38 protein-coding genes, 1 other RNA gene and 2 pseudogenes are annotated in these 42,524 nt (G+C 72.3%); 15 read left to right on the top strand and 26 right to left on the bottom strand.

Annotated elements, in window-relative coordinates; translation table 11 throughout:
- On the bottom strand, positions 1–744 hold a 744-nt coding region (locus tag I3F54_RS28790; protein WP_240121852.1), incomplete at its 3' end, for an AfsR/SARP family transcriptional regulator.
- A gap of 294 nt (positions 745–1,038) precedes the next feature.
- Between I3F54_RS28790 and I3F54_RS28785 the strand changes: the two genes are divergently transcribed.
- Complete coding sequence (locus I3F54_RS28785) at positions 1,039–1,809, top strand: site-2 protease family protein (RefSeq protein WP_240121851.1); 771 nt, start codon at positions 1,039–1,041, stop codon at positions 1,807–1,809.
- Here the strand turns inward: I3F54_RS28785 and I3F54_RS28780 are convergent.
- Both I3F54_RS28780 and npdG read right to left on the bottom strand, forming a co-directional pair.
- Positions 1,794–2,021, bottom strand: coding sequence for a hypothetical protein (locus tag I3F54_RS28780; protein ID WP_240121850.1), 228 nt, complete (start codon positions 2,019–2,021; stop codon positions 1,794–1,796). The two genes, I3F54_RS28785 and I3F54_RS28780, sit on opposite strands and share 16 nt — an antisense overlap.
- Before the next feature lie 4 nt (positions 2,022–2,025).
- Entirely contained in the window at positions 2,026–2,730 is a 705-nt protein-coding gene (gene npdG, locus I3F54_RS28775; protein WP_240121849.1) for an NADPH-dependent F420 reductase, read from the bottom strand.
- Between the two features lie 297 nt (positions 2,731–3,027).
- Here npdG and I3F54_RS28770 point away from each other — a divergent pair, with 297 nt between their 5' ends.
- Positions 3,028–3,627 carry a hypothetical protein gene (locus I3F54_RS28770; protein ID WP_240121848.1) on the top strand — a complete coding sequence of 200 codons (600 nt, stop codon included), beginning with the start codon at positions 3,028–3,030 and terminating at the stop codon, positions 3,625–3,627.
- A gap of 52 nt (positions 3,628–3,679) precedes the next feature.
- Positions 3,680–4,408 (top strand): annotated as a pseudogene (locus I3F54_RS28765) (MFS transporter); the annotation flags it as partial.
- Positions 4,409–4,483: 75 nt separating this feature from the next.
- On the opposite strand, the gene I3F54_RS28760 reads toward I3F54_RS28765, so the two are convergent.
- On the bottom strand, positions 4,484–4,717 hold the full coding sequence (locus I3F54_RS28760) for a hypothetical protein (RefSeq protein ID WP_240121847.1): 234 nt from the start codon (positions 4,715–4,717) through the stop codon (positions 4,484–4,486).
- Between the two features lie 58 nt (positions 4,718–4,775).
- Between I3F54_RS28760 and map the strand changes: the two genes are divergently transcribed.
- Entirely contained in the window at positions 4,776–5,633 is an 858-nt protein-coding gene (map, locus tag I3F54_RS28755; protein ID WP_240121846.1) for a type I methionyl aminopeptidase, read from the top strand.
- A 122-nt stretch (positions 5,634–5,755) separates the two neighbouring features.
- A complete protein-coding gene (locus I3F54_RS28750) occupies positions 5,756–6,403 on the top strand; it encodes a heme oxygenase (biliverdin-producing) (protein ID WP_240121845.1) in 648 nt (215 codons plus the stop codon).
- 12 nt (positions 6,404–6,415) lie between these two features.
- Here the strand turns inward: I3F54_RS28750 and I3F54_RS28745 are convergent, their stop codons facing one another.
- Positions 6,416–7,060 (bottom strand): PhzF family phenazine biosynthesis protein, encoded by a 645-nt coding sequence (locus I3F54_RS28745; RefSeq protein ID WP_240121844.1) that lies wholly within the window; start codon positions 7,058–7,060, stop codon positions 6,416–6,418.
- A 455-nt stretch (positions 7,061–7,515) separates the two neighbouring features.
- Between I3F54_RS28745 and efeO the strand changes: the two genes are divergently transcribed.
- The 4 genes from efeO to I3F54_RS28725 all read left to right on the top strand — a co-directional run bounded on the left by efeO (position 7,516) and on the right by I3F54_RS28725 (position 11,979).
- On the top strand, positions 7,516–8,652 hold the full coding sequence (gene efeO / locus I3F54_RS28740) for an iron uptake system protein EfeO (RefSeq protein ID WP_240121843.1): 1,137 nt from the start codon (positions 7,516–7,518) through the stop codon (positions 8,650–8,652).
- A gap of 16 nt (positions 8,653–8,668) precedes the next feature.
- On the top strand, positions 8,669–9,964 hold the full coding sequence (gene efeB / locus I3F54_RS28735) for an iron uptake transporter deferrochelatase/peroxidase subunit (RefSeq protein WP_240121842.1): 1,296 nt from the start codon (positions 8,669–8,671) through the stop codon (positions 9,962–9,964).
- A 5-nt stretch (positions 9,965–9,969) separates the two neighbouring features.
- A complete protein-coding gene (gene efeU, locus I3F54_RS28730; RefSeq protein WP_240121841.1) occupies positions 9,970–10,824 on the top strand; it encodes an iron uptake transporter permease EfeU in 855 nt (284 codons plus the stop codon).
- Positions 10,825–10,968: 144 nt separating this feature from the next.
- Positions 10,969–11,979, top strand: coding sequence for a hypothetical protein (locus I3F54_RS28725; protein ID WP_240121840.1), 1,011 nt, complete (start codon positions 10,969–10,971; stop codon positions 11,977–11,979).
- A 17-nt stretch (positions 11,980–11,996) separates the two neighbouring features.
- Here the strand turns inward: I3F54_RS28725 and I3F54_RS28720 are convergent, their stop codons facing one another.
- From I3F54_RS28720 to I3F54_RS28700, 5 genes are all read right to left on the bottom strand, one after another.
- Positions 11,997–12,731, bottom strand: coding sequence for a bifunctional DNA primase/polymerase (locus I3F54_RS28720; RefSeq protein WP_240121839.1), 735 nt, complete (start codon positions 12,729–12,731; stop codon positions 11,997–11,999).
- 260 nt (positions 12,732–12,991) lie between these two features.
- Positions 12,992–14,005, bottom strand: coding sequence for a small ribosomal subunit Rsm22 family protein (locus I3F54_RS28715; protein WP_240121838.1), 1,014 nt, complete (start codon positions 14,003–14,005; stop codon positions 12,992–12,994).
- A gap of 61 nt (positions 14,006–14,066) precedes the next feature.
- Positions 14,067–14,432, bottom strand: coding sequence for a hypothetical protein (locus I3F54_RS28710; RefSeq protein WP_240121837.1), 366 nt, complete (start codon positions 14,430–14,432; stop codon positions 14,067–14,069).
- A 194-nt stretch (positions 14,433–14,626) separates the two neighbouring features.
- Complete coding sequence (locus I3F54_RS28705) at positions 14,627–15,856, bottom strand: serine hydrolase domain-containing protein (protein WP_374205979.1); 1,230 nt, start codon at positions 15,854–15,856, stop codon at positions 14,627–14,629.
- Positions 15,769–17,133: a multidrug effflux MFS transporter gene (locus I3F54_RS28700; RefSeq protein ID WP_240121835.1), complete on the bottom strand. Its 1,365-nt coding sequence runs from the start codon at positions 17,131–17,133 to the stop codon at positions 15,769–15,771. Before I3F54_RS28700 ends, I3F54_RS28705 begins: the two co-directional genes overlap by 88 nt.
- 415 nt (positions 17,134–17,548) lie before the next feature.
- Here I3F54_RS28700 and I3F54_RS28695 point away from each other — a divergent pair, with 415 nt between their 5' ends.
- On the top strand, positions 17,549–18,319 hold the full coding sequence (locus I3F54_RS28695) for an SDR family oxidoreductase (protein ID WP_240121834.1): 771 nt from the start codon (positions 17,549–17,551) through the stop codon (positions 18,317–18,319).
- 415 nt (positions 18,320–18,734) lie between these two features.
- Here the strand turns inward: I3F54_RS28695 and I3F54_RS28690 are convergent, their stop codons facing one another.
- The gene (locus tag I3F54_RS28690) at positions 18,735–19,061 is read right to left on the bottom strand and encodes a nuclear transport factor 2 family protein (RefSeq protein WP_240121833.1); all 327 of its coding nucleotides are present in this window, start codon (positions 19,059–19,061) and stop codon (positions 18,735–18,737) included.
- A 145-nt stretch (positions 19,062–19,206) separates the two neighbouring features.
- Between I3F54_RS28690 and I3F54_RS28685 the strand changes: the two genes are divergently transcribed.
- The 3 genes from I3F54_RS28685 (at position 19,207) to I3F54_RS28675 (ending at position 21,715) form a co-directional block, all read left to right on the top strand.
- On the top strand, positions 19,207–19,779 hold the full coding sequence (locus tag I3F54_RS28685) for a DoxX family membrane protein (protein WP_240121832.1): 573 nt from the start codon (positions 19,207–19,209) through the stop codon (positions 19,777–19,779).
- A gap of 163 nt (positions 19,780–19,942) precedes the next feature.
- Positions 19,943–20,296: a MazG-like family protein gene (locus I3F54_RS28680; RefSeq protein WP_240121831.1), complete on the top strand. Its 354-nt coding sequence runs from the start codon at positions 19,943–19,945 to the stop codon at positions 20,294–20,296.
- Positions 20,297–20,425: 129 nt separating this feature from the next.
- Positions 20,426–21,715 carry an FAD-dependent oxidoreductase gene (locus tag I3F54_RS28675; RefSeq protein WP_240121830.1) on the top strand — a complete coding sequence of 430 codons (1,290 nt, stop codon included), beginning with the start codon at positions 20,426–20,428 and terminating at the stop codon, positions 21,713–21,715.
- Positions 21,716–21,777: 62 nt separating this feature from the next.
- Here the strand turns inward: I3F54_RS28675 and I3F54_RS28670 are convergent, their stop codons facing one another.
- The 14 genes and pseudogenes from I3F54_RS28670 to I3F54_RS28600 all read right to left on the bottom strand — a co-directional run bounded on the left by I3F54_RS28670 (position 21,778) and on the right by I3F54_RS28600 (position 40,103).
- The gene (locus I3F54_RS28670) at positions 21,778–22,959 is read right to left on the bottom strand and encodes a tryptophan dimethylallyltransferase family protein (RefSeq protein ID WP_240121829.1); all 1,182 of its coding nucleotides are present in this window, start codon (positions 22,957–22,959) and stop codon (positions 21,778–21,780) included.
- Positions 22,960–23,084: 125 nt separating this feature from the next.
- A complete protein-coding gene (locus I3F54_RS28665; RefSeq protein ID WP_240121828.1) occupies positions 23,085–24,440 on the bottom strand; it encodes a cytochrome P450 in 1,356 nt (451 codons plus the stop codon).
- Positions 24,441–24,790: 350 nt separating this feature from the next.
- Positions 24,791–25,366, bottom strand: coding sequence for an ATP/GTP-binding protein (locus I3F54_RS28660; RefSeq protein ID WP_240121853.1), 576 nt, complete (start codon positions 25,364–25,366; stop codon positions 24,791–24,793).
- A gap of 49 nt (positions 25,367–25,415) precedes the next feature.
- Entirely contained in the window at positions 25,416–25,793 is a 378-nt protein-coding gene (locus I3F54_RS28655) for a DUF742 domain-containing protein (protein WP_240121827.1), read from the bottom strand.
- On the bottom strand, positions 25,790–26,191 hold the full coding sequence (locus I3F54_RS28650; protein ID WP_240121826.1) for a roadblock/LC7 domain-containing protein: 402 nt from the start codon (positions 26,189–26,191) through the stop codon (positions 25,790–25,792). Before I3F54_RS28650 ends, I3F54_RS28655 begins: the two co-directional genes overlap by 4 nt.
- Positions 26,188–27,354: an ATP-binding protein gene (locus tag I3F54_RS28645; protein ID WP_240121825.1), complete on the bottom strand. Its 1,167-nt coding sequence runs from the start codon at positions 27,352–27,354 to the stop codon at positions 26,188–26,190. The genes I3F54_RS28650 and I3F54_RS28645 overlap by 4 nt, the downstream gene beginning before the upstream one ends.
- A 444-nt stretch (positions 27,355–27,798) precedes the next feature.
- On the bottom strand, positions 27,799–28,527 hold the full coding sequence (locus I3F54_RS28640; protein WP_240121824.1) for an SUMF1/EgtB/PvdO family nonheme iron enzyme: 729 nt from the start codon (positions 28,525–28,527) through the stop codon (positions 27,799–27,801).
- A gap of 637 nt (positions 28,528–29,164) precedes the next feature.
- Positions 29,165–31,054, bottom strand: a complete 1,890-nt coding sequence (locus I3F54_RS28635; protein WP_240121823.1) for a DUF2075 domain-containing protein — start codon at positions 31,052–31,054, stop codon at positions 29,165–29,167.
- 359 nt (positions 31,055–31,413) lie between these two features.
- A complete protein-coding gene (locus I3F54_RS28630) occupies positions 31,414–32,499 on the bottom strand; it encodes a hypothetical protein (protein WP_240121822.1) in 1,086 nt (361 codons plus the stop codon).
- Between the two features lie 38 nt (positions 32,500–32,537).
- Positions 32,538–34,757, bottom strand: a complete 2,220-nt coding sequence (locus I3F54_RS28625; RefSeq protein WP_240121821.1) for a hypothetical protein — start codon at positions 34,755–34,757, stop codon at positions 32,538–32,540.
- Positions 34,758–35,350: 593 nt separating this feature from the next.
- Positions 35,351–37,051: a serine/threonine-protein kinase gene (locus I3F54_RS28620; protein WP_240121820.1), complete on the bottom strand. Its 1,701-nt coding sequence runs from the start codon at positions 37,049–37,051 to the stop codon at positions 35,351–35,353.
- An 848-nt stretch (positions 37,052–37,899) separates the two neighbouring features.
- An RNA gene (gene rnpB, locus I3F54_RS28615) (RNase P RNA component class A) lies at positions 37,900–38,313 on the bottom strand.
- Positions 38,314–38,428: 115 nt separating this feature from the next.
- Positions 38,429–39,175 (bottom strand): annotated as a pseudogene (locus I3F54_RS32630) (DMT family transporter); the annotation flags it as partial.
- 55 nt (positions 39,176–39,230) lie between these two features.
- Complete coding sequence (locus I3F54_RS28600; RefSeq protein WP_240121817.1) at positions 39,231–40,103, bottom strand: AraC family transcriptional regulator; 873 nt, start codon at positions 40,101–40,103, stop codon at positions 39,231–39,233.
- A gap of 168 nt (positions 40,104–40,271) precedes the next feature.
- Between I3F54_RS28600 and yaaA the strand changes: the two genes are divergently transcribed.
- Together yaaA and eda are read left to right on the top strand one after the other, a co-directional pair.
- A complete protein-coding gene (yaaA, locus tag I3F54_RS28595) occupies positions 40,272–41,054 on the top strand; it encodes a peroxide stress protein YaaA (protein ID WP_240121816.1) in 783 nt (260 codons plus the stop codon).
- A gap of 83 nt (positions 41,055–41,137) precedes the next feature.
- Complete coding sequence (gene eda / locus I3F54_RS28590; protein ID WP_240121815.1) at positions 41,138–41,809, top strand: bifunctional 4-hydroxy-2-oxoglutarate aldolase/2-dehydro-3-deoxy-phosphogluconate aldolase; 672 nt, start codon at positions 41,138–41,140, stop codon at positions 41,807–41,809.
- Here the strand turns inward: eda and I3F54_RS28585 are convergent.
- Positions 41,784–42,524, bottom strand: a 741-nt coding sequence (locus I3F54_RS28585; RefSeq protein ID WP_240121814.1) for a histidine phosphatase family protein, incomplete at its 5' end; no start/stop codon positions are given. The genes eda and I3F54_RS28585 overlap by 26 nt on opposite strands.

The raw sequence follows: 42,524 nt of genomic DNA, 5'->3' as shown, positions 1-42,524 counted from the left end.
CGGCCGCGGCGACGTCTGGACCAGTCCCACGAAGAGGTGGTTGAACTCCTGCTCCACCAGACCGGAGCCCAGTCGGTCGGCCAGCAGGTGACGAACTCCGTCGTAGGCGGCGAGGGCCTCGGCCGTGCGGCCGGTGTCGTGCAGGGCGCGCAGCCGCAGGGTCTGGAGGGGCTCGTCGAGGGGGTGCGCGTCGCACAGCGCCGTGAGTTCCGGCAGGGCCCGGTCGGCCTCGCCGAGGGCGAGTGCGGCGGTGAGGCGGCTGCGGCGGGCGTCCAGGTGGCGGCTCTCCCAGCGGGCGGCCTGTGCGATGCGTCCCGGCAGGTCGGCGAGGACCGGCTCGTGCCACAGGGCGAGGGCGTCGTCGAGGAGGACGGCGGCCTCGGCTGCGTCTCCGTCGGCCAGGGCTCGCATCCCGTCGGCGGTGAGCCGTTCGAATCGGTGCAGGTCGACGGCGTCGGGCCCGGCGGCCAGCCGGTAGCCGCCGCCGTCGGCGGAGACCACCGCGCCGGCACCGAGGGCCCGGCGCAGGCGTCCCACCAGTGCCTGGAGGGCGCCCGTCGCGTCGGCCGGCGGGTCCCCGGCCCACACCTCCTCCACCAGCAGGCCCACGGACACGGTCCGCCCCGCGCGCAGGGCCAGCACGGTCAGCAGGGCACGCAGCCGTGCCCCGCCCACGGTGACGGCCGTGCCGTCGGGGCGGATCGCCTGGGTGGTGCCGAGGATGCGGTAGCGCACGGGGTCCATTGTCTCCGGAGGGTTCACGGCCGGTCACGGGGTCCGGGTGGCGTGGCTCCGGGCCGCCGGGGCGGGGTGCCCGGCACCGGGCCGGGAGGGTGTTCGGGGACGGTGGCGGGGGCGGTGGGCCCCGGTGCCGGCAGGTCCCGGTCCCCGCACCCGGTCCGGCGGGCGCCGCGGAACACGTGCCGCGGTCCCACGAGCCCACCCTCCAGGGAACCGGTGCCCCCGCGCGAGGCGTTTTCCGTCCGAGCCCGGTACGGTCGGGCAGGCCCACGCGTGGACGACCAGTCAGGGAGCCCCATGACCACCACCGCCGCCGCCCGCCGCGGCGACCGCACCATCAGCCCCGTCTTCCTCGGGATCCTGGCCGTGACGCTGGTCGCGGGCTGGGCGCTGTGGACCGGGTTCGCCGAGCAGCCCGGGGTGGCGGTGTTCCTGTTCGTGACCGCCGCCTGGATCGTGTCCCTGTGCCTGCACGAGTACGCCCATGCGCGCACCGCCCTGCACAGCGGCGACATCACGGTCGGGGCGAAGGGGTATCTGACGCTGAACCCGATGAAGTACACCCACGCGCTGCTCAGCGTCGTGCTGCCGGTGCTCTTCGTGATCATGGGCGGGATCGGGCTTCCGGGCGGCGCCGTCTTCATCGAGCGGAGCCGGATCCGGGGGCGCTGGCGGCACAGCCTGATCTCGGCGGCCGGCCCCCTGACGAACGTCCTGTTCGCGGCGGTGTGCACCGCGCCGTTCTGGCTGGACGCGCTGGACGGCGTGCCGCCCGACTTCCGGTACGCGCTCGCCTTCCTGGGGCTGCTCCAGGTCACGGCGGCGATCCTGAACTTCCTGCCGGTGCCCGGGCTGGACGGCTACGGCGTCGTCGAGCCCTGGTTGTCGCCCGGTGTGCGCCGCCAGGTGGAGCCGTTCGCGCCGTTCGGGCTGCTGTTCGTGTTCGCGCTGCTGTGGGTGCCGGAGCTCAACCGCGCGTTCTTCGGCCTGGTCGACACGGTCCTGGGCGGACTGGGTGTCGACCCGTCCTACACCGCTCGCGGCTGGAGCCTCTACCGGTTCTGGTGAGCCGACCGGCCCTGCCGGACGTAGTACCAGGTCATGTTGGACGACACCCCGGCCAGCAGCAGCCAGACGACCCCCAGCCAGCTGCCCTGGACGAAGGAGACCACGGCCGCGGCCACGGCGAGCACGCAGACGATCAGGGTGTGGAGGGCGAGGCGGGGCATGGCGGGGGGCTCCTGTCGGGGGACACTGCTGCGACGAACAGTGTCCCCCATGCGGTCACACGTCCGTGACGCGGAGCCCCGCGTGTGCCTTGTACCGGCGGTTGACCGAGATCAGGTTGGCCACCAGCGACTCCACCTGGTGGGCGTTGCGCAGCCGGCCGGCGAAGACGCCGCGCATGCCGGGGATGCGGCCGGCGAGGGCCTGGACGGCCTCGACGTCGGCGCGCTCCTCGCCGAGGACCATCACGTCGGTGTCGATCTCCTCGATCGCGGAGTCCTGGAGCAGGACGGCGGAGAGGTGGTGGAACGCCGCGGTGACCCGGGAGCCGGGCAGCAGGGCCGCCGCCTGCTCGGCGGCGCTGCCCTCCTCCGGCTTCAGCGCGAAGGCGCCCTTCTTGTCGAAGCCGAGCGGGTTGACGCAGTCGACGACGAGCTTCCCGGCCAGTTCCTCGCGCAGCGACCGGAGCGTCGCACCGTGGCCCTCCCAGGGCACCGCGACGATCACGATGTCGCTGCGCCGGGCGCACTCGGCGTTGTCGGCCCCCTCGATGCCGAAGCCGAGCTCGTCGGCGGCGGTGCGCGCGCGGTCGATGGCCCGGGAGCCGATGATCACCTTCTGCCCGGCCTTGGCGAGCCGGTAGGCGAGGCCCTTGCCCTGCGGCCCGGTCCCACCGAGCACGCCGACGACGAGCCCGGAGACGTCGGGCAGGTCCCAGGGGTCCTTGGCGGGAGCCTTCTGTGCACTGTCGGTAGAGGTCATGGGGCGACTCTACGTCCGTGGACGCACACCCACGGGCGCAGGTGGGCTCCGTCACGGACGGGGCGCGCGGCGACCGGTGTGCGGGCGCCGAAGTCGCCCCCGGTGCGCGGCAGTCGGGACGGGTGGGCGGGCCCGTCCCACGGCCGGCGGGCGTCAACGGCCGTGCGGCGGGCGTGGCATGCAGACGGGCCGGGTGCGCCGGAGGCGTCCGGCGCGGCGCGGCCGGAGTCCCCGGGTCGGGGGAATCCGGGGTGAACGCGACGCCGTGGCCGGCGGGGTGCGGCAGGATGCGGGCGCATGGACGCCGTACGGGTCGCGCTGCTGCGCGATGTGCTCGCCGGGACCGAGTGGCTGAGCGCCACCCGGAGGTTCGCCGGGGTGCTGCGGGGCTCGGTCGTGTCGCACGGGGGCGGGCTGCTGCTGGTGGGGACGCCGGAGTACGAGCCGTGGCACCTGGCCGCGCATCTGGTCGACGAAGCCGCGTGGTCGGGTGTGCCGGAGCTGGCGCCGACGCTGGTGCGGTACGACGTGCGCCCCAGCGACCCGGCGCACCTCGCGGTCGGGCCGGGACGGATCGAGGCGGCGCGGCGCGGGGAGACCCTGCTGGTCGTGGCCCCCGCGGAGCACGCGCCGCTGCTGGAGCGGGTGCACGCGGCACGGCGGGCCGGGGTGACGCTGCTGGCGCTCGGGGGCGGGGCGGGGGAGTTGGCCGGCATGGCGCACGAGGCGCTGGCCGTGCCGGAGGGCGCGGAGCTGGACCTGGACACCGTGCAGCATCTGGTGAGCGCGGCGGCCGGGGAGAACGCGGCGCCGGAGCGCGCGGGGCGGGGGCGGCTGCGGGACCGGCTGGCGCGGCTGGCGGAGTCTCTGACGGCACCGCCGCCGTCGCCCTGGTGACCCCTGGGAAAAGCGGTTGCCCGGGCACGCCGGACGCGCCGACCATCCTCGGGTGACCGACGCCTCCCCCGCTTCGCCCGCCACGGCGCGCCTTCGCGCCCTGCTTCCCGATCTCTCCCCCTGGCGGGCCTCCTCGGACTTCCGGCGCCTGTGGCTGGCGGGGCTGGTGTCGAACTTCGGGACGTTCCTGACGTTCGTCGCGCTGCCGGTGCAGGTGAAGGAACTGACCGGATCGGCCGCGGCGGTGGGGGCGATCGGCGCCGTGGAACTCGTGCCGCTGGTCGTGTGCGGGCTCTACGGCGGGGTGCTGGCCGACGCGTTCGACAAGCGGACCCTGATCGTGCGGACCGAGCTGGGGCTGGGTCTGCTCAGTGCGGTGCTGCTGGTGAACGCGCTGCTGCCGCACCCTGCCGTCTGGCCGCTGTACGTGGTCGCCGCGCTCTCCGCCGCGCTCACCTCCGTCCAGCGGCCCGCCCTGGACTCGTTGTGGCCCCGGATCGTGGCCCACGAGGACATGCCGGCCGCGGTGTCGCTGAACTCGCTGCGCTGGACGGTCGGCGGTGTCGCCGGCCCCGCGCTGGCGGGCGTGGTGGTGGCGTACGCCGGCCTCGGCTGGGCCTACGCGGCGGACGTGGCGACGTTCGCGGTGTCGATGGCGTTCCTGGTGCGCATCGCCTCCTCCCCGGCCTCCCACGAGGCGGCCGGGCCCTCGCTGCGGGCCGTCGCCGAGGGCGCCCGGTACGCCTGGAGCCGCAAGGAGCTGCTGGGCACGTACGACGTGCGCACCAGCGAGCACGCGGCGCGGCTGCGCGAGCGGCGCGCAGCCGTGCCCCGGGCCCGGACGGCGGACGCCTGATCAGTCGTCGTCGCCGGCCGCGTCGGCCGGGGCGTCGTGCCAGCGCGGGTCGTTCTCCCACTGGAGGTTGCGCTCGTGCGCCGTCTCCATCGCCTGCTCGGCCTCCTGCCGGGAGGCGTACGGGCCGAAGCGGTCCTTCGCCGGGCACTCGGGCCCTTCCTCGACCTTCTTGTGCTCCAGGCAGTAGTACCACTCGCCGGGCTTGCCGACCGTGCGCTTCTTGAACAGGGCCATGACCAGCTCCTCTCGCCAGGGACATGTTCCCCCATGCCCGCTGGATAGACTCGCCGGCATGTCTGGCCAGTCACTGCTTGTGCCGGGGGAGATCTCCCCCACCCGTTCCGTGCCCGGAAACATCCGCCGCCCCGAGTACGTCGGCAGACCCTCACCGGCGCCGTACACCGGACCGGAGGTGCAGACGCCGGAGACGATCGAGGCGATGCGCGTCGCGGGCCGGATCGCGGCGCAGGCGATGGCGGAGGCGGCGAGGCTGATCGCGCCGGGGGTGACCACGGACGAGCTGGACGAGGTGGCGCACGCGTACATGTGCGACCACGGGGCCTACCCCTCCACGCTGGGCTACCGGGGCTTCCCGAAGTCGTTGTGCACCTCGGTCAACGAGGTGATCTGCCACGGCATCCCGGACTCGACGGTGCTGCGCGACGGCGACATCGTCAACCTGGACGTGACGGCGTACATCGGCGGGGTGCACGGCGACAACAACGCCACCTACCTGGTGGGGGAGGTCGACGAGGAGAGCCGCCTGCTGGTCGAGCGCACGCGTGAGGCGCTGGAGCGGGCCGTCCGGGCGGTCAAACCGGGTCGCCAGGTGAACGTCATCGGCCGGGTCATCGAGTCCTACGCCAGGCGTTTCGGCTACGGCGTCGTGCGGGACTTCACCGGGCACGGCATCAGCACGTCGTTCCACTCGGGCCTGATCATCCCGCACTACGACAGCCCGCACGCGACGACGGTCATGCAGCCGGGCATGACGTTCACGATCGAGCCGATGCTGACGCTCGGCACGCACGAGTACGACATGTGGGACGACGGCTGGACGGTCGTGACGAAGGACCGCAGGCGCACGGCCCAGTTCGAGCACACACTGGTCGTGACGGACGCGGGGGCGGAGATCCTCACCCTGCCGTGACGGGACCCGCACCCCGGGAGCCCGCCCTCTGCCGGGGGCGGGCTCTCTCTTGTAGCCTTTTACCGACAGGTTGTCGGCAAATCCATTGACCAAGGCAAGCCTCACCTAAGAAAATGGGCGCTATGGACTCCTTCTCCGCAGTCATCCGCACGGCGTCCCACGAGCAGCACAGGGAGGCGGAGACCTCTACCTTCATGAGCGACCTGCTCGGCGGACGACTCGGCATCGACGCGTACGCCCGGTACACCGAGCAGCTGTGGTTCGTGTACGAGGCCCTGGAGGCCGCCGCGGACCGGCTGGCGGCGGATCCGGTGGCCGGGCCGTTCGTCCGTCCGGAGCTGTTCCGGCTCGCGGCCCTGGAGCGGGACCTGGCACACCTGCGGGGACCGGAGTGGCGGACCCGCCTCAGCGCGCTGCCGGCCACCGAGGCGTATGCCGGCCGGGTGCGCACGTGCGCCGAGCGGTGGCCCGCCGGGTACGTCGCCCACCACTACACCCGGTATCTGGGGGACCTGTCCGGCGGTCAGATCATCCGCGACCGCGCTGAGCGGACCTGGGGGTTCGCCCGCAAGGGCGACGGGGTCCGCTTCTACGTCTTCGAGCAGATCCCCAACCCGGCCGCGTTCAAGCGCGACTACCGGGGACTGCTGGACGGCATCGACGCGGACGAACTGGACCGGCAGCGGGTGGTGGCCGAGTGCAGGCGGGCGTTCGCACTCAACACGGCGGTGTTCCGGGCCCTGGGCGAGGAGTTCCCGCTGAGCGCGTGAGCCCCGCGCGACTCAGCGCTCCAGGAGTACCCGCCCGCCGATCTCCACCCAGCCGTGCGGCTGCGGTGCGGTGAGGATCTGGGAGCCGGCCCCCTGGGTGATGTTGAGGGCGCGGCCGAGCTGTGCGGTGAGCAGCAGGGCGGCCGCACCGGTCGCCTCGTCCTCCTCGACGCCGTCGTCGCGGCCGGGGAAGGCGCGGGCGCGGATCCGCCCGGCGGGTTCGTCCTCCCAGGCCCAGGCGTAGATCCACTCCCCCGGCGGCGGAACGGGCAGGTCGTCGACCTCGGCGGCGCTGCCGTACCGCCGCAGGGTGCGCGGCGGGGCCCACTCGGCCCGCGCCTCGATCCAGCTGAACTCCCCGTCCTGCCGGGCGCCGGCCACCCCGGCGGGCGTGACCAGTTCGGGCACGTCGAGCAGCCAGGCCGCGCCGACGCAGGGGTGACCGGCGAACGGCAGGCGCAGGGTGGGGGTGTAGATGTCGACGACACCGCGCTCGGGGTCGTCGACGAACACGGTCTCGCTGAAGCCGAGTTTGCCGGCGAGGGCCTGGCGCTCGTCCCGCCCGGGCAGGACGGAGCCGTCCCGGACGACACCGAGCTCGTTGCCGTATCCGCCGTTCGGCGCACAGAAGACGCGCAGTACGTCGTAGTCAGTCACCCGGGCATTGAAGCATCGCGCGGCGCCACGGTGGCGGCACGGCCGGCGCACGGGAGCATCCGGCCGGGCCGGACGCGGATGGCGCCGGACCGGGCGCTCACCGGGGGACACGGTGCCACGGCGGTGCACGGACCGGGGCCCATCACCCGTCCCCGCACCCCGCGGCTGATCCCGTGCGCCGGCCGTGCCGCCACCGGCGGCGGCCCACCGCCGTGTTCACCGAGTGACCGGAGAGCCCGCACGACCCTTCCCTTGACCGTCCCTTGACCCTTTCATGGGGTTCGCTTTGAGCCACCGAGATCACCCCGTGCCCCGGCGCCGCCGGTGAGAGGTGAATCACGGCACACCCGGTTATCAGGCAGGCAAGGCTTAGATAAGTTAGGCGAGCCTCACCAAATCCCGTGAGGGTTGTCGCGACGCCTTTCAGCCATAGAAGTCATCCGCCAGGAGCCCGTATGCGAGCCGCCAGACTGCCCGTCGTCACCGTTGCCGCCACGGCGGCGGCCCTGACCGCCGTCACCGGCTGCACCCAGAAGAGCGAGGCGGACGACAACCGCACGATCCAGGTGACCGCCGCCGACAGCACCTGCGAGACCTCCGCCGCCTCGGTGCCCGCCGGCCACGTCACGCTGAAGATCGAGAACAAGGGCTCCAAGGCGACCGAGGTCGAGATCCTCTTCCCCGACGACCGGATCGTCTCCGAGAAGGAGAACATCGGCCCCGGCACCAAGTACACGCTGACCGCCGAGGTGAAGGCCGGCGACTACGAGATCGCCTGCCTGCCCGGCATGAAGGGCCACGGTATCCGCCAGAAGCTCACCGTCACCGGCGGGGCCACCGCCGAGCGCGACCCGCGCCTGGACAAGGCCGTCGCCGCCTACCGCGAGTACGCCAAGGCCCAGGCCGACGAGACACTGCCCAAGGCCGGGACGTTCGCCGCGGCGGTCAGGGCCGGCGACGTGGAGGCCGCCAAGAAGGCCTACGCCCTCTCCCGCATCGGCTGGGAGCGCACCGAGCCGGTCGCCGAGTCCTTCGGCGACATCGACCCCAAGGTCGACGTCCGCGAGGACGGCCTGGAGGCCGGCCAGAAGTGGACCGGCTGGCACCGGCTGGAGAAGGCCCTGTGGCACGACGGCAGGATCGGCGCCGAGGAGAAGGCCCTCGCCGACCAGCTCGTCACCGACCTGAAGGACTGGCAGAGCCGCGTCGGCAAGGCCGAGATCACCCCCACCTCCATGGCCAACGGCGCCAAGGAACTCCTCGACGAGGTCGCCACCGGCAAGGTCACCGGCGAGGAGGAGCGCTACTCGCACACCGACCTGGTCGACTTCAAGGCCAACGTCGAGGGCGCGCAGAAGTCGTACGAGCTGCTCAAGCCGGTCGCCCAGGAGAACGACAAGGCCCTGACCGCCGAGCTGGACGAGCAGTTCACCGCGCTGAACACGCTGCTCGACCACTACCGCGCCGACTCCGGCTCCTACGTGTTCACGTCCTACGACAAGGTCGGCGACGCCGACCGCAAGAAGCTCTCGGACGCGGTGAACGCGCTCGCGGAGCCGCTGTCGAAGCTCGCCGCCGCCGTCGTGAAGTAGTGAGGGACACCCAGCAATGACGGACTCCCAGGAGACTCGAAGCACCGCCGCGCAGGACACCGGCGCCGGGACGACGCCCTCGCGCCGCTCGGTGATCGGCTGGGGCGGCGCGGGGCTCGCGCTCGGTGCCGCCGTGGCCGGCGGCGCCGTCGCCATGACCCGCACCGGCGACGACATGGACCCCGCCGGCGCGGCCATGGGCGCGGCGGTGGACTTCCACGGCGCCCACCAGGCCGGTATCGCCACACCCGTGCAGGACCGGCTGCACTTCGCCGCGTTCGACGTCAAGAGCGACGACCGGGACGCCTTCGTCCAGCTCCTGAAGGACTGGACCGAGGCCGCCCGCCGGATGACCGCCGGCAAGGCGGTCGGTGACGGCGCCTACGGCGGGCTGCCCGCGGCCCCGCCGGACGACACCGGCGAGGCACTCGGCCTGAAGCCGTCGCGGCTGACGCTCACCATCGGCTTCGGCCCGTCACTGTTCGAGCGGTTCGGACTGGCGGACAAGCGGCCCGAGGGGCTGGTCGACCTGCCGAAGTTCCCGGGCGACAACCTCGACCGGAACCGCAGCGGCGGCGACCTGTGCATCCAGGCCTGCTCCGACGACCCGCAGGTCGCCGTGCACGCCGTGCGCAACCTGGCCCGCATCGGCTTCGGCAAGGTCGCCGTGCGCTGGTCCCAGCTCGGCTTCGGCAAGACCTCCTCCACCACCCCGGACGAGCAGACCCCGCGCAACCTCATGGGGTTCAAGGACGGCACCCGCAACATCGCCGGGACGGAGACGGACCGGCTCAAGCGGTTCGTGTGGGTGGACGGCAACGACGGCGGCAAGGAGGCGTCCTGGATGGCGGGCGGCTCCTACCTGGTCGCCCGGCGCATCCGGATGAACATCGAGACCTGGGACCGCACCTCCCTGCAGGAGCAGGAGGACATCTTCGGGCGGGACAAGGGCGAGGGCGCACCGGTCGGCAAGGCCAAGGAGCGGGACGAGCCGTTCCTGAAGGCGATGAAGCCCGACGCGCACGTGCGGCTCGCCCACCCCGACGCCAACAACGGGGTCGCCATCCTGCGCCGCGGCTACTCCTTCACCGACGGCACCGACGGTCTCGGCCGGCTGGACGCGGGACTGTTCTTCCTCGCCTACCAGCGCGACGTCCGCAAGGGCTTCATCCGGATCCAGCAGCAGCTGTCGCGCAGCGACGCGCTCAACGAGTACATCCAGCACGTGGGTTCCGCGGTCTTCGCGGTCCCGCCCGGCGTCCGCGACCAGGACGACTGGTGGGGACGGACCCTGTTCTCCGAGGAGGCGTAGGGCCCGTGTTCTCCAACTACCTGATCGGTCTGCGCGAGGGGCTGGAAGCCAGCCTCGTCGTCTGCATCCTCATCGCCTACCTGGTCAAGACCGGCCGCCGGGACGCCCTCCGTCCGATCTGGATCGGCATCGGCATCGCCGTCACCATCGCCCTCGGCTTCGGCTGCGCGCTCGAGTTCGGCTCGCAGGAGCTGACCTTCGAGGCGCAGGAGGCGCTCGGCGGCACACTGTCGGTCGTCGCCGTGGGCCTGGTGACCTGGATGGTGTTCTGGATGCGGCGCACCGCCCGGCACCTGAAGGCGGAGCTGCACGGCAAGCTGGACGCGGCACTGCAGATGGGCACGGCCGCGCTGGTGGCCACGGCGTTCCTCGCCGTCGGCCGCGAGGGCCTGGAGACCGCCCTGTTCGTGTGGGCCTCCGTCCACGCCGCCTCCGACGGCACCCCGCGCCCGCTGATCGGAGTGGCGCTGGGCCTGGCCACGGCGGTCCTGCTCGGGTGGCTGTTCTACCGGGGCGCCCTGAAGATCAACCTCGCGAAGTTCTTCACCTGGACCGGCGGGATGCTGGTCGTCGTCGCAGCCGGTGTGCTGGCGTACGGCTTCCACGACCTCCAGGAGGCCGGCTGGCTGCCCGGCCTGCGGAACACGGCGTTCGACATCAGCGGTGCCATCCCGCCGGACAGCTGGTACGGGACGCTCCTCAAGGGCGTCTTCAACTTCCAGCCCGACCCGACCGTCCTCCAGGTCACGGTGTGGCTGCTGTACGTGGTCCCGGTGCTGGTGCTGTTCCTGGCGCCGGTGGGGTTCGCCCCCGGCACCAAGCGGGAGCAGACTCCTCCGCCGGTGCGCGGCAAGGCCTGACGGGGCGTCGGGGACGGCGGCCCACCGCTGTTCCGCCGTCCCGCGGCCGGTCGCCCGCCGCGCCCCGGGATGGGCACCCGGCGCCCGCGGGCCGCCCCGCCCCGGTAGGGTTTCGCCTCCGGGAAGGGGAAGTGAAGGAGCCCGATGACCACGCTACGCAGCGGTCGACGCCTTCGCAGGCGTCAGCGGAACGCACTCATAGCAGCGGCCTTGACCGCCTTGTCGCTGTCGACCGGTGGATGCGTGGTGGTGCACGGGGAACGCGCTGTGCTCCCGGCCACCACGCCCGGCGAGGCGGCGAAGGCGCTGGAACAGTTCACGACCGCGTACAACCGGGCCGACCGGGCCTACGACACCTCCCTGGACGCCGACCACACCACCGGGACCCTGGCCGACATCGACACGGCCCGGCTGACGGCGGGGCACGCCAACCACCCCGCCGGCAACCCGCGGCACACGCCGCTGAAGCTGACCGACGTGCGGTTCACCATCCCCAGGAAGGCGGGCTGGCCGCGCTGGTTCGTCGCCGACACCCGGTCCAACAAGAGCTCCTCGGCACGCTGGCTGCTGGTCTTCCTGCGCCGTGACCTCGACGAACCGTGGCAGGTGTCGTACCTGACGCCGGTCCCCCGCGGCGCCGTGCCGCAGTTCGCCCGGGACGCCGACGGGTTCGCCGAGACCGTGCCCGCCGACTCACCGGAACTGGCGGTCCGCCCGCAGGAGCTGAGCCGGGCCTACGTGGACTACCTGCAGAGCGGCAACGGTTCCTTCGCGGACGGCGCCCACACCAGCGTCTGGCGCGCGCAGCGCGAGAGGAACGCCAGCAAGCCGGGCCTGGCGACGCAGTACATCGACGAGCCGCTGACCGAGGGCGACCACGCGCCGCTCGCGCTGCGCACCGCGGACGGCGGGGCGCTGGTGTTCTTCTCCACCCACCACTACCGCAAGCAGACCGCGGCGGCGGGCACCACCGTGCCCGCGCCGAACCAGGACGTGCTGGCCCTGACGAAGGGCGAGATCAAGCAGTCCTTCACGATGGAGTTCGTCTCCGGCGAGGTGGCCCTGGATCCGGGGAAGGCCTCCGGCGGCGGCTCGGGTGACGCGGTGATCGTGCTGGGCCGCGTCCAGGGCATGACGGCAGCCCAGGGCGGCTGAGCGGGCGCCGGGCCGCGTCAGTGGCGCAGGGGCCAGGCCGCGCCCGCATGGTGCGGGTCCTCGCCGACATACCGGGCACAGGCGTCGGTGAGGACCTCCAGCAGGCTCAACGGGTCGGGCAGCGGATGCTCGGGGCCGCGCACCCAGTGCACCGTCCGCCCGTCGCCGGGCAGCCGCGCGGGCGGTACGAGGACGTAGGAGCCGCGGCAGTGCCAGCGCAGGCCGGGATGCTCGTCCATGGTCTCCGGGTGGCAGTCCAGCTCGCACGGCCACCATTCGTCCTCGTCCTCGGGGGTGCCGCGGGTGAGGGCGAAGAACAGCATGCGGCCGTCGTCGCTCTCGGCGACCGGCCCGACCTCGGTCCCCGCCTCCAGCAGGCGCGCCAGTGCCTGCCGGCCGGCCTCCAGCGGGACGTCGAGGACGTCGTGGACCATGCCGGTCGCGGTGATGAAGTTGGCCTGCGGCTGGTGGCGGGCCCAGCGTTCGATCTGGGCACGGTCGGTGGTGGACTGCGTCTGCCAGGCGAACGACACCGGGTGCCGGGCCGGGGTGGGGCAGCCGACGCGGTCGCAGGAGCAGCGGTAGCCGGGCGCCGGGTACGCGGCGGGCGCGAGCGGCAGTCCCGCCCTGGCGGCGGCGAGCAGCAGGGCCTCACGGCCGCCGTCGCCGGCGGACTGGTCCGGACCGCCCCCGCGCAGCCACTGGGTGAGTCTGCCCCGCAGGCCGGTTCGGCCACCGAACTCCGCGCTCATCTATCCCCTCGCCTCGCTGTCGTGCAGAACAGCATGCCCTATGGTCCCACCTTCCCACCCATCGGGGGGCCGGAGCACCCAATCCGGGCAGGCAGGACAAGGAGCGCATGATTCCGGATCAACGCCCCTCAGGGACGTGGCCGAATGCGGGGGTACGACGGGACGCGGCGAGGGCGGGGCCGTCACGCGCGCGGCCCGGGGCGCTCGGCGGGGTGCCGGGGCACCCGTTCGGGAACGGACCGGTGACCGGGCCGGGCGGGTCAGTCGGCGTGCGGGGGCCAGGGGCCGCCCCACTCGACGTCCCGGGCCGCCCTGTACAGGTCGCCGTGCCGCTTGGTGACCGTCGTGCGGTCCAGCCGGCCGTCGTCGAGGCACAGGTCGAGCAGGACCTGCCCCTTGCGGATCTGCGGCCTGCGCACGACGCGGGCCGGGGCCGCGGAGACGACGGGGACACGGCTGGCGGCGACGTACGCGAACTTCTCGTCCTCGTAGGCGAGCGAGCCGCCCTTGACCTGGCGGTGCAGGGAGGAACGGCTGACCCGGGCCGAGAAGTGGCACCAGTCGGTACCGGGCGCGATCGGGCAGGCGCCGCTGTGCGGGCAGGGCGCGGCGATGCGGAGACCGGCGGCGGCCAGCCGCTCGCGGGCCTCGATGACCCGGCTGTACCCGTCGGGGGTGCCCGGCTCGACGATCACGACCGCCTGCGCGGCCGAGGCGGCGGCGTCGACGAGGGCGGCGCGGTCGGCGGCGGTGAGCTCGTTGAGGACGTAGGAGACGGTGACGAGGTCGGTGGGGTCGAGGGTGAGCGCCGTCCCGATGCGGGCCCGTTCCCAGCGGGCGTCGCGCAGGGCCGGGTTCGCGGCGGCGATCTCCCGGCCGAGGGCGAGGGCCGGCTCGGCCCAGTCGAGCACGGTGACCGGCCGCGACCCGTCCCAGACGGCGGTGACGGCCCACGTCGCAGCCCCTGTCCCGCCGCCGACGTCCACGTGCCCCGCGGGCACCCAGCCGGGCACGGCGTCCGCGAACGCCTCCAGCGCCGAGCGCACCGCCTCGAAGGTCGCCGGCATCCGGTAGGCGGCGTAGGCGGCCACGTCGGCCCGGTCGCGCAGGATCGGCGCGTCGGTCGGGGTGGCCCCGCGGTAGTGGCCGATCAGCCGTTCCACGGCTTGCGCGGCCCGCCGGGGCGGGAGGCCGTCGAGGAGGCCGGCGAGGGCGCCGCGCAGGGCGCCGGCCGGGGAGGCCGAAGAGGCGTGCGGAAGGGCGGGGGCGTTCACCCGGCGATTGTCTCACCGGGCGGCCGGGCGGCCGGGCGGCCGGGCGGCCGGTGCGGGCAGGTCAGGCCCGGTCGGTGAGTTCCTCGGCGTACACCTGGGACAGGGGCTGCGGTCCGACGTACTGCTGGCAGTTACACTGCCCGGACTCGTAGCGCACCGGCTTCTTGTTCTCGTCCCAGGCCGTCGGGACCTCCACCCGCTCGTGGCACCTGCCCTGCTTGTCGTGCTTGGCGAGGTGGTGGGTGCAGCCGCAGACGGGCTCGGGGGTGCGGTGCGCGGCCTCGACGGCCAGACGGTCCTGCCGGGCGGCCTCCATCATCTGCATGCGGCGTTCGTGGCGGTTGCGCAGCGCGGTGCGGACGTTGTCCGCGACCCAGGCGAATCCCCCCGTCCAGAACACGATGAGAACGACCCAGATCCAGTCCATCAGTTCCCCCTGGCCATGCGTGCCGGCACCCCGTCCGCATGACGGGCCGGCCCCAGGATAGTGCGCGGCCCCGGGCCGGCGAAGGGGCGGATCCGCGGGGCGGTCCGGCCCGCCGGGCACCCGGCACGGACGCGGGTCTGCGCCCGGCGACCGTATGCCGCGCCACGCCACCGTGGCGCGGCACACGGTCCCGGCTATCCGGCCGTTCCGGGGACCGCCTGCACGGCCCGCGCAAGCCGGGTCGCCGCCGCGGCGCGCGGCCGGCTGTCCGGGGCGCGGCGGCGCGGGTGGACCGTGTTGGCCAGCAGCACCAGGAAGGTGTCCGTCGCCGGGTCCACGACCAGTGAGGTGCCGGTGAAGCCGGTGTGGCCCGCCGCACCGCGCCCCGCCAGCTCCCCCATGAACCACCCCTGGTCCACGGCGAACCCCAGCCCCGGAGGCGCCAGCAGCAGCTCCACGAGGTCGGGGCCGAGGATGCGGGCCGGCCCGTAGGCGCCGCCCGCCAGCAGGGCGCGGCAGAAGACCGCCAGGTCGCGGCCGGTGGAGAACAGGCCCGCGTGCCCGGCGACGCCGCCCAGCGCCCAGGCGTTCTCGTCGTGGACCTCGCCCCGCAGCATGCCCCGGTCGGCCTTGGCCCACGGCCGGCGCTGGTCCTCGGTGGCCGCCGCGCCGGGGCAGGGGCCGAAGCGGGTGTCGGCCATGCCGAGCGGGCGGGTGATCCCGTCGTGGACGAGGACGTCCAGGGGGCGGCCGGTGAGGCGTTCCAGCAGGTGCTGCAGGAGCAGCATGTTCACGTCGGAGTAGAGGTGGATGCCGGGCGGGCCGACCGGTGCCTGGGCCCTCAGCAGCGCCAGGCGCTCCGCCTCGTCGGCACAGTCGTACAGCGGCACCTCCGGTGCGAGTCCGGAGGTGTGGGTGAGCAGCTGCCGTACGGTGACGCCGTGCTCGGCGGCCCCGCGGAAGTCGGGCAGGTACGCACCGACCCGGGCGTCGATGCCGAGGGTGCCGCGCTCGATCTGCTGCACGGCGGCGACCGAGGTGAACAGTTTGGTCAGGGAGGCCAGGTCGAAGGGTGTGTCCACGGTCGCCGGAACCCGGCCGGAGGCGTCGAGCTCGACGCCCGTGTCGGTGCCGGGGTCGTAGGCGGCGTACCGGACGGCGTCTCCCGCCGCCTCCTCCACCGCCACGACCGGGCCGCGCCCGGCCACCACGACGGCGCCGGCCGCCCAGGGCCGCCTCCCGGTGACACGGCCGCGGACCTCGCGCACCATGCGATCCAGTTCCCCGGGGTCGAGTCCGGCCCGCTCGGGTGTGTCCCTGCGCAGTCTCGGCGCGCTCAGCTCTCTTCTCCCAGGTTCCCGGCCGCGCCGGGACGGGGCGTGGTCCCGTCCTCCGCGTCCGCTCGCGTCCTCCAGGGACGGCACATTGCCATGAAGCAGGCCAGCGCCACCAGTCCGGCCGCCAGCTGGACGACGGCCATGGGCACGGCGGTGTGCTCTCCGGCGATGCCGACGAGCGGGGAGGCGATCGCTCCGATGAGGAAGGAGGACGTGCCGAGCAGGGCGGAGGCGGAGCCGGCGGAGTGCCGGGTGCGCAGCAGGGCGAGGGACTGGGTGTTGGGCAGGGTGACGCCCATCGCCGACATCAGCACGAACAGGGCCGCGGCCACCGGCCCGAGTCCCACCTCGCCGAAGACCCCGGTCGCCATCAGCAGCAGGGCCGAGGCGGCGAGGACGATGACGGCGAGGCCGGTGCCGAGGACCCGGTCCAGCGGGACCCGGCCGACGAGCACCTTGCCGTTGATCTGGCCGACGACGACCAGCCCGACGGAGTTCAGGCCGAACAGCAGGCTGAAGGTCTGCGGGGAGGCGCCGTAGATCTCCTGGACGACGAAGGGCGAGGCGGAGATGTAGGCGAAGAGCGCGGCGAAGGCGAAACCGCCGGCCAGCATGTACCCGGTGAAGGGGAGGTCGGTCAGGAGCCGGCGCATGGAGTGCAGTGCCTCGCCGACGCCGCCGGAGTGGCGTGCGGCGGGCGGCAGGGTCTCCGGCAGCCGGAACCACACGAGCGCGCAGAGCACCACCCCGACGGCGGTGAGGACGACGAACACCCCCCGCCAGTCGGTGACCCGCAGGATCTGTCCTCCGATCAGCGGGGCGACGATCGGGGCGGCGCCGGAGATCAGCATCAGGGTGGAGAAGAACCGGGCCATGGCCACGCCGTCGTAGAGGTCCCGGACGACGGCCCGGGCGATCACGATCCCGGCGGCGCCCGCGAGTCCCTGTGCGAGGCGGAGGACGACCAGGATCCCGACCGTCGGCGCGATCGCGCAGAGCGCGGTGGCGACGACGTAGACGGCGAGGCCGGCGAGGAGCGGGCGGCGGCGGCCCCACCGGTCACTCATCGGGCCGACGACCAGTTGCCCGAGCGCCATGCCGGCCAGGCAGGCGGTGAGGGTGAGCTGGACGGTGGAGGCGGGGGCGTGCAGGGACCGGGTGACCTCCGGCAGGGAGGGCAGGTACATGTCCATCGCCAGTGGGGGTGTGGCGGTCAGTCCGCCGAGCACCAGTGTGACGAGCAGGCCGGTGCGGCGCTGCGCGGCACCGGTCCGCGCCGCCGTGTCGCCCGCCGGAGCCTGTGGCCCCGTGTCCGGTACGGCCGCCCGTTTCACCCTCGGTATCGGCGCCCCTCCCTCGGACATGCGCCCCTCCCTTCGTTCGGCCGTCCGGCTCCTTCTGCGACAGATGCGGCCCCTATGCTCTCAGGTCGGACGAGTTGCTTGAAGGTGCAACAGTGAGACGGGGCGTTGGGGCGCCGGACAGCGTGCGGTGGGGGATCCGCCGGTTCCGCTTGACCGCACGCTCGCGGTGATGCGCCACTCGACGCGATCCGGGACCGCATCGGCGTGCGCTACCCGGACGACGCCCCCGAGGCGGACCCCGCCCCGGGCCTCGTGCCGACCTGAGCCCCGGACGCCGCTCAGGAGGGGCTCGCGGGCGAAGGGCGCGGGCCGTGGGGCGCGCCCGGTGTCCGCCGCACCGGCGGGCCCGCGACCGGCGGCCACATGACGGAACGGCGGGTCCCGCCGTGCGGGCCCTCACCTACGCTGCCCCACCATGAACGCCGAGCGAACCTTCGAACAGTCCAAGACCGCCGTGGTGACGGGCGCCGGGTCCGGGATCGGCCGCGCGGTCGCCGTGGAGCTGCTGGGCGCCGGCTGGTCGGTGGCCCTGGCCGGACGCCGCACACAGGCGCTGGAGGAGACCGCCGCCCTGGCGCCGGGGACCCCCTCCCTCACCGTGCGCACCGACGTCACCCGCCCCGAGGACGTGGCGGCGCTCTTCGCCGCCACCGCCGAGCGCTTCGGCCGGGTGGACCTGCTGTTCAACAACGCGGGGACGAGCGGGCCGGGCGGGGTGCCGGTGGAGGAACTGTCCTACGAGGCCTGGCGGCAGGTGGTGGACACCAATCTCAACGGGGCCTTCCTGTGCGCCCGCGCCGCCTTCCGCCGGATGAAGGAGCAGGAGCCGCAGGGCGGCCGGATCATCAACAACGGCTCGGTCTCGGCCCACACGCCCCGCCCGCACTCCGCCGCGTACACGGCCACCAAGCACGCGCTGACCGGGCTGACCAAGTCACTGTCCCTGGACGGGCGGCCGTACCGGATCGCCGTCGGCCAGATCGACATCGGCAACGCGGCGACCGACATGACGGCGCGTATGCGGACGGGGATCCTCCAGGCCAACGGCGACATCGTGCCTGAGCCCGTGATGGACGTGGCCGACGTGGCACGCACCGTGCGGCACATGGCGGAGCTGCCACTGGAGGCGAACGTCCAGTTCGCCACCGTGCTGGCGACGACGATGCCCTACGTGGGGCGGGGCTGACCCTTCGATCCACACAAGCGGAATTTGAACATCCGCCCTATTGCGACCGATAGGGGACTTATGCTCAACTCTTCTCCACCAGAGCTTCACAGTTGGAGCACTGGCCCTCCGTGGCCATACCGAGGGAGGGAAGCGGCAGCCGTCCCGCAGCAGCACCGGCTGGGGGTGGACCCCGCGCGGGACCGCCGGGTGTGCACCGGGGCGCGGGACGGCTGCCGCACTCCCGGCCCGGGCGCCACAACGCCCGGCGGGGGTCCCGCACACCCGCGGTGGGGACCGTGCACGACGTCCTGGGCAGGTCGGGCGAAGCCCGCGGCGGTTCGGCGGCGTCCCGACGGGGCGCGGGGAACTGCGCAACCAGCCACGACGGCTCCGCAGCCGGCCGACGCGATACGCGGCACCCCCAGCTCAGCGCTCAGGCCTGGCCCGTCTCGAAGCGGGTGATCCTGCCGTCGTCCGCGACGGTGAAGCGCCAGCGGGTGCGCATCTCGCCCCAGGTGTCGTTGCTGTAGCGGGCCACCAGAGCGCGCCCCCCGTCGGACTCGTTGTCGACCTCCAGATGGCCGTGGGTGGAGAAGATCTCCCGGTCGACCCAGTCGGCGAGGTCGCGGTCCGAACCGTCGTCGGACATGGTCGCGTCGGGGGTGAGCAGCGCCAGGAAGCCTTCGCGGTCATGGGCGTTGACGGCGCCGACGAACGCGCGGACGGCCGGGTCGCTGAGTCTGGAGATCTGAATCGCCATGCCGGCCACCCTCGCACCGGTCCTGCGCCCCCGCCACCCGGGCCTCGCGTCCGGGCCACCCGAACGGTCCCCCGGACGGGGTGGCCGGACCCCGCAGGTGCGACGGTGGGTGCACGGGAGGGGGATCCGCGAGAGGACTGGAACCATGACCTTCTACCGGCGACGCGACCTGGGCCTGCTGCTGCTCCGGCTGGGCACCGGCGGCGTACTGGCCGCGCACGGCGCGCAGAAGCTGTTCGGCTGGTTCGGCGGGCATGGAATCGAGGGCACCGGGCGGTTCATGGAGTCCGTCGGCTACAGCCCGGGCAAGGCCAGCGCGACGGCGGCCGGACTGGCGGAGGCGGGCGGCGGCGCCCTGCTGGCGCTGGGCCTGGCCACCCCGGCGGCCGGCGCCGCGGCGGCCGGCGCGATGGCGGGCGCGGCCTCGGTGCACGCCCCCAACGGCTTCTTCAACCAAGGGGGCGGGTACGAGTACGCCGCCTCCCTCGGCCTGACCGCCGCCGGCCTCGCCGTCACCGGTCCCGGCCGGCTCTCCCTGGACCACGCCCTGGGCCACACGGCCGACCGGGGCTGGATGGTCCCCTTCGCCTTCGGCGCGACCGGCCTGGCGACCGCCGTGATCGTGGGGATGCGCATCCGGCGGCTGCGGCTGCGGGAACAGGGGGAGCAGGAGGCGCTGTTCGAGGAGGAGTTCGCCCTGCCCACCCGGGGGAACTGAGGCGTTCCCCCTCCGGCGGGGCCGGCCGCTCGGCCGGCCCGCGACGGGGGCGAGGCGGCGGGCACGCCGCCCGGGCCGGAGCGCCCGCCCGGCCGCGCCGACGCACCGCCCGCGCCGGCGGGGGGCTGCCCGGGCGACGGGCACGCCTGGCAGGCTTCGGGGCATGAGTGAGAACGACATCGCCCCCGCCGCCCTCTGGGACACCGTCGACGCCCTCTGGGCCTGGCTGGAGGCCGGGCAGCCGCACGGCGGCCGGGAGGGGCTGCTCCTGCGCGTCCTGAAGCTGTCGGAGGAGGTCGGCGAGGTCGCACAGGCCGTGATCGGCGCGACCGGACAGAACCCGCGCAAGGGCACCACGCACACCTGGGACGACGTACGGTCCGAACTGTGCGACGTGGCCGTCACCGCGCTGGTGGCGCTGCGCACCCTCACCCCCGACGCCCACGAGGTCTTCACCCGGCATCTGGAGGCGGTGGCGCGCCGCTCGCTCGCCCCGGCGGCCCCCGAGGCACCGTGACGGCGGCACCCGCGGCCCGAAGTGGCCTACGCCTCAGCCGGCAACCGGTGTTACCGGTGTGAGGGACGGGAGTGACGGGCAGTCAAAGCGCGTGCGCAAACGAATGGACTGGAACATGTGGGGGGACGCGTGAGCGTGTGCGTGATCGGTGCGGGCCTGTCGGGACTGGCGGCCGCGCACGCGCTCAGGGCAAGGGGCGCCGACGTCGTCTGCCTGGAGAAGGCACCCGACGTCGGCGGCATCTGGCGGCAGCCGGGGGCCGGTGAGCGCGGCCCGGCCTACCAGGCGCTGCACCTCAACAGTGCCCGGCAGCTGACCGGTTACGCGGACTTCCCCATGCCGGACTCGTTCCCCCTCTACCCCCGGCACAGCGATGTGGCCGCGTATCTGCGGTCGTTCGCCGAGTGGGCGGGTCTGCTGCCCTGCGTGGAGCTGCGCACCGAGGTGCTCTCGGTGCGGCAGGAGACGGACGGGGCGTGGACGGTCGTCAGCCGGGACGCCTCGGGGGCCGAGCGGGTGCGCCGCTTCGCGCACGTCGTCGTCGCCTCCGGGCACCACACCGAGGCGGCGATGCCGGATCCGCTGCCCCCGGGGGCCGACACCTTCGACGGAACGATCCTGCACTCGATGGACTACCAGGACGGCGGCGACTACGCCGGGCAGCGCGTGGTCGTCGTGGGCCTCGGGGCGTCGGCGGTGGACATCGCCGCGGACCTGTCCCGGCACGCCGCGCGGACATGGCTGTCGGTGCGACGCGGGCTGCACATCATCCCCAAGCAGCTCTTCGGCATGTCCGTGGACCTGATCGCGGACGCCCCGTGGTTCACCACCATGTCCTTCCCCGAGCAGCGCCGCTTCGTCGAGCAGGCCCTGCGGGTGGCCCGCGGCAGGCTGTCCGACTACGGCCTGCCCGAGCCCGACCACCCCATCTTCTCCTCGGCGGTGACCATCTCCGACGAGATCCTCAGCCGGATACGGCACGGAGCGGTGATCCCGAGGCCCGCGATCGACTCGTTCGACGGCGGCCGGGTCGTCTTCACGGACGGCAGCTCCGCCGAGGCCGACGCGGTGGTGTACTGCACCGGCTTCCGCATGGCCTTCCCCTTCCTGCCCGCCGGCTGTCCGGTGTCCGAGGGCGGCCCGGTCGAGCTGTACCGCCGTATCGCCGCCCCGGACCGGCCCGGCCTGTACTTCCTCGGCCTGATCCGTCCGCACGGCTCCATCACGCGCCTCGTCGAGGCCCAGGCACGCTGGGTGGCCCGGCTCGTGGACGGAAGCGCCGACCTGCCGTCCGCGGAGGTCATGCGCAAGGAGATCGACACGTACCTGGGAGCGATCAGGGAGCGCTACGGCAGCACGGAGGGCTTCTCCGTCCAGGTCGACGTCGGCCCCTACCTGAGGGAACTGCAGGACGCGTGAACCCCGGCGAGGCTCCCGGTGGCCGCCGTGCCGCCGGGAGCCTCGCCTGCGGTGGCAAGACCTCAGAGCACGGTCTCGGGCAGCACGGACGGCACGGTCGACGGCGGGCGGACCGCGTAGGCCTCCGCGGAGATGTACACGGTCACCCGCGGCGGGTGGCCGTGCTGGTGGGCCAGACCGAGGTAGGCGAGAAGGCCCACACCGTCCTCCAGCCGCCGGTCGGTGACGGCGGGCAGCGCGTTCAGCAGGGGCGCGGGATCGATGCCGTACCGCCCCAGGACGGCCACCGCCCGCCGGCAGGCCTCCGTGTCGTCGCGGGCGTGGTCCCGGACGGGGACGTAGAGCGTGAAGCCGCTCGGCAGGCCGGTCGCGGTCTCCGTGAACGCGTGGCACGACTGACCGGGGCGCACGGCCGGCCGAGCCCCGTCGGTACCGGTGGCCAGCTCGAAGAAGGCGCGGACCTCCGCGGGGCCGGGTCCGGGCTCCATCCGGCTCAGCCCGCCCGCCCGGGCGGCGGACAGGCCCTGGTGGGCCTGGTAGACCTTGAGCCGGGGTTCCTCCCAGTCGCCGAGGTCCAGCGCGAGGAACAGGTGCCGGTCGGCCTCGGGCAGCGCGTCGAACGCCCGGTCGTGGCCGAGCCGGCGCAGCGCCTCCCGTACGGTCTCCCCGGCGCGGTCCGCCCCGCGGGCCGCCGGGTTGAGGTACACCTTCACCTTCGGCACCCCGCCGGGCCGCAGCTCCAGCGCGCACCACAGGGCGAACGGGCCCTCGGGCGACAGTGGCAGGAACAGGTCCCGGAGGGTGTCGAGGGGGGCGGTGGAGAAGTTCCAGCGCCGGGCCATCTCCCGCACGGCGGCGAGCCCCGCCCGACCGCTGTGAGCCAGGCTGCCTGCGCCGCAGCCCGGTTCCAGCAGCACGCGCAGGGTGGGAGCCGTGCCGGGGGTGAAGGAGAGGGAGTACTCCACGGGCGTGTGGTCGTCGGACAGGAACGTCGAGTTGACCGGCGGCTGGTCCAGCGGCCGGTCGGCCACCGGGCCCAGCGCGTCGACGAGGGTGCGTCCGTAGGAGTCGGCGTCGGCCGGGCCGAGCCCGGCGACCGCGCACAGCCGGCGCAGCTGCCCGGCGGTGAGCGCTCCGAGCGAACCCGGGCGCTCAAGAAGATACCCGCCGGGCGGGGCGGGTATCGGAGGGTCCCATGCGGTGGGGTGTGACCTGGATGCGGCGTGCGTGGGTATGTGGTCCACGACACCTCCTTTGCCTCGTAAGCAACACGGAATACCGCGCTCCTCACTACCCCTGTGGTTGAACCCTCATGCGATCAGCCAGAGTTGGGGGATGTCGTGTGAATCACCTCACGGACGGTGAACCATCACTTGGTGAGCCAGCCGAGGAACTGGCTCCACAGGCCGCCGCGTTCGGCCCTGCGACCGCCCGCCGGCGCCGGGCCGGGATGCGCGGGCGACTCGGGGTGGGCCGCCGGCGACGCCGCACGATGACGGGACCCCACCGGTGTGAACCGGGCGGGCAGCGTGGTCAGGCCGCGGTTGAAGGGGCCGGGACGCCAGGTCAGGCTGTCCTCGGGGACGGCGAGCTCGACGTCCGGGAGCCGGTTGAGCAGGTTCTCCACCGCGGTGACCGTGATCTGCCGGGCGGGCTCCTTGGACGGGCAGGCGTGCGGACCCGCGCTCCAGGCCAGATGGGCCCGGTTGCTGCCGGACTGCCGGGCCGCGGTCAGCGCCGGGCCTGTGTTGGCGGCGGCGAAGCTGACCAGCATCAGGTCCCCCGCCTGCACCTTCTGCCCGGCGAACTCCAGGTCGGCGGCCGGGTAGTGGGGGGCGAGGTTCTGCATGGGCGGGTTCTCCCACAGGGTGTCGTCGAGCGCCTCGTCGATGAGGCCACCGCTGTGGGCGTACGCGTCGTGGGTGAGCAGGCGGTGCAGGGTGTTGCCGATCAGGTTCCGCAGCGGTTCGTTGCCGGCGATCATCAGCAACGCCGTCTGATGGACCATCTCCTCGTCGGTGAGGCGGGACTGATGCTCCATCAGCCAGGAGGTGACGTCCTCACCGGGCCGGGACCGCTTCAGCGCCACGAGCTCGCCGATGGCGGCGAACATCACCTCCATGGCCCGCTCGGCGTTGACGCCGTCGAACATGTTGGTGATGCCGAACAGCACGCGGTCGCCGATGTCGGCGGGGCAGCCGAACAGTTCGTTGAACACGAACAGCGGCAGCTGCCTGGCGTAGTCGCCGAGCAGATCGGCGGAACCACGGGTGCCGAACTGCTCGATCAGGTAGTCGGAGACCTGCTCGGTGGTGCGGCTGAGCCGGCGCGTGTCGACACGGGCCATGCTGTCCGTGATCGCCTGGCGCAGCCGCAGGTGCTCGGCACCGTCGGCGAACATGCAGTTGGGCCGGTACGCCAGCAGGGGGCCGACCGGGCTGTCCGCGGGGATGCGGCCCTCGTTGAAGTCGCGCCAGCGGCGGGCGTCCTTGCGGAACGAGCCGGAGTCGTGCAGAAGCTGCAACGCGGTCTGGTAGTCGGTGACGAGCGTCGCCTCGACGCCGGGAGCGAGCTCCACCGGCGCGGTGGGGCCGTAGCGGCGCAGATAGGCGTAGTAGGCCTGCGGGTCGGCCGCGAACTCCGGCCCGTACAGCGGCACCCGGCCGCCGGAGCCGTGGGCCGGGCACCCCGGCGGGGGAACCGGGGCGGGGGTGTGAGCGTCCATGTCTGCTCTCAGTTCTCAGGGAAGGAGCCCTGACGGGCCGTGGGTCGGTGAGGTGCCCGGTGCGCCGGGAGTGCGGGGTGTCCGGCCCGCCGGGAGTGCGGGGCTCCCTCGGACCGACGGCGGGGCCGCCGGCCGGGGCGCGGGTGGTGGAGGTGCCGGTGGGACCACGGGCGGTGCCTGCCCGGGCGCCGTGGCGTCACCGGTGGATCTCGGCGGCGTCGCGGTGCCCGGCGGGCGCGCTCGCCGGACGGCGGGAGGGGCCGGGTGGCACCGCCACGTGGCCCTCCGCACCGCCCGCCGGGAGCACGCACCGAACGCCGCCTCCCCCACGCAGATCCGCCGGAAGCGCCCTAGCGGGCGCGTTCCAGCAGGTAGCGGACGAGAGTGGTCAGTGCCTCGGCCGACGACCGCTCGTCACGGGCGTCGCAGGTGACGACCGGGGTGTCGTCCAGCAGGTCCAGCGCCTCGCGCAGCGCCGCCTCGTTGCGCGGCGGGGCGCCGTCGAAGTGGTTGACGGCGATGGCGTAGTCGAGGCCGTAGTGCTCGATCAGGTCGATGACGGCGAAGGAGTCCGACAGCCGCTCGGGGTCGACCAGCACCAGGGCGCCGAGCGCGCCGCGGGCCATGTCCTCCCACATCTGCACGAACCGCTGCTGCCCGGGCGTCCCGAACAGGTAGAGCACGACGCGGTCGCTGATGGTGAGGCGGCCGAAGTCCATGGCGACCGTGGTGGTGGTCTTGCCCTGGACACCCTTGAGGTCGTCGATGTCCTCGGCGGCCCGGGTCATGGTCTCTTCGGTGGACAGCGGCTCGATCTCGGAGATCGAACCGATGAACGTGGTCTTGCCCACCGCGAAGTGACCGACGACCAGGATCTTGACCGCGGTCTGGGTGGCACCGGCACGGACGTAGGCCTGCTCGCCCAGGGGTGCCCGCGCGGCGTCCCGGATGTGCGGGTCGCCGGCTGTCTGCGGTTCAACCGAATTTGGCGCGGAGACCATTCAGTACCTCCTCCAGGATCTCCCGGTCGGCGAGGGCGGCGCGGGCGACGGGTGGGCGGGTGATGAGGTAGCCGCCCTCGGTGAGCGCGGCGAGGAGGATCTTCACCACGCCCAGCGGCAGCCGGGTGTGCCCCGCGATCTCGGCGACCGACAGGTAGCCGGCGGAGCAGATGTCCAGCAGCCGCTGTTCCTCGGGCGACAGCCGGGTCGGCCGCTGCCCGTTCTCGGCCGCCGCCGTGACCAGCGTGATCAGGGACAGCTCAGCCTCGTCGGGCAGGCCGCGCCCTTTGGTGATGACGTACGGACGTACTAAGTCGGCGGCCTCGGGCTCCCACTCCCCCGCCCCGGTCACGAGTGCGCGCCGAGGTTCTCGCGCGGCGGCGTGGTCAGCGCCTTGCCGAGCTGGCTGACGAGCTGCTGCATCCGGAAGGTGATGTCCTGCATGTCGACGTCGGGGGTGGCGGAGACGCCGAGATAGGCGCCCTCACCGGCGGAGATCAGGAACACCCAGCCGCCGTCGAACTCCACCAGGGTCTGCCGCCAGCCCTGCCGCGGATCCTCGCAGAAGAAGCCGAGGGAGCGGCTGAGGGACTGCACCCCGCTCATCGCGGCGGCGACCCGGTCGGCGCTGTCCTTGTGGAAGTCCTTCGTCCGGGCCATCAGCAGCCCGTCGGCGGAGATCAGGACCGCGTGCAGGGCCCCGGGAATCTCCAGGGCGCTGTCGAGCATCCATGACAGATCGTCGTTCACGAGACCTCATGTCCTTCACTGCTTGCACCAGGGGTGCTGCTCGTCTGGTCCGCGGCGTCGCCGCGCGCCGACCGCCCGGACTGCGTGCCCCTCTGGAAGGCGCCCATGATCGCCGCAGTCTCGGCGCCGGAACGGGAGGAGCTGCGGGTGGAGGAGGCGCTTCCGGGCACGATGGCCATGGGCCGCTTGCGGCGGCGGCGCGGCAGCCCGTCGGAGGTGGTGGCCCCGCCGAGTGCGGGTTCGGGCCCGCCCGCATGGGGGACGGAGGCAGGGGGCGCCGCTGCCGGCGCCTTCTGCTCCGGCATGGAGGTGAGCAGCTCGTGCGGCAGCAGGACGACCGCGCGCACGCCCCCGTAGGGCGAGCTGGAGTCCACGGACGCCTCGAAGCCGAACCGCTCGGCCAGTACACCGACCACCGCGAAGCCGAACTGCGGCGGGTTGCCGAGACCGGAGACGCCCGAGACGCGGTCGCTGGACAGCAGCTTCTCGGCGCGGGCCCGTTCCTCGTCGTTCATGCCGACACCGGCGTCGTCGACGACGATGCAGATGCCCTTGGGAACGGTCCGGATGTTGATCTCGACAACGGTGTCCGGGCTCGAATAGCTGGTGGCGTTGTCGAGGAGCTCGGCGAGGGCGAGCGCGACGGGTTCCACGGCGCGGCTGGTGATGCCGAAGTCGACCTGGGAGAGGATCTCCACCCGCCGGAAGTGCCGGATGCGCCCCTGGGCACTGCGCACCACGTCGTAGACGGACGCGATGTCACGGTGCCGCCCGAGCCACCCGTCGCAGAGCACGGCGATGGACTGCGCCCGGCGCCCGAACTGCGAGTTGGTGTGGTCGATCTCCAGCAGGTCCTGGAGGATCGCCGAGTCGCCGTACTTGCTCTGCAGCCGCGTCACGACGAGCTGCTGCTCTGCGGCCAGACCCTGGAGCGTCCGCATCGCGGACTTCAGTACGGTCCTGGTGGCTTCCTCGGCCTGCTCCTGGGCTGCTGCGACGGACTGCGTGTATTGGTTCTCCAGATCGGAGTAGTGGCTCCTGAGCCCGTCGATCTCTCGCCTCAGGCCCTGCCCCGCCCTGCGCAGGCGGACGATGACGGCGACGGCGACAAGAACGACGGCGAGAAGAGCCCAGAGCACAGGGTTCTGTATGTATTCCGTCATAAGACTCTCTTCAGGCGACTGGCGGCAGCGGCAGAATCGATCGCCGGAACGCATGCGTCCGCCCGCTCCGCAAGTCCGGTGATCGTATCACCGGACGAACAGGTGACCGACCGTCAACCTGGTTGGTAAAAACAAAAGTTGAGCGTCCTCTTCCACACTTCGGGCTGAACGGAGGGTGAGTCCGCGGCAGGTGTGAATGCCCTTCCCTGCATGACGGGCACATGCCAGCGGAAACCGCACGGCTGCCGCCCTGGCCACCACTGCCTTGAGTGCCGCCACCGCCGGGGGTACCGCCTTGGCCGGTGCCCTGGGTGCCCCTGGCCGGTGCCGTGGCCGTGGCGGACGTTGCGGGACCGAGCCGTTCAGGCGCCCCGCACGCCCCACGGGGTGTCCGCGGGGTGTGCGCGGGGTGTGCGCGGGGTGTGCGCGGGGTCGCGGTGGCCGTCAGGGACCGGAGGGCGGTGCGGACCGCGCGACGCGGAACCCCACGTCGTCGATCCGCAGGGTCGGGTGGCTGCGCCGCCGCACCGACGCCCGGCAGCTCCAGTGCTCGTCGGCCCATCCACCACCGCGGAGCACCCGGTAGGTGCCGTACACGTCGGCGTCGTAGAGGTCCCAGCACCAGTCCCACGTGTTGCCCAGCATGTCGTACAGGCCCCACGCGTTGGGACCCTTGCCGCCGGCGGGGCGGATGCGCCCCTCCGTGTTGCCCCGGTACCAGGCGACCTCGTCGAGGGACCCGTACCGCGGACCCGCGCTGCCCGCCCGGCAGGCGTGCTCCCACTCGGCCTCGGTCGGCAGCCGGTAGCCGTCCGCGGAGGGGTCCCACACGACGGTCACGGAGTGGGCGCCGGTGCCGGCGCCGGAGCCGGTGCCGGTGCCGGAGTCGGAGTCGGAGTCGGAGTCGGAGTCGGAGTCGCCGAGGAGGTACACGGGCGTCAGCCCCTCCTGCCGGGACAACGCGTTGCAGAACCGGACCGCGTCCCACCACGACACGCTCTCGACGGGCAGCCGGTCACCCCGGGAAGCGCTCGGCCGCCCGCCGGTGACCCGGGCGTACCAGGCCTGCGTGACAGGCAGCGCCGACATCAGGAACGGCCCGACCTCGACCGGCCAGGTCCTCCGCGTCCGCCGGTCCGACAGCACCACCCGCCCCGGCGGAACGGCCACCATCACGTTTCCCGCCCCCGCATCCACAACGCCGCACCCTACCGGCGCACTTCACCGCACGGGCGGACCATTTCCGTCCGGCCGCCTAACGGCACCCCAGCCCTCGCCTCCGCCCCCGCCGCTCGCTGCGCCATGGAGCACGACTGCCTCCCTCCGGACTCCTCCGAGCACCGGACAGAGCGTCCCGTGCCCAACGCCCAACGCCCCTTCCTGAACAACCACGCCCCATGGCCAGGGTGTCCACTCCAATGGATCAGCCTCGGATCCGGCGTCACCCGACAGACGGGAGCACCCATGCGTGCTCACCCAGGTCTCGCTCTCGCCCTCACCGTCTCCCTCACTGCCCCGGCGCTCCTGTGCAGAGCACAGGAGCGTTGGGGGAACGCCCACCACCGGGAGCAACGACTCCTCGGGCCCCACCGCTTCGGCCACGCCCGGACCGGCTGCCTCCTGGACAGGAAAGGCGGACCATCGTGATCGTTCACGACGCCGCGAGTCTGCCGAACATCCGCAGGCCCGCAGCACCGGTGCCGTTCCATCGCAATGACGAAGGTGGCCGAGGGGCAAGGCCGATGGGAAGGCCGGCCGCTCCGATCAGTACGCCCTCCTGATCCGTCCCGGCTGTCTTCTTCCTCTCCGGTCAAACCTGTGCGGGCTCCCGCTCCAGTCCTCCGCCCGCCAACTCGCGCAGCTTCGCCCGCGTCTCAGGATCCGTCGAGTACACGACCGTGCCGACCATGCCCCGGGTCAGCAGGACCTTGTACGTGTTGCGGATCAGGCGGTCCACGTCGGTGCCGGGAGTGGACTTCTTGAAGACCGGGTCCTTCGATGCCGTACGGTCCGTGACCCAGCGGTCGCCGCGCCAGACCAGGTCGGCGCCGATGATGACGCCCGACCAGTCGTATTCGAAGCCCTGGGCGGTGTACACGCAGCCGACCTGCCCGAAACCCGCCGGGTCGGTGGCCCACAGGGCGGCCGGGGGTGCGCCGGAGGCCGAACGGTCACCCCGCAGGTTCCAGGGACGGGCCCAGTCGCCGATGACGACATCGGGCGGGAGCGGATCGCCGGGCTTCGGTTCCGGGGACCAGCGCCAGCAGTAGCCCGCGGACATCCGGGCTCCGTAGTCCCGGGTCCGGCGGGCTTCGAGGAAGGCCTCCATCTCCTGCGGGCTGTCGGCGACCAGCAACTGCATGCGCCCGTCGGGCTCCCACACGACCGGGCCGCCCGGCTCCAGGCCGAGGAGGCGGACCACCCAGCGCAGGTAGGCGTCGCTCCCACCGCAGCGGAACTGGCTGTCCAGCGGGACGACATGGCAGGGGATGTCCCGCTTCGCCGCTGCCGCCTTGATCTCGGCAACGGTGCCCATCTCACCGGGGCGGACGACCTGGTGCTCGTCGAGGAAGAAGACGGGCACATGGGCGACGTCGATGAGTTCGTCGATCTGTGCCCTGCCCGTACGGTACTCGGCACGCGTGTAGCGGTTGGCCGAGGTCTCCCGAATGCGGTGCGCCTCGTCGCAGATCAGGGCACCCAGGCTGTTCTTCTCGGCGGTCATGAAGCTGTTGAAGTACTTGAACAGGTCCTGGACTTCGCGCTTGCGCGCTCCGGCGACCTTCCTCATCGTCTTGGTGAACGACTGCGACCCGGTGGCGTGCAGCGCCGGAACCCCGCGCCGGTAGAGTTCGCCGAGCAGTTGGAGAGCGATCACGCTCTTCCCCGTGCCGGGGCCGCCCGTGACGATGACGACTTCCTTGCGATCGGCGTGCTTCGCCTTCTCCACGGCGTTGAGCACCATGCGATACGCGACCTGCTGCTCGTCGAGCAGGACGAACTGTGAGCGCTCGCGCACCTCTTCAGCGGCCACGGACATGAGCTGTTTCGACGGCACGGTGGCGCCCGCGTTGAGTTCGTCGGCTGCCCACGTTCCTGGGAGCTTGTCGCTCAGCCTGGTACGAAGGTGGTCGAGGAAGGCGCCCCGGCGTTCCGCGGTGAAGAGCAGTCCGTGGCCGTCACGCTCGATCTCCCGCAGCCCGGTCACGCCGAACTCGGTGGCGTTGTGCAGAAACGCCACGCCGGCCACTCGGTGCCTGTGCTCGGCCACCGCTCCGTTGAAGTTGACGAGGTACTCGCAGTAGCGGCGCACCTGCTCGACGGGGTTGAGGACCGGCTGGGCATAGGCGTCGACATGGCACAGGGTCGGGTCGTCGTCGTGGGGCAGTGCCTGGCTCCACTGCTTCAGCTCCACCACGACGTAGGACGGCTCTCCCGTGACCGGGTGCACTCCGGCGAGGACGACGTCGGCGCGCTTGCTGTTCAGCGGGAGCGCGTACTCCAGCATGACCTCCACATCGCCCAGGCCGGCGTCGTTGAGCGCGGCGGCCAGGACAGGAATGCTGCGCTCCCAGGAACGCACCTCAGAGGGGCCGGGCCGATAGCCGTGCATGTGAACGAACGTGTCGGTGAGGTGCAGGAACAGCGAACCGTCGAGTGCCATGACGGCGACCGTTTTCGCGGACGCGCGGAACAGCAAGGACTTCCCCCAGGCAGCACGAAAAGACTCGTGCGGGTGGGGGCATGTCCTTCAGGACTCCACCGAGGTGGAGCGGAAGCCCGTCGGGCCGCGTTGACGATGTGTTCGAGGGTACCTGGCGGCACGGACGGTCGTGGCGGGGACGCGGAGGCGGCATCGGACGCCGTGCCCGGTCTCCCCGTTTCACTCTTGCCGAGGACCGAGATCCCCGGCGGTCCGCCTTCTGTGGCGCTGTCCCGCGGGTCACCCCGGGTGGCCGTCGGCGGCCGCCCCGCCCTGTGGAGCCTGGAGGTTTCTCTCAGCGTCCCCTCGGGCTGATCACCATCGTCCCGCATCCCCCGCATGTGCGGCCCGGCCGCTCAGGGCCGAGAGACCACGTGAACGCCGGTGCAGCCGCGCAGTTTCGCCTCGTGGTCGGCGAAGGCCTTGAGCGCCGATCGGGCAAACCGGCCGGAGTAGTGGGCGACCGGGTAGCTCCCTGTCTCCCTGTCGTAGAGGCGGTAGAGCACGAAGACCGCGTCCTGGGCGGATCCGGGGCACTGTGCGGTGGCCCACACGTAGTCGTCGGCGTGTTCGGTGAAGCCGGAGGACTGGAAGTCCTTGGCGAGGGCGCCGTAGTACGCGTACAGCCCGTAGCCAGGCTTCCTGTCCGGCGTGAAGAGGTAGCAGTTGACCTGCGGAGTGTCCCTGTCCGCAGGGTATTCGACGGCATCCGGCGTCCCGGCTTCGGCAGCCCGACCGGCGAGTCCCACAAGCGCGGCGCAGGAACCCCGGGCCGTGGACAGGCTCTGCGGAACCATGTCGCGGGCAGGGACCGGCGGTGACACGTGGGTGAGCCGGGTGCCGCCTTTCGCGCGGCACCCGTACTTGGCCGCCGCTTTCTGAGCGGTCTCGGTGGTCACTCGGCCGAGCCCGGTGAGGACGGGGCCGGTCTCCTTGGCGTCCTCCGGCCAGCGGATGAGGTCGCCGTATGCCAGCAGGGCCTTGTCCTTGGCGTTCTGACACTCGAGCGCGACCACGACCTGTGCGGTTCCGTCGTAGCGGATGACGCCGGGCCAGCCGCTGCCGAGCGGCGCCGCCTGGCCCTTGACGCCGTTGGCGTTCTGGCCGAGCGGGGCGAGCGTCGCAAGGGTGGCCGACTGGTTGCTCCAGCGGAGCCGGATCGTCAGGGCGCCGCCGTGCCGGCCGGTGTCGGGCCTGTTGACCAGGCAGGAGGCAAGGTAGTCCGGGTCATCGGCCCTGGCCCGCTGGTGTGACGAGTTGAGGGCCGCATCGAGTCCCCCCTGAGCCAACGTGCCGTCGCAAGCCGAGTCGAGGGAACGCTGGTCGCGCCAGGACGCGTACGCACCTGTGCTGTACAGAACGAACGCCGCAATCCCCAACGCCGACAGGACGCTGCCCAAGGCCCAGGCGACCCGGCTCCGTCGACTCGCAAAGATCTTCATCGTGTTCTTTCCCTCGTGAACGGCGTCCCGCTCGGGTTTCACCGGTCCGCGCGGAGGACGTCGAGCGCGCGGTCGCGCCCCCAGTCGTAGTCGCCCTGGCCGGTGTGGACCAAGTGCTTGGTCCACTCGCTGTTGATGTCGTGGCCGCGACTGTTCCCCCATGCCCTGACCAGCTTCTCAACATCGTGCTGCCCGGCCGCATACAGTTTGACGTTGTCGTCCGTGGCCTTGATGTTCGCTTCGGCGGTGTGCTCCTTGTTGGATTCGTACGCCCACATGTCGATCATCTTCGAGCCGAGGTCTCCCACAGGAGAGAGATCGGACACGGGATTGAACATCAGCGCCGTGCTGTAAGCGGTGCCGATTCCGTGGTTGAAGTCGGCGGCCCACTGCGTCTTGTGGAACCGTTCGTCGAAGATGATGTCGGCGCGAACTCCGTCGTAGGCGCCCATGGCTCGCGAGCAGTCGCTGATGCGGTTCTCGATCTCCGTCGTCCCGGCGTCCTGCGGAATGGCCGCGAGTACATCGTGAGCATGACGCTGTTCCGCCCCGTATACGTGCCCGAAGGCCGTGGGATCGTCGGCGATCCCTCGCATCATCTTGGCGAGGTGATCGCGCGCCACGGTGATGTGTGCCCCGTTCTCGTCACTCCAGGTCGAACCTGCCGTACCTGGAGGGATCTCGAAGCGGGAGTCGCTCTGCGCGTTGATCTCATGTGTGTCCGGCGTGTACGACGTCAGGATGTGGGCCAACGGATGGTTGAGGTTCTTCGGCAGTTTCTGCGCCAGATCCTGTTTCGGGTCCGACGAGTTCAGCGTGTCGATGGTGCTCTGCAGGATGCGTGCCTGCGCTTCGCTGTGCTGGCCGACCGGGTGATAGGAACCCGGGGCACCTCCGGTCGTGGCGGCCTCCAGAGCCGCGCCGAACCCCTTCCGGACATCGCCGTCCTCCGCCATGACCGGCATGCCTATGGTGGTGCCGCCGGGCGGGGTGGCGTAGTGGTCGACGACGGTGTCCCAATCCCGGCCGCGCAGTGCGTACTTCAGGTTGTCATTCTGCGCCGGGTCAAGGTACTCGGTGCTGGTCCTGGGGTCCTCGGACATGATGCCCAGGACACCGTCGTACGGGTCATTGGCGAACCAGCCGCGTTCCTTGCCGCTGAAGTCGTCACGCAGAGCCCAGATCGATCGGACGTTGCCCTTCGCCACGTAGGACTCCTCCGCGTGCCGGATGTCGTCCGCGGTGTCCTCGAGGAACTGCCCGGAGTAGCCGTGGCCCTGCTGCATCAGCGTGACCAGGCTCTGGTAGCCGCGGACCTTCTCGTCCGGAATCGGGCTGAGGCCGTCGACCTTGAACTGAGCGACTCCGGCCTTCTGCATCTCCGAACGGAAGTGCTTGTAGAAGGCGGATCGCGGATCGCGGGTCGCGGTGGCCAGCGTCGCAGCGAGGCCGTGCTCGAGTTCCCCGTACCGTCCGGCGTGTTGCTTGTCGCCGTAGCGGCCGAGGCTGGTGAGGTCGTTGGACAGCTTCAGCGTGCCGCGTGCGCCGAGTTCGTCCAGCAGGGTCCGACCGAACGCCTTGTCGCCCGAGTTGTCGTGGAAGAGTCGCTGCAGTTCCTTGTAGTCGGCCGCGGTCGCCTTGCCGGAGTCGATGCGGGTGGCGATGTCCTTGGCTTCGTCCGCCTCGTACTTCTCGATGTCGCCCACGGCCTTGCCGTTGAAGCCGTTCGCTGTGCCGTCCATGGTGTCGGAGTCCTTCACGACGGCTCTGAAAGCGACCTCGACTCCTTCGTCGGCATCGCTCACGTCCTTGACGCACTGGTTGATGCGCTGCTGCCAGGAACTGACGGACTTGCTGATGCTCTTCTGGTAGTCGGGGTCGTGCGCCAGGGCCTGACGCTCGCCCTGGGTGAAATCCGATGTGTCGTACGAGACGAAGCCCTGCTCCGACACCCTCATGCCGGCTGCCACGGCTTCGCCCCGGGCCGCCTCCAACTTCTTGCGAAGGTCCACGAACTGCGTGTGCGCGTCCCGGAAGAGCGAGGCGATGGCCTTGGCCTCGACCTGCGCGTTCTGGAATTCCTTGAGTGTGATGTCGAAGGTGCGGTTCGCGACGTCCGCGCTCAGTCCCGACCAGGTCGGACCCATGGATATGCCGTGTACGTCCCGCCGGTACGCGGTCTCCTGCTTGTGGACCTCCGCGGCCATGCCGTCCCAGCGCTCGGCCGCGGTGGTGAGCGTGGAGAGGTCGGTGGTCATGATCTCGTGGTACGTCGGCACGGTTCCCCCTGGTACTGCTGCTCATCGACGGTGGGTTCGGGCGGCTGGAGCGGCTGCGCTCAGAAGTCGTCCAGCGCTGACGAGGCGCGCACGTGCGCACGCACTCCGAAGTCGGTGCTCTGCAGGATGTCGTGGACGCTGCGCAGGGCCACCTTCTCCGATGCGAGCGGCATCAAGCCCTCCCCGTGACACGGCCGTTCCGCAGGCGGCCATCGAACCCAAGTCCGAACTACAATATGAGTCTCCCCTGGAGCCTGAGCGGCGGGTGCTCGCGTCGCGGGGTGAGGTCCTGGTTGCGGTAGGGGTGAGGTCCTGCCTGAGCAGGCTTCTCGTTTCGAGCGGGGCGACCTACCGGCACTCGGGGTGCGTGCGGAGCCGGATGGTGGTCGACCTCGAACGAGTCGGGCTGTACGCCAGTGAGAATCACCACGCCGCCTACACCTGCGTGGACATGCAGGATGACCCACTCGACGGCTACGTCGGCGGCTACTGGCTCTTCCGCCCTGCTCCACGCCTGGGATGTCCGTCAACAGGGAACGAGCTCAGCTTTCTGCGATGCGCTCAGCGACGTGTCATTGCTCTTGAACGTCGGCCGCGACGATGGCGCCATCGCGAACGGTGTACGTGCCGGCGAACAACAGATGTGTTCCGTCAGTCTGCAACGCGTCGAGCCGCATGGTCACGGTGTCCCCGGAGACGGACTCGATGGTGACCTTGTCGGAGACGGTGTCGGAGAAGCCCCTGACGAAGGAATCGTAGGACCCGCCCAGGTTCTTCCCTCCAAGGTCCCATGCGCGCGCATAGTCCCCGGCATTGATGGCGGCGAAGTAGTCCTCGACGACCTGCTGGGCAGGAGTGGCGACGGCGGTGGTGCGAGGGGCTGGTGTCGATGCGGGGCTGGACTGCGCCGGTGACGGGGGCTCGGCGGCATTGCTGGAAGGACTTTGTGTAGCCGTCCGGGTGACAGTGGACTGCGAAGTGACCGTGCTCTGCGAGGCAGGGGGTGCGGACTGCGGGGTGTCTCGGGAATCGATGGTCATCACCACAGCTGCGGCACTGCCACCCACCAGTGCCACTGCCAGCGCCCCTCCGGCGATCAGCAGCGACTTGCGCCGCCTGCGCCGACCGTCGCCCGCTCCGCCGGGATGGGCATGGGGGCCGGCGGGTGGCACCGGTACGGTCGGCGGGGTGGCCGCCCGGTTCTCCTCGTATGCCGCCGGGCCGAGTTCGGCTCGGTTGCCCCTCCCGTGTGACGGCACCGGCGTGGGCGGTGTCGTCTGAGTCGGTCCCCGGGTGAGGCGCTCCTTGTCGGCGCTGTCCGTCGATGGCGCCACCTCCGTGGGCGGATGCTCCGCCGCCTCGGGAGCGGGAGCGCTCACCGGCAGCCCAGCCGCCACATCGCCCAGCATCCGCTGAGCCTGCTCAGCCGTCGCCCGCTCGTTCGGGTCCTTACGAAGCAGTGCTTCTATGACGGGGGCGAGCGGGCCCGCGTGCCGGGGTTCCGGCAGTTCCTCGGCGACCACCGCATGCAAGGTGCTCATCGTCGTGGTGCGGCGGAACGGTGACTGCCCCTCCACCGCGGCGTACAGCGTCACGCCGAGGGACCACAGATCGGACTCCGGGCCCGGCCGGTGGCCCATGGCGCGCTCCGGGGCGAGGTAGTCCGGCGAGCCGACGACGTCGCCGGTGCGGGTCAAACCGCTTGAGCCCCCCATGACAGCGATGCCGAAATCGGTGAGCACGACCCGCCCGCCGCGTTCAAGCAGCACATTGGCGGGTTTGACGTCCCGGTGCAGGACCCCCAGCTGGTGCGCTCGGGCCAGCGCCGACAGCAACTGTGTTCCTAGTCGGGCGGCGTCTCGTGGCAGCAGCGTGCCCTCCGTGGCGATGACGTCGGCGAGTGACTGGCCGTCGACCAGCTCCATCACGATCCACGGTCGACCGTCCTCTTCCAGCACATCGAACACGGTGACGACCCCCGGGTGTTTGACCCGCGCCGCGGCCCGTGCCTCCTGCTCCATGCGGGCGTTCAGGACCGCGACCTCTTCGCGGGGCAGGCCATTGACCGTCAACTCCTTCACCGCCACCTCACGGCCCAGCACCTGGTCCCGTGCCCGCCACACGGTGCCCATCCCGCCGTGGCCGAGCTGATCGAGGAGGAGATAGCGGCTGGCCAGCAGCCGCTCTTCATCGCCGCTCATGGCATTCCAGAGCCGTGATCGGGCAGGCGTGGGTGCCGTGCAGAGAACGGACGTATGACCATGGTTCCTCACTTCCGCGCCGTCGTGCGGTCGAGGACCTCCCCTTCCATGCTGTGCCGACCGCTCGGTGTTGTCGCGCCGAACGCCTTGGCGCCCCGGCCCCCGGGCGCAGTAGCCACCGGCTGGGCAACCGGTCCGTCGCCCTCCCAGGCAACGGGGAAGAGGCCCCCGCACAGACACCTCACCCCACCTTGAAGGTGTCCGGCATTCGGATACCTTCCACTGCCTGCTCCACGTGCCCGTTGGGACCGGCGTCCGGGTAGGTCATTTCCCGGGCAGCGGGCCCGCCGAAGGCAGAGCCCCGAGCTGCACCGGGCCACAGTTCATCTCGGACGAACCACCACCTGACATCAGCTCACGTCGACCGGCCGGCCGAAGGCGAGTGAACACCCTCCGGCGTCCGGTAGGCGTTCACGGGGCAAATACCGTGCCGCGCAGGGCGACTCGGGGTTCGGCCGAAGCGGTATGGACGCCCAGGTCGTACAGCCGGCTACGTCACCGCGGTACTGCACGATGTCGAGGACGCCTTTGGCATCGGGTGCACCAGAGAGGAGCGCGGGCAGCACCTTCGCGACGGAGTCGCGGACGCGGCGACTCGGTATGTGCAGCAGCTCGAAGAGCCTGGATGGCTGGAGGGACAGCTTCGGACAGAGGTCCTGCCAGACGGCTCCCTGTCCGATCCCCCCACCGGGTGCGCTGTCTTCGTCAGACCCAGGCCCCGCAATGCCGTGGCGGCTCTCACGGCTACGTACGTGGCCGTGAGACCCGGTTCGAACCAGTGCGGAACCGGTTCCACCCAAGCCCTCTGCCGAGCAAGAGGGCCATGACCAACATGTTCGCTGATCGCGGGCCCAGAGCGGCAGACGAGTCGGGCTGTACGCCGGGTTCTGTTCCCCGGGTCCTCGCGGAGACCGGGGCGACGGCCATCCATCTAGGGTCGGCGTTGCCGCCGGCCTCGTGCGGTCTACCCGCGGACTCGGGCGGGCAGCCCTCGAACGTCCGCGCAGGGACACCCCTCCTTGCGGAGAGGCGGCCCCTCTTGACCTTGCTCCGGGTGGGGTTTACCGAGCTGCCCAGGTCACCCTGGGCACTGGTGGTCTCTTACACCACCGTTTCACCCTTACCGAGGACCGAGATCCCCGGCGGTCTGCTTTCTGTGGCACTGTCCCGCGGGTCACCCCGGGTGGCCGTTAGCCACCACCCTGCCCTGTGGAGCCCGGACGTTCCTCGGGAAGCCCCCTAGGGGGACTCCACGCGGCCGTCCGCCCGGCTCGTCTGCCGTGCCGACCATGGTACCCGCCGGGAGTTCCCGCGCGGACCGGCGGCCGTGGCGAGGACCGAGCCCGCCAGGATCAGCGCGAAGGCGACGGCGATCGACGCCGTCAGGTCCTCGCCGAGGAAGAGGGCGCCCGCGGCCACCGCCACCGCAGGGTTGACGTACGTGATCACCGTCGCCCGAGTGGGCCCCGCCTCCTTGATCAGCTCCAGGAAGGCGACGAACGCCACCGCCGTGCAGATCACGCCGAGGCCGGCCAGCGCGGCCAGCACGGACGCCGAGGGGGTGTGGGCCGGCCAGGTGGCCGCCGCCGCGGGGGCGTAGACCACGGCGGCCAGCGCCAGGCACGGGGCCGTGAGGTGCAGGGACGGCACGTCCCTCAGGTGGCGTGCGGCGATCAGCGGAGCCGTGGCGTAGCCCACCACCGTCAGCAGGACCTCGCCGAGGGAGCGGGCGTCGCCGCCGGTCAGGTGCGGGATCGTGAGGACCGCGACGCCTGCGAGGCCGAGGGCCAGGCCGGTCAGCCGGCGTGCGCCCAGGTGTTCGGTGGCGCCGAAGAAGCGGGCCAGGGCGACTCCGACGATGGGCACTCCCGCGATCAGCAGGCCCGCCGTCGAGCTGGACAGGTGGCGTTCGGCGTCGGTCAGGGTGAACCAGGGGCCGATGATCTCGATGCACGCGAACGCCAGCAGGGGGCGCCAGTACGCACGCAGGGTCCGCGGCAGGCCGCCCTGCCTGAGCGCGAAGGGGAGGAGCAGTACCGCGCCGACCGCACAGCGGACGAACACCACCGTCGACGGGGACACCGCGTCCACCGCCACCTTGATCAGCAGATAGGGGATGCCCCAGACCACTCCCATCAGGGAGAACAGGACCCAGCCGCGTGCAGTCATGCGGCGAGTTTCGGCCACCCGGTCAGCGGGCGTCTTGAACGCTGTTGCGGTATGCCGCCGGGGTCACCCCGAGCACCCGCCTGAACCACCGGGTCAGATGGGCCTGGTCGGCGAACCCCACCAGGCCCGCCACCTCCGCCGGGCGCAGCCCGGTCTCCAGCAGGGCGCGGGCCCGGGTGACCCGGTGCTGGGCGAGCCAGGCGTACGGGGGTATGCCGACGGTCGTCCGGAAGGCGCGCAGGAGCTGGTATCGGGAGAGGCCGAGTTCGGCGGCGAGGCCGGCCAGGGAGGGCGGGTCGGTGAGGTCGTCGGTGAGGCGGTCGCGGACCTGCCGGGCGATGCGGTCGGCGCCCGCGACGGTGTCGCCCACCGGGCGGGCGGTGGAGTGGCGGCGGGCGAGGGCCGTGAGCAGCCAGGGCAGTCGGGACTCCACCTCCAGCGGGTCGGGGCAGCGCGCGATGTCGGCGTGCGCGGCGAGGAGGGCCGCGGCCAGTTCGGGGTCGTCGAGGACGGCTTCGCGAAAGTGCGGCGGCGCGCCGAGGACGCCGTCGTCGACCAGGCCCGGCGCCGCGTACAGGGCGCGGTAGGCGTAGCCGTCGGTGGGGGTGGCGGGGCCGCCGGTGTGCATCTCGCCCGGTGCCAGGACGACGATGGAGCCGGGTCCGGCGTGCAGGCGGCCGCCGCGGTAGGCGATCACCTCCGAGCCGCCGACACAGACGCCGACGGTGTACTCGTCGTGCGCGTGCGGGGCGTAGACGTGCCGGTCGAAGCGGGCGGTCAGCAGGTCGAGCGGGGGCCCGCAACGCCCCAGGCGGGCCCTGGTCCATCGGGCCTGCTCACGTCCGGCCGGCGTCCGCTCGCCTTCGTCGCTCGGCGCCGGTCTGCCTTCGTTCATCGCCGCGCACCCCCTTCACAGCGGTGCAACGTCATCGGCTTGCGCTTCCATACCGCATCTCCGTCTCCGTACCGCATCCCCGTAGCGCGCCGAAGGCGGCGATGTACCCGGGCGGGGGCGGAGGACGTGCCCCGTACCCTTTCTCGGAGCGCTACCGAAGGAGATCCCGTGCTCGTCCTGCTCCCGCCCTCCGAAGGCAAGGCCTCCGCCGACCGCGGCGCACCGCTGGAGCCCGGCTCGCTGTCGCTGCCGGGGCTGCACGACGCGCGAGAGGCGGTGCTGACCGAGCTGGTCGAACTGTGCTCGGCGGACGAGGACAAGGCGCGCGAGGTGCTGGGGCTGAGCGAGGGCCTGCGCGGTGAGGTCGCCAAGAACGCCGGGCTGCGGACGGCCGGGGCGCGCCCCGCCGGGGAGGTCTACACCGGTGTGCTCTACGACGCCCTCGGACTGGCCGCGCTGGATCCGGCCGCACAGCGGCGCGCCGCCGGGTCGCTGCTGGTCTTCTCGGGGCTGTGGGGTGCTGTCCGGGTCACGGACCGCATCCCCTCCTACCGGTGCTCGATGGGCGTGAAGCTGCCCGGCCTCGGCGCGCTGGCCGGGCACTGGCGGACGCCCATGGCCGGGGTGCTGCCCGAGGCGGCCGGGGACGGGCTGGTGCTGGACCTGCGGTCGTCGGCGTACGCGGCGGCCTGGCGGCCGAAGGGCGAGGTCGCGGGGCGGACGGCGAGCGTGCGGGTGCTGCACGCGCCGACCCGGAAGGTGGTCAGCCACTTCAACAAGGCGACGAAGGGGCGGATCGTGCGCAGCCTGCTGACCGACGGGGCCGCGCCGCAGGGGCCCGCCGAACTGGTGACGGCGCTGCGCGACCTCGGGTACGCGGTGGAGGCACAGCCACCGGGCCGGGCGGGGAAGCCGTGGTCACTGGACGTTCTGGTGGAGGAGATCCACTGAGCCCATGGGCCGGGCCGGGCGCGGGTGTTGCAGGACGCGCAACGACCTTTGCGCGGCTTGCACGCCGTGGGCAGGATGACGCCATGCCCGCGTCTCCGCCCAGTGCCCGGCCCTCCCCCGCGCCCTCTTCCGTGCTGGAGTTCGCCCCCGTCGTGCCGGTCGTCGTCCTGCACGACGCCGGTGACGCCGTGCCGCTGGCGCGGGCACTGGTCGCCGGGGGGCTGCCGGCGATCGAGGTGACCTTGCGGACGCCGGCCGCGGCGGCGGGCATCCGGGCCGTCGCCGACGGGGTGCCGGGCGCCGTGGTCGGCGCCGGCACGGTGCTCACTCCCGGGCAGGTGGCCGACTCGGTCGCGGCCGGGGCGCGCTTCCTGGTCAGCCCCGGCTGGACGGACGTCCTGCTGGAGGCGATGCGGGTGTCCGGGGTGCCGTTCCTGCCGGGGGTGTCGACGGCGTCGGAGGTCGTGGCGCTGCTGGAGCGCGGGGTGCGGGAGATGAAGTTCTTCCCCGCGCACGCGGCGGGCGGCACGGCGTATCTGCGCTCGCTGGCCGGTCCGCTGCCGCAGGCCCGGTTCTGCCCGACCGGCGGCATCACCGCCGCGTCCGCCCCGGACTACCTGGCGCTGTCCAACGTCGGCTGTGTGGGCGGCAGCTGGATGGTTCCCTCCGACGCGGTGGCCGGGCGGGACTGGGCCCGGGTGGAACGGCTGGCCCGGGAGGCGGCCGGGCTCAGCGCAGGTGGGCGGTGTCGTTGAGCAGCCGGACGCTGGCGTTGCCGTCGGCGTAGTACGCGACCGCGGACAGCGAGGCGGCCGACAGCTCCATGCGGAAGAGGGACTCGGGGGGCGCGCCGAGGGCGAGCCGCACGAGGGTCTTGATCGGGGTGACGTGGGTGACCAGCAGCACCGTGCGTCCCGCGTACGCGGCGACCAGTCGGTCGCGGGCGGCGGCGATGCGCGTGGCGGTCGCGGCGAAGCTCTCGCCGCCGCCGGTCGGTGCGGCGTCCGCCGAGGCCAGCCAGGCGTTCAGGTCGTCCGGGTGGCGCTCGCGCACCTCCGCGAAGGTCAGCCCCTCCCAGGCGCCGAAGTCCGTCTCCCGGAGCCCGTCGTCGACCACCGCCTCCAGACCGAGTCGGGCGGCGACGATCCCGGCGGTCTCCCGGGTGCGGGCCAGCGGGGAGGTGACGATGTGCTGGATCGTGCCGCGCCGGGCAAGGGCCGCGGCGACCCGCTCGGCCTGCTCCCGGCCCGCGTCGGACAGGGAGGGGTCGGTGCCGCCGCTGCCGGAGAACCGCTTCTGGGGGGTCAGCGGGGTCTCGCCGTGCCGGAGCAGGACGAACGTGGCGGGGGCGCCGAGGTCGGGGGCCGCGCTCCAGCCGCGTGCGGAGGCGTCGGGGGCGGGGACGGCCTGGTCGATGAACCTCGGTGGCGGCACCCGGCGCCCCTGCTCGTACGCGGCGATGGTGGAGAC

This window comes from Streptomyces sp. MUM 2J, assembly GCF_022414535.1.
Taxonomy (GTDB): domain Bacteria; phylum Actinomycetota; class Actinomycetes; order Streptomycetales; family Streptomycetaceae; genus Streptomyces.
This window is presented reverse-complemented; position numbering and strand designations above follow the sequence as displayed.

Bases quoted from the DNA above. Each gene is read 5' to 3' on its own strand.
- I3F54_RS28785 (WP_240121851.1), top strand. From the start codon at position 1,039: ATGACCACCACCGCCGCCGCCCGCCGCGGCGACCGCACCATCAGCCCC.
- I3F54_RS28780 (WP_240121850.1), bottom strand. From the start codon at position 2,021: ATGGGGGACACTGTTCGTCGCAGCAGTGTCCCCCGACAGGAGCCCCCC.
- npdG (WP_240121849.1), bottom strand. From the start codon at position 2,730: ATGACCTCTACCGACAGTGCACAGAAGGCTCCCGCCAAGGACCCCTGG.
- I3F54_RS28770 (WP_240121848.1), top strand. From the start codon at position 3,028: ATGGACGCCGTACGGGTCGCGCTGCTGCGCGATGTGCTCGCCGGGACC.
- I3F54_RS28760 (WP_240121847.1), bottom strand. From the start codon at position 4,717: ATGGCCCTGTTCAAGAAGCGCACGGTCGGCAAGCCCGGCGAGTGGTAC.
- map (WP_240121846.1), top strand. From the start codon at position 4,776: ATGTCTGGCCAGTCACTGCTTGTGCCGGGGGAGATCTCCCCCACCCGT.
- I3F54_RS28750 (WP_240121845.1), top strand. From the start codon at position 5,756: ATGGACTCCTTCTCCGCAGTCATCCGCACGGCGTCCCACGAGCAGCAC.
- efeO (WP_240121843.1), top strand. From the start codon at position 7,516: ATGCGAGCCGCCAGACTGCCCGTCGTCACCGTTGCCGCCACGGCGGCG.
- efeB (WP_240121842.1), top strand. From the start codon at position 8,669: ATGACGGACTCCCAGGAGACTCGAAGCACCGCCGCGCAGGACACCGGC.
- I3F54_RS28725 (WP_240121840.1), top strand. From the start codon at position 10,969: ATGACCACGCTACGCAGCGGTCGACGCCTTCGCAGGCGTCAGCGGAAC.
- I3F54_RS28720 (WP_240121839.1), bottom strand. From the start codon at position 12,731: ATGAGCGCGGAGTTCGGTGGCCGAACCGGCCTGCGGGGCAGACTCACC.
- I3F54_RS28710 (WP_240121837.1), bottom strand. From the start codon at position 14,432: ATGGACTGGATCTGGGTCGTTCTCATCGTGTTCTGGACGGGGGGATTC.
- I3F54_RS28700 (WP_240121835.1), bottom strand. From the start codon at position 17,133: ATGTCCGAGGGAGGGGCGCCGATACCGAGGGTGAAACGGGCGGCCGTA.
- I3F54_RS28695 (WP_240121834.1), top strand. From the start codon at position 17,549: ATGAACGCCGAGCGAACCTTCGAACAGTCCAAGACCGCCGTGGTGACG.
- I3F54_RS28690 (WP_240121833.1), bottom strand. From the start codon at position 19,061: ATGGCGATTCAGATCTCCAGACTCAGCGACCCGGCCGTCCGCGCGTTC.
- I3F54_RS28685 (WP_240121832.1), top strand. From the start codon at position 19,207: ATGACCTTCTACCGGCGACGCGACCTGGGCCTGCTGCTGCTCCGGCTG.
- I3F54_RS28680 (WP_240121831.1), top strand. From the start codon at position 19,943: ATGAGTGAGAACGACATCGCCCCCGCCGCCCTCTGGGACACCGTCGAC.
- I3F54_RS28665 (WP_240121828.1), bottom strand. From the start codon at position 24,440: ATGGACGCTCACACCCCCGCCCCGGTTCCCCCGCCGGGGTGCCCGGCC.
- I3F54_RS28645 (WP_240121825.1), bottom strand. From the start codon at position 27,354: ATGACGGAATACATACAGAACCCTGTGCTCTGGGCTCTTCTCGCCGTC.
- I3F54_RS28640 (WP_240121824.1), bottom strand. From the start codon at position 28,527: ATGGTGGCCGTTCCGCCGGGGCGGGTGGTGCTGTCGGACCGGCGGACG.
- I3F54_RS28630 (WP_240121822.1), bottom strand. From the start codon at position 32,499: ATGAAGATCTTTGCGAGTCGACGGAGCCGGGTCGCCTGGGCCTTGGGC.
- I3F54_RS28625 (WP_240121821.1), bottom strand. From the start codon at position 34,757: ATGACCACCGACCTCTCCACGCTCACCACCGCGGCCGAGCGCTGGGAC.
- I3F54_RS28600 (WP_240121817.1), bottom strand. From the start codon at position 40,103: ATGAACGAAGGCAGACCGGCGCCGAGCGACGAAGGCGAGCGGACGCCG.
- eda (WP_240121815.1), top strand. From the start codon at position 41,138: ATGCCCGCGTCTCCGCCCAGTGCCCGGCCCTCCCCCGCGCCCTCTTCC.